54 protein-coding genes (1 of these 54 running past the window's edge) are annotated in these 56,990 nt (G+C 59.2%); 40 read left to right on the top strand and 14 right to left on the bottom strand.

Going from position 1 to position 56,990, the window contains the following annotated elements:
- The 6 genes from ABIE13_RS26215 to ABIE13_RS26190 form a co-directional block, all read left to right on the top strand.
- Window positions 1-2,293, top strand: partial view of a 2-oxoglutarate dehydrogenase E1 component gene (locus tag ABIE13_RS26215; RefSeq protein ID WP_354449018.1) — the 3' portion only. The gene continues 578 nt to the left of window position 1, outside the view; only the last 2,293 of its 2,871 coding nucleotides appear in the window; its start codon lies off the left edge, out of view; it ends in the stop codon at window positions 2,291-2,293.
- An 85-nt stretch (window positions 2,294-2,378) separates the two neighbouring features.
- Complete coding sequence (gene odhB, locus ABIE13_RS26210) at window positions 2,379-3,659, top strand: 2-oxoglutarate dehydrogenase complex dihydrolipoyllysine-residue succinyltransferase (RefSeq protein ID WP_354449016.1); 1,281 nt, start codon at window positions 2,379-2,381, stop codon at window positions 3,657-3,659.
- Window positions 3,660-3,683: 24 nt separating this feature from the next.
- Entirely contained in the window at window positions 3,684-3,995 is a 312-nt protein-coding gene (locus ABIE13_RS26205; RefSeq protein ID WP_354449014.1) for a PspC domain-containing protein, read from the top strand.
- A gap of 38 nt (window positions 3,996-4,033) precedes the next feature.
- On the top strand, window positions 4,034-5,461 hold the full coding sequence (gene lpdA / locus ABIE13_RS26200) for a dihydrolipoyl dehydrogenase (RefSeq protein WP_354449012.1): 1,428 nt from the start codon (window positions 4,034-4,036) through the stop codon (window positions 5,459-5,461).
- A gap of 149 nt (window positions 5,462-5,610) precedes the next feature.
- A complete protein-coding gene (gene zapE / locus ABIE13_RS26195) occupies window positions 5,611-6,711 on the top strand; it encodes a cell division protein ZapE (RefSeq protein WP_354449074.1) in 1,101 nt (366 codons plus the stop codon).
- Entirely contained in the window at window positions 6,708-7,115 is a 408-nt protein-coding gene (locus ABIE13_RS26190) for a hypothetical protein (protein WP_354449011.1), read from the top strand. The genes zapE and ABIE13_RS26190 overlap by 4 nt, the downstream gene beginning before the upstream one ends.
- A gap of 38 nt (window positions 7,116-7,153) precedes the next feature.
- Here the strand turns inward: ABIE13_RS26190 and ABIE13_RS26185 are convergent, their stop codons facing one another.
- Window positions 7,154-7,930 carry a PP2C family protein-serine/threonine phosphatase gene (locus ABIE13_RS26185; RefSeq protein WP_354449009.1) on the bottom strand — a complete coding sequence of 259 codons (777 nt, stop codon included), beginning with the start codon at window positions 7,928-7,930 and terminating at the stop codon, window positions 7,154-7,156.
- Between the two features lie 432 nt (window positions 7,931-8,362).
- On the opposite strand from ABIE13_RS26185, the gene ABIE13_RS26180 reads away from it, so the two are divergent.
- Window positions 8,363-10,468 (top strand): ATP-dependent DNA helicase, encoded by a 2,106-nt coding sequence (locus ABIE13_RS26180; protein ID WP_354449008.1) that lies wholly within the window; start codon window positions 8,363-8,365, stop codon window positions 10,466-10,468.
- Between the two features lie 170 nt (window positions 10,469-10,638).
- Here the strand turns inward: ABIE13_RS26180 and ABIE13_RS26175 are convergent, their stop codons facing one another.
- Window positions 10,639-11,442: an outer membrane protein assembly factor BamD gene (locus ABIE13_RS26175; protein ID WP_354449007.1), complete on the bottom strand. Its 804-nt coding sequence runs from the start codon at window positions 11,440-11,442 to the stop codon at window positions 10,639-10,641.
- Window positions 11,443-11,456: 14 nt separating this feature from the next.
- On the opposite strand from ABIE13_RS26175, the gene ABIE13_RS26170 reads away from it, so the two are divergent.
- The 23 genes from ABIE13_RS26170 to ABIE13_RS26060 all read left to right on the top strand — a co-directional run bounded on the left by ABIE13_RS26170 (window position 11,457) and on the right by ABIE13_RS26060 (window position 36,126).
- A complete protein-coding gene (locus ABIE13_RS26170; RefSeq protein WP_436278491.1) occupies window positions 11,457-12,521 on the top strand; it encodes an RluA family pseudouridine synthase in 1,065 nt (354 codons plus the stop codon).
- Between the two features lie 135 nt (window positions 12,522-12,656).
- The gene (gene scpB, locus ABIE13_RS26165) at window positions 12,657-13,742 is read left to right on the top strand and encodes an SMC-Scp complex subunit ScpB (protein ID WP_354449006.1); all 1,086 of its coding nucleotides are present in this window, start codon (window positions 12,657-12,659) and stop codon (window positions 13,740-13,742) included.
- On the top strand, window positions 13,739-15,079 hold the full coding sequence (locus ABIE13_RS26160) for a pseudouridine synthase (protein ID WP_354449004.1): 1,341 nt from the start codon (window positions 13,739-13,741) through the stop codon (window positions 15,077-15,079). The genes scpB and ABIE13_RS26160 overlap by 4 nt, the downstream gene beginning before the upstream one ends.
- 90 nt (window positions 15,080-15,169) lie before the next feature.
- Window positions 15,170-15,595 (top strand): nucleoside-diphosphate kinase, encoded by a 426-nt coding sequence (gene ndk / locus ABIE13_RS26155; RefSeq protein WP_354449002.1) that lies wholly within the window; start codon window positions 15,170-15,172, stop codon window positions 15,593-15,595.
- 210 nt (window positions 15,596-15,805) lie between these two features.
- The gene (gene rlmN, locus ABIE13_RS26150; protein WP_354449000.1) at window positions 15,806-17,005 is read left to right on the top strand and encodes a 23S rRNA (adenine(2503)-C(2))-methyltransferase RlmN; all 1,200 of its coding nucleotides are present in this window, start codon (window positions 15,806-15,808) and stop codon (window positions 17,003-17,005) included.
- On the top strand, window positions 17,005-17,844 hold the full coding sequence (gene pilW / locus ABIE13_RS26145) for a type IV pilus biogenesis/stability protein PilW (RefSeq protein ID WP_354448998.1): 840 nt from the start codon (window positions 17,005-17,007) through the stop codon (window positions 17,842-17,844). The genes rlmN and pilW overlap by 1 nt, the downstream gene beginning before the upstream one ends.
- Window positions 17,837-18,700, top strand: a complete 864-nt coding sequence (locus ABIE13_RS26140; protein ID WP_354448996.1) for a helix-turn-helix domain-containing protein — start codon at window positions 17,837-17,839, stop codon at window positions 18,698-18,700. The genes pilW and ABIE13_RS26140 overlap by 8 nt, the downstream gene beginning before the upstream one ends.
- A gap of 9 nt (window positions 18,701-18,709) precedes the next feature.
- Window positions 18,710-19,987, top strand: coding sequence for a flavodoxin-dependent (E)-4-hydroxy-3-methylbut-2-enyl-diphosphate synthase (gene ispG / locus ABIE13_RS26135; RefSeq protein WP_354448994.1), 1,278 nt, complete (start codon window positions 18,710-18,712; stop codon window positions 19,985-19,987).
- A 128-nt stretch (window positions 19,988-20,115) separates the two neighbouring features.
- Window positions 20,116-21,414 carry a histidine--tRNA ligase gene (gene hisS, locus ABIE13_RS26130; protein ID WP_354448992.1) on the top strand — a complete coding sequence of 433 codons (1,299 nt, stop codon included), beginning with the start codon at window positions 20,116-20,118 and terminating at the stop codon, window positions 21,412-21,414.
- A 122-nt stretch (window positions 21,415-21,536) separates the two neighbouring features.
- Window positions 21,537-22,208, top strand: a complete 672-nt coding sequence (locus ABIE13_RS26125) for a YfgM family protein (RefSeq protein WP_354448991.1) — start codon at window positions 21,537-21,539, stop codon at window positions 22,206-22,208.
- Window positions 22,205-23,344, top strand: a complete 1,140-nt coding sequence (gene bamB, locus ABIE13_RS26120) for an outer membrane protein assembly factor BamB (protein WP_354448989.1) — start codon at window positions 22,205-22,207, stop codon at window positions 23,342-23,344. Before ABIE13_RS26125 ends, bamB begins: the two co-directional genes overlap by 4 nt.
- A 253-nt stretch (window positions 23,345-23,597) precedes the next feature.
- A complete protein-coding gene (gene der / locus ABIE13_RS26115; protein ID WP_354448987.1) occupies window positions 23,598-24,938 on the top strand; it encodes a ribosome biogenesis GTPase Der in 1,341 nt (446 codons plus the stop codon).
- A gap of 147 nt (window positions 24,939-25,085) precedes the next feature.
- Entirely contained in the window at window positions 25,086-25,340 is a 255-nt protein-coding gene (gene hfq / locus ABIE13_RS26110; RefSeq protein ID WP_436278490.1) for an RNA chaperone Hfq, read from the top strand.
- Window positions 25,341-25,509: 169 nt separating this feature from the next.
- Window positions 25,510-26,742, top strand: a complete 1,233-nt coding sequence (hflX, locus tag ABIE13_RS26105) for a GTPase HflX (protein WP_354448983.1) — start codon at window positions 25,510-25,512, stop codon at window positions 26,740-26,742.
- Window positions 26,739-28,130 (top strand): FtsH protease activity modulator HflK, encoded by a 1,392-nt coding sequence (hflK, locus tag ABIE13_RS26100; RefSeq protein ID WP_354448981.1) that lies wholly within the window; start codon window positions 26,739-26,741, stop codon window positions 28,128-28,130. The genes hflX and hflK overlap by 4 nt, the downstream gene beginning before the upstream one ends.
- 9 nt (window positions 28,131-28,139) lie before the next feature.
- Window positions 28,140-29,030 (top strand): protease modulator HflC, encoded by an 891-nt coding sequence (hflC, locus tag ABIE13_RS26095; RefSeq protein WP_354448979.1) that lies wholly within the window; start codon window positions 28,140-28,142, stop codon window positions 29,028-29,030.
- A 4-nt stretch (window positions 29,031-29,034) separates the two neighbouring features.
- On the top strand, window positions 29,035-29,220 hold the full coding sequence (locus ABIE13_RS26090; RefSeq protein WP_354448978.1) for a DUF2065 domain-containing protein: 186 nt from the start codon (window positions 29,035-29,037) through the stop codon (window positions 29,218-29,220).
- A 426-nt stretch (window positions 29,221-29,646) separates the two neighbouring features.
- Complete coding sequence (locus tag ABIE13_RS26085; RefSeq protein ID WP_354448977.1) at window positions 29,647-30,825, top strand: ATP phosphoribosyltransferase regulatory subunit; 1,179 nt, start codon at window positions 29,647-29,649, stop codon at window positions 30,823-30,825.
- A gap of 94 nt (window positions 30,826-30,919) precedes the next feature.
- On the top strand, window positions 30,920-32,296 hold the full coding sequence (locus tag ABIE13_RS26080; protein ID WP_354448975.1) for an adenylosuccinate synthase: 1,377 nt from the start codon (window positions 30,920-30,922) through the stop codon (window positions 32,294-32,296).
- Between the two features lie 29 nt (window positions 32,297-32,325).
- Window positions 32,326-32,850, top strand: a complete 525-nt coding sequence (locus tag ABIE13_RS26075; RefSeq protein ID WP_354448974.1) for a phosphoribosyltransferase — start codon at window positions 32,326-32,328, stop codon at window positions 32,848-32,850.
- Window positions 32,851-32,924: 74 nt separating this feature from the next.
- Entirely contained in the window at window positions 32,925-34,049 is a 1,125-nt protein-coding gene (locus tag ABIE13_RS26070) for a Dyp-type peroxidase (RefSeq protein ID WP_354448973.1), read from the top strand.
- 39 nt (window positions 34,050-34,088) lie between these two features.
- A complete protein-coding gene (locus tag ABIE13_RS26065; RefSeq protein ID WP_354448972.1) occupies window positions 34,089-34,904 on the top strand; it encodes a family 1 encapsulin nanocompartment shell protein in 816 nt (271 codons plus the stop codon).
- Between the two features lie 10 nt (window positions 34,905-34,914).
- Entirely contained in the window at window positions 34,915-36,126 is a 1,212-nt protein-coding gene (locus tag ABIE13_RS26060) for a PLP-dependent transferase (RefSeq protein WP_354448970.1), read from the top strand.
- An 18-nt stretch (window positions 36,127-36,144) separates the two neighbouring features.
- Here the strand turns inward: ABIE13_RS26060 and ABIE13_RS26055 are convergent, their stop codons facing one another.
- A complete protein-coding gene (locus ABIE13_RS26055) occupies window positions 36,145-37,245 on the bottom strand; it encodes a hypothetical protein (RefSeq protein ID WP_354448968.1) in 1,101 nt (366 codons plus the stop codon).
- Window positions 37,246-37,435: 190 nt separating this feature from the next.
- Here ABIE13_RS26055 and ABIE13_RS26050 point away from each other — a divergent pair, with 190 nt between their 5' ends.
- The 3 genes from ABIE13_RS26050 (at window position 37,436) to ABIE13_RS26040 (ending at window position 39,141) form a co-directional block, all read left to right on the top strand.
- Window positions 37,436-38,314 (top strand): DUF2189 domain-containing protein, encoded by an 879-nt coding sequence (locus tag ABIE13_RS26050; RefSeq protein WP_436278489.1) that lies wholly within the window; start codon window positions 37,436-37,438, stop codon window positions 38,312-38,314.
- A gap of 24 nt (window positions 38,315-38,338) precedes the next feature.
- Entirely contained in the window at window positions 38,339-38,524 is a 186-nt protein-coding gene (locus ABIE13_RS26045; RefSeq protein WP_354448966.1) for a hypothetical protein, read from the top strand.
- A gap of 146 nt (window positions 38,525-38,670) precedes the next feature.
- Entirely contained in the window at window positions 38,671-39,141 is a 471-nt protein-coding gene (locus tag ABIE13_RS26040; protein ID WP_354448964.1) for a hypothetical protein, read from the top strand.
- Between the two features lie 109 nt (window positions 39,142-39,250).
- Here the strand turns inward: ABIE13_RS26040 and mnmH are convergent, their stop codons facing one another.
- Both mnmH and ABIE13_RS26030 read right to left on the bottom strand, forming a co-directional pair.
- Window positions 39,251-40,375 carry a tRNA 2-selenouridine(34) synthase MnmH gene (mnmH, locus tag ABIE13_RS26035; RefSeq protein WP_354448963.1) on the bottom strand — a complete coding sequence of 375 codons (1,125 nt, stop codon included), beginning with the start codon at window positions 40,373-40,375 and terminating at the stop codon, window positions 39,251-39,253.
- Complete coding sequence (locus ABIE13_RS26030; protein WP_436278488.1) at window positions 40,372-41,004, bottom strand: arylesterase; 633 nt, start codon at window positions 41,002-41,004, stop codon at window positions 40,372-40,374. The genes mnmH and ABIE13_RS26030 overlap by 4 nt, the downstream gene beginning before the upstream one ends.
- Window positions 41,005-41,019: 15 nt before the next feature.
- Between ABIE13_RS26030 and ABIE13_RS26025 the strand changes: the two genes are divergently transcribed.
- Window positions 41,020-41,733, top strand: a complete 714-nt coding sequence (locus ABIE13_RS26025; protein WP_354448961.1) for an ABC transporter ATP-binding protein — start codon at window positions 41,020-41,022, stop codon at window positions 41,731-41,733.
- On the opposite strand, the gene ABIE13_RS26020 is transcribed toward ABIE13_RS26025, so the two are convergent.
- Window positions 41,680-42,630: a LysR family transcriptional regulator gene (locus ABIE13_RS26020; protein WP_354448959.1), complete on the bottom strand. Its 951-nt coding sequence runs from the start codon at window positions 42,628-42,630 to the stop codon at window positions 41,680-41,682. The two genes, ABIE13_RS26025 and ABIE13_RS26020, sit on opposite strands and share 54 nt — an antisense overlap.
- A gap of 19 nt (window positions 42,631-42,649) precedes the next feature.
- On the opposite strand from ABIE13_RS26020, the gene ABIE13_RS26015 reads away from it, so the two are divergent.
- The 5 genes from ABIE13_RS26015 to ABIE13_RS25995 all read left to right on the top strand — a co-directional run bounded on the left by ABIE13_RS26015 (window position 42,650) and on the right by ABIE13_RS25995 (window position 48,972).
- Entirely contained in the window at window positions 42,650-43,735 is a 1,086-nt protein-coding gene (locus ABIE13_RS26015) for a Bug family tripartite tricarboxylate transporter substrate binding protein (RefSeq protein ID WP_354448958.1), read from the top strand.
- On the top strand, window positions 43,732-45,336 hold the full coding sequence (locus tag ABIE13_RS26010) for a sulfatase family protein (RefSeq protein ID WP_354448956.1): 1,605 nt from the start codon (window positions 43,732-43,734) through the stop codon (window positions 45,334-45,336). The genes ABIE13_RS26015 and ABIE13_RS26010 overlap by 4 nt, the downstream gene beginning before the upstream one ends.
- Window positions 45,337-45,462: 126 nt before the next feature.
- A complete protein-coding gene (locus ABIE13_RS26005; protein ID WP_354448954.1) occupies window positions 45,463-47,805 on the top strand; it encodes a cytochrome P450/oxidoreductase in 2,343 nt (780 codons plus the stop codon).
- A 67-nt stretch (window positions 47,806-47,872) separates the two neighbouring features.
- Window positions 47,873-48,610 (top strand): 23S rRNA (guanosine(2251)-2'-O)-methyltransferase RlmB, encoded by a 738-nt coding sequence (gene rlmB / locus ABIE13_RS26000; protein WP_354448952.1) that lies wholly within the window; start codon window positions 47,873-47,875, stop codon window positions 48,608-48,610.
- 2 nt (window positions 48,611-48,612) lie between these two features.
- The gene (locus ABIE13_RS25995; RefSeq protein WP_354448950.1) at window positions 48,613-48,972 is read left to right on the top strand and encodes a glyoxalase superfamily protein; all 360 of its coding nucleotides are present in this window, start codon (window positions 48,613-48,615) and stop codon (window positions 48,970-48,972) included.
- 294 nt (window positions 48,973-49,266) lie between these two features.
- Here ABIE13_RS25995 and ABIE13_RS25990 read toward each other — a convergent pair whose 3' ends face one another.
- The 5 genes from ABIE13_RS25990 to ABIE13_RS25970 form a co-directional block, all read right to left on the bottom strand.
- The gene (locus tag ABIE13_RS25990) at window positions 49,267-49,932 is read right to left on the bottom strand and encodes a glutathione S-transferase family protein (protein WP_354448949.1); all 666 of its coding nucleotides are present in this window, start codon (window positions 49,930-49,932) and stop codon (window positions 49,267-49,269) included.
- Between the two features lie 12 nt (window positions 49,933-49,944).
- Complete coding sequence (locus ABIE13_RS25985) at window positions 49,945-50,337, bottom strand: VOC family protein (RefSeq protein ID WP_354448948.1); 393 nt, start codon at window positions 50,335-50,337, stop codon at window positions 49,945-49,947.
- A gap of 78 nt (window positions 50,338-50,415) precedes the next feature.
- Window positions 50,416-50,826 (bottom strand): SRPBCC domain-containing protein, encoded by a 411-nt coding sequence (locus ABIE13_RS25980; protein ID WP_354448947.1) that lies wholly within the window; start codon window positions 50,824-50,826, stop codon window positions 50,416-50,418.
- A gap of 293 nt (window positions 50,827-51,119) precedes the next feature.
- Window positions 51,120-51,545 carry a VOC family protein gene (locus ABIE13_RS25975; RefSeq protein WP_354448946.1) on the bottom strand — a complete coding sequence of 142 codons (426 nt, stop codon included), beginning with the start codon at window positions 51,543-51,545 and terminating at the stop codon, window positions 51,120-51,122.
- A gap of 101 nt (window positions 51,546-51,646) precedes the next feature.
- Window positions 51,647-52,150 carry a VOC family protein gene (locus ABIE13_RS25970; protein WP_354448944.1) on the bottom strand — a complete coding sequence of 168 codons (504 nt, stop codon included), beginning with the start codon at window positions 52,148-52,150 and terminating at the stop codon, window positions 51,647-51,649.
- Window positions 52,151-52,247: 97 nt separating this feature from the next.
- On the opposite strand from ABIE13_RS25970, the gene ABIE13_RS25965 reads away from it, so the two are divergent.
- Window positions 52,248-52,898 carry a TetR-like C-terminal domain-containing protein gene (locus ABIE13_RS25965; protein ID WP_354448942.1) on the top strand — a complete coding sequence of 217 codons (651 nt, stop codon included), beginning with the start codon at window positions 52,248-52,250 and terminating at the stop codon, window positions 52,896-52,898.
- Between the two features lie 22 nt (window positions 52,899-52,920).
- On the opposite strand, the gene ABIE13_RS25960 is transcribed toward ABIE13_RS25965, so the two are convergent.
- The 3 genes from ABIE13_RS25960 to ABIE13_RS25950 form a co-directional block, all read right to left on the bottom strand.
- Window positions 52,921-55,275, bottom strand: a complete 2,355-nt coding sequence (locus ABIE13_RS25960; RefSeq protein ID WP_354448940.1) for an Ig-like domain-containing protein — start codon at window positions 55,273-55,275, stop codon at window positions 52,921-52,923.
- 237 nt (window positions 55,276-55,512) lie between these two features.
- On the bottom strand, window positions 55,513-56,109 hold the full coding sequence (locus ABIE13_RS25955; RefSeq protein ID WP_354448938.1) for a chromate transporter: 597 nt from the start codon (window positions 56,107-56,109) through the stop codon (window positions 55,513-55,515).
- On the bottom strand, window positions 56,106-56,783 hold the full coding sequence (locus ABIE13_RS25950) for a chromate transporter (protein WP_354448936.1): 678 nt from the start codon (window positions 56,781-56,783) through the stop codon (window positions 56,106-56,108). Before ABIE13_RS25950 ends, ABIE13_RS25955 begins: the two co-directional genes overlap by 4 nt.
- Window positions 56,784-56,990 lie beyond the last annotated feature (207 nt).

The raw sequence follows: 56,990 nt of genomic DNA, 5'->3' as shown, positions 1-56,990 counted from the left end.
GCAAGAAAAGCTGGAAAGCAAGCGCACCAATCCCCAGCTCAACGCAGAGCAAAAAAAGCGCGTGCTGGAGCGCCTGACGGCTGCTGAAGGCCTGGAGCGCTTTCTCCACACCAAATACGTCGGCCAGAAGCGCTTTTCGCTCGAAGGCGGTGAAAGCTTCATCGTCGCCATGGACGAACTGGTCAACCGCGCTGGCGCGGCGGGCGTGCAAGAGATCGTTATCGGCATGGCCCACCGTGGCCGCCTGAACGTGCTGGTGAACACCCTGGGCAAGATGCCCTCCATGCTGTTCGCGGAATTCGACCACACCGCCCCTGAAGAACTCTCCAGCGGCGACGTCAAATACCACCAGGGCTTCAGCTCCGACATTTCCACCGCAGGTGGCCCGGTGCACTTGTCACTGGCGTTCAACCCGTCCCACCTGGAAATCGTGAACCCTGTGGTCGAAGGCAGCGTGCGCGCCCGTATGGATCGCCGTGGCGATGCTGAAGGTGATCAGGTGCTGCCCGTGCTGGTGCACGGTGATGCCGCCTTTGCAGGCCAGGGTGTGGTCATGGAAACGCTGGCGCTGGCTGAAACACGCGGCTACTACACCGGTGGTACCGTGCACATCGTCATCAACAACCAGATCGGCTTTACCACCAGCGACCCACGTGACAGCCGTTCCACGCTGTATTGCACGGACGTGGTCAAGATGATTGAAGCGCCTGTTCTGCACGTCAATGGCGACGATCCAGAAGCCGTGGTGCTGGCTACGCAGCTGGCCCTGGAATACCGCCAGGAATTCAACAAAGACGTGGTGGTGGACATTGTCTGCTTCCGCAAACTGGGCCACAACGAGCAAGACACTCCCATGCTCACCCAGCCCCTGATGTACAAGCGCATCAGCCAGCACCCTGGCACGCGCAAACTGTACGCAGACAAACTGGCCGCTCAAGGCCTGGGCGAGACGCTGGGTGATGACATGGTCAAGGCCTACCGCGCCGACATGGATGCCGGCAAGCTGACCGTGGACCCCGTCCTGACCAACTTCAAGGGCAAGTACGCGGTTGACTGGTCGCCGTATCTGAGCACCAAGTGGACTGACGCTGCTGAAACCGCCATTCCTCTGGCTGAGTGGAAGCGTCTGGCTGAGCGCATCACCACCGTACCTGACGACTTCACCGTGCACACGCTGGTGAAGAAGGTACTTGAAGACCGTGCCTCCATGGGCCGTGGTGAAGTGAACGTGGACTGGGGCATGGGCGAACACATGGCCTATGCCTCTCTGGTGGCTTCCGGCTATCCGGTGCGCCTGTCCGGTGAAGATTGCGGCCGTGGCACGTTCACACACCGCCACGCCGTGCTGCATGACCAAAAACGTGAGAAGTGGGACGTCGGTACCTACATTCCGCTGGAACACGTGGCAGACAGCCAGGCTCCGTTTGTGGTCATCGACTCCATCTTGTCTGAAGAAGCGGTGCTGGGCTTTGAATACGGCTACGCTTCCAATGACCCCAACACGCTTGTGCTGTGGGAAGCCCAGTTCGGTGACTTCGTCAACGGCGCCCAGGTGCTGATTGACCAGTTCATCGCTTCCGGTGAAGTGAAGTGGGGCCGCGTGAACGGTCTGACGCTGCTCTTGCCACACGGCTATGAAGGCCAGGGCCCAGAGCACTCTTCAGCACGTCTGGAGCGTTTCATGCAGCTGTCTGCTGACACCAACATGCAAGTGGTGCAGCCCACCACGGCCAGCCAGATTTTCCACGTGCTGCGCCGCCAGATGATTCGTCCGCTGCGCAAGCCGCTGATCATCATGACACCCAAGAGCCTGCTGCGTAACAAAGACGCAACCTCGCCGGTGTCGGAGTTCACCAAAGGTGGCTTCCAGACCGTGATCAAAGATCAGGGCGACCTGAAGGCCGATAAAGTCAAACGCGTGGTGGCCTGCTCCGGCAAGGTCTACTATGACCTGGCTAAAAAGCGTGCAGAAAAAGAAGCCGACGATGTGGCCATCATCCGCGTCGAACAGCTCTATCCGTTCCCACACAAGGCCTTCAGCGCTGAGCTGAAAAAGTACCCCAACGCGACGGAAGTCGTGTGGTGCCAGGACGAACCACAAAACCAGGGCGCATGGTTCTTCGTGCAGCATTACATTCACGAAAACATGGTTTCGGGCCAGAAGTTGGGTTATGCCGGTCGCGCTGCGTCGGCTTCCCCAGCAGTCGGCTACGCTCATCTGCACCAGGAGCAACAGAAAGCCCTGATTGATGCTGCTTTCGGGCGCCTCAAAGGCTTTGTGCTGAGCAAGTGATCCCAAGCGCCGGAGCAAGAGCCACGCACTGCTCTTCTTCGGCGCTTTCGCTGAATTAATGAACAAATAGAACTGGAAAAAACAAATGGCTATCGTAGAAGTGAAGGTGCCGCAGCTGTCTGAATCCGTGGCAGAAGCCACTCTGCTGCAATGGAAGAAAAAAGTCGGAGAGGCCATTGCCGCCGATGAGATCCTGATTGAAGTCGAGACGGACAAAGTGGTTCTGGAAGTGCCCGCACCTGCTGCTGGTGTGTTGACTGAAATCGTGCAAGCCGACGGCGCTACGGTGGTGGCCGAGCAGTTGCTGGCCCGCATTGACACCGCTGCAGTGGCTGGCGCCGCCGCGGCCCCTGCGGCTGCACCAGCTGCCGCACCCACCGCCGCTGCTGCCCCTGCCCAAGCGGCCAGCGCAGCACCTGCAGGCGGCAGCAAATCAGACATCGCCATGCCAGCGGCTGCCAAGCTGATGGCAGACAACCAACTGGCTGCTGGCTCCGTGCCTGGCACCGGCAAAGATGGCCGCGTGACCAAAGGTGATGTGCTGGGTGCAGTGGCTTCTGGCGCTTCCGGCGCAGCTGCAGCCGCCGCTCCTGCTCAGATTCCTACGGGCGTGCCTACCAAGGTGCTGCCCCAAGTGGCCGCGCCTAAAGCGCCTAACCTGGGTGACCGCCCAGAGCAGCGCGTGCCAATGACACGCCTGCGTGCTCGCGTGGCAGAGCGTCTGCTGCAATCGCAATCGAGCAACGCGATTTTGACCACCTTCAACGAAGTCAACATGGCTCCGGTGATGGACATGCGCAAGCGCTTCCAGGAAAAGTTCGAGAAAGAGCACGGCGTGAAAGTCGGCTTCATGAGCTTCTTCGTGAAAGCTGCAGTGCATGCGCTCAAGAAGTACCCCGTTCTGAACGCCAGCGTAGACGGCAACGACATCGTCTACCACGGCTACTTCGACATCGGTATTGCAGTGGGCAGCCCACGCGGTCTGGTGGTGCCGATTCTGCGCAACGCTGACCAGATGAGCTTTGCCGACATCGAGAAGAAGATTGGTGAATTCGGCGCCAAGGCTCGTGACGGCAAGCTGGGTCTCGACGACCTGACGGGCGGCACGTTCTCCATCAGCAACGGTGGTACCTTCGGCTCCATGATGTCCACGCCCATCATCAACCCACCGCAATCGGCCATCCTGGGCGTACACGCCACCAAGGACCGCGCAGTGGTTGAAAATGGACAGATCGTCATCCGCCCGATGAACTACCTGGCCATGAGCTACGACCACCGCATCATCGACGGCCGTGAAGCCGTGCTGGGCCTGGTCGCCATGAAAGACGCTCTGGAAGATCCAGCGCGCCTGCTGTTCGACATCTAAAACACCACGGCCCAAGGCAGCGCCATGTCCCTCACTGACGACCTAGCACGGCTCGATGAAATGCGCCGCAACGGGGCGTTGAGTGAGGCTGAGTTTCAGCAAGCCAAGGACAGGCTCCTTGGCGGTATGCCTGCTGGCGGACCGGTGCTGAACGCGCTCAACCAGCTCCGGCGCAGCCGATCCGATCGGTGGCTCGCTGGAGTCTGCGGCGGACTGGCGCGCTCCACCGGGCTGGAAAGCTGGGGCTGGCGCCTTATTTTTTCCGTGCTGCTTTTGATGGGCGGCATGGGAATCGTGGCTTATCTACTTTTATGGATCTTCGTGCCTGAGGAATGACGGCCCGCAGATCTTCCTGACCGGAAAACTCCAACATCATGTCCAAGAATTTCGACGTCATCGTCATCGGTGCCGGCCCTGGCGGCTACATTGCCGCCATTCGCGCCGCACAACTGGGCTTTACCGTAGCCTGCATAGACGAATGGAAAAACGCTGCCGGTGGCCCTGCGCCCGGCGGTACCTGCACCAACGTGGGTTGCATTCCTTCCAAGGCACTGCTGCAAAGCTCCGAGCATTACGAGCACGCGGCCAAACATTTTGCAGACCACGGCATTTCCGTCAGCGGCCTGACCATGGATTCGGCCAAGATGATCGCGCGCAAAGACGCCGTGGTCAAACAGAACAACGACGGCATCTTGTACCTGTTCAAGAAGAACAAGGTCAGTTTCTTCCACGGCCGTGGTTCTTTCGTCAAGCCCGTTGAAGGCGGCTATGAAATCGCCGTGACTGGTGCACAGGCCGAAACACTCACAGCCAAGCAGATCATCGTGGCTACGGGCTCCAGTGCCCGCGCGCTGCCCGGCGTGCCGTTTGATGAAGAGAACGTGCTGTCCAACGATGGCGCATTGCGCATCGGTGGTGTGCCCAAGAAACTGGGCCTGATTGGCTCTGGCGTCATTGGCCTGGAAATGGGCAGCGTCTGGCGCCGTCTTGGTGCTGAAGTGACCGTGCTCGAAGCCATGCCTACCTTCCTGGGCGCGGTGGATGAGCAGATCGCCAAAGAAGCACGCAAAGCTTTTGACAAGCAAGGCCTCAAGGTTGAGTTGGGCGTGAAAGTGGGCGAGATCAAGGCCGCCAAAAAAGGCGTGAGCGTGGCCTACACCAACGCCAAGGGCGAAGCCCAGACGCTGGACGTCGACAAACTCATCGTCTCCATTGGCCGCGTACCCAACACCAACGGCTTGAACGCTGAAGCCGTGGGCTTGAAGCTGGATGACCGTGGCGCCATCGTGGTGGACGACGAATGCCGTACCAGCCTTCCCGGCGTGTGGGCGGTGGGCGACGTGGTGCGTGGCCCCATGCTGGCGCACAAGGCCGAAGAAGAAGGCGTGGCAGTGGCTGAGCGCATCGCCGGCCAGCACGGCCATGTGGACTTCAATCTGGTGCCATGGGTGATCTACACCAGCCCTGAGATCGCCTGGGTTGGCAAGACCGAGCAGCAGCTCAAGGCCGATGGCGTGAAGTACAAGGCCGGCACATTCCCATTCCTGGCCAACGGGCGCGCTCGCGCGCTGGGCGACACCACCGGTATGGTCAAAATGCTGGCAGATGCCGCTACGGATGAGATTCTGGGCGTGCACGTGGTGGGCCCCATGGCAAGTGAGCTGATTGCAGAAGCCTGCGTTGCCATGGCTTTCCGCGCCAGCAGCGAAGACATTGCGCGCATTTGCCACGCACACCCATCTTTGAGCGAATCCACGAAAGAAGCCGCGTTGGCGGTGGACAAGCGTACGCTCAATTTCTAAGAAAGCTTGGGCCACTTCGGCCCCGCGCTGCCTGCACTTCTCTTGCACATACGCAGAGCCTGTGCAGGGCGGTGCAGGCCGAAGCCGATGATTGCCGGGCAGATGTGGCTCGCAAGGATGTGGCGCACAAACAGGGAGCGGTGGCGCGGATGAATGCAGTGCGGGAGGCCTATGAGGCCGAACTAAAGACCAGAGGGTTCCAGAGCGATCCAGCGCAATTGCGCGCAGTAGAGGCGCTGCAGCGCTGTGCGGACGACTGGGCGGTCTACAAGGAAAAGCGCTCCAACCGCTTCAAGAAGCTGCTGAATCGCCCCGAAGTGCCTCGCGGGGTTTACATGTATGGCGGGGTGGGCCGGGGTAAAAGCTTTTTGATGGATTGCTTTTTCAACGCTGTGCCTATTCGCCGCAAGACACGGCTGCACTTTCACGAGTTCATGCGTGAAGTGCACAGGGAGCTGGCAGGCTTGCAGGGCACGGTCAACCCGCTCGACGAACTGGGCAGGCGCATTGCCAACCGCTTCAAGCTGATTTGCTTCGACGAATTCCACGTGGCAGACATCACGGACGCCATGATCTTGCACAGGCTGCTGGTGTCGTTGTTTGAAAACGGCGTGGGTTTTGTGACCACCAGCAACTTCAAGCCGGACAACCTCTATCCGAACGGCTTGCATCGTGACCGTATTTTGCCGGCCATTGCACTGCTGAACGCGCGCATGGAAGTGCTCAACGTAGACAACGGCACCGACTACCGCCGCCGTACGCTGGAGCAGGTGGAGCTCTACCACACCCCCCTCGGCCCCAAGGCTGATGCCGCGATGACAGAGGCTTTCAACAGCCTGGCGGTTTCGCAGGATGAGAGCCCCGTCATGACGATCGAATCACGCGAGATTCAAGCGCGCCGGCGTGCGGGTGGTGTCGTGTGGTTTGATTTCAAAACACTCTGTGGCGGCCCTCGTTCGCAAAATGATTATCTGGAGATCTCCAGCCAGTTCCACACGGTACTGCTGTCCGATGTTCCGCAGATGTTCGTGCGGCACGCCTCGGAGGCCCGTCGCTTTACATGGCTGGTAGATGTTTTGTATGACAGGCGAGTCAAGTTCATACTATCGGCTGCCGTACCCCCGGAAGAGCTCTACACCGAAGGCCCCCTGGCCCATGAGTTCCCGCGCACGGTGAGTCGCCTGAACGAAATGCAGTCAACTGAGTATCTGGCTTTGGAACATCGAACTGTGGACACGCACCTGACATGAAACTCCAATACCTGAGTGCCCTTGTGTTGATGAGCGGATTGCTGGGAGCCTGTGGCACGCCGCACCATGAACTGGTTGCTTCACAAAAAGCGGTCGATGCGGAGGCTGCACGCACGCTGGTGGCAGGTGCTCCTCCGGATGACGGTTTGGGGCCATGGCTGGAAGGTCATAGAACCCGCATATCTGCAGCCCGTGAGGCGGTTGCGACTAAATTCGCAGACGCTGAGAAGCTGTGCTGGCAGCGCTTTACCGTCAATGACTGCATCCGCGGGGCGACGGATGAGCGTCGGAGCACCCTGGACAAGTTGCGCCAGGAAGAGCTGGCCTTGAACGATTTGGAGCGCAGACGCCGCGCAGAGAACCGGCTGCGCAATCTGGAGCAGAAGCAGCGCGACGGCAGCTGATTGCTGGATTGCCGCGCGGTCACTCTTTCCCTTGGCCCCTACGCTCCTGGCTTGCTTTCAGCCAGCGCCTCAACCTTCACGATAACCAAGGAAATGTTGTCTCCACCCCCCATGGACCGGGTGCGGGACTTGGTGGTCAAGAATTCACTGGCCCTGCGGGGCGGTAGAGAGTGCAATACCGAACCGAGCTCTTCGGTGGTGAAGTATTGCCAAAGCCCGTCTGAACAAGCCAGGATGGAGTCACCAATCCTCAAGCGCGAGGTCTGATAGGTCGCCATTTGGGGCGGTTCCTCGGTGCCCAGGCAGCTCATCAGCACATTGGAATTGGGGTGCACCAGGGCTTCTTCCGGGGTCAGCCTGCCTTCGTCGATCAACGCCTGCACGTAGGAGTGATCGCTGGTGCGTGCCAGCATTTTTTTGCCACGAAAGTGATACAGGCGTGAATCTCCGGAGTGAATCCAGTGGCATTCTCCTCCTGGCTCAATCACAAAGGCGGCGATGGTGCTGTGCGGCTCCTGCTCGGCTGATATGGCGGTGAGCCTGATGACCGTATGCGCTTCTTCCACAATGCGGCGCAGCAGATCCGCAGGATTGTCGTCATTGGGGGAATGACGCTCGAAGAGCTGGCGCGCGGTGAGCAGGACCTGATCAGAGGCTTTGCGCCCGCCGGTGCGTCCTCCCATGCCGTCGGCCACTACGCCCATGACGCAACCCGATGTTCGGGGATGAATCAGCAGCCCCACCTGGTCCTGCTGATACTCCCTGTCCCCCTTGTGCAGGCCGGTGGAAGCGTTGAGTCGATAACCTTGTTCCATGATCCTAGGGCCTATGGTGGAATGGCGGCGTCGCGGTCTCACACAGAGGGTGAGGGCGCGCGAAGCAGCGAAAAACGAGGTTCATGTGGCCTTCGTCGGGAAATAGCAATCGGTTTGTTGCCATTGGCATCATGAATAGTCATCGGTTTCCAAGATCGTATTATCGAGCGAGAGCGCGCAGGCGTGTTCAACGATCATTGCTCTCTTCAGAAGAGGGCGCCGCATGAGCCCAGCGCCGTTTACAGGTTTAATATCTCTTGTGATTCCAAATTCTTACTTGTTAGCCCACACAGTCGCCAACGCGCGCTCTCAAGGGGCATCCCGCCGTTGCGAAGTGCGTTCTCTCTACAGGATACCTTTGCTTCGGAAAGCCAGCATTCGGCTTTGCCGCCTCCCAACTGCATTCGGGGCAACACCCTGCCAGAAGTTCGAATGAACTCACCTGACGACTCTCCACTGGAAAGCGGCGGCGCGGTTGACCCCGTGCAATCGCTGCAAGAGGCTGTGAGCGCGGTGTTTGCACCCCATGGCCCATTGGCCGAGGCTGCCGACACGTTTTGCCCACGCGAGGGGCAGACTCGCATGGCCCAAGCCGTGGCCAGGGTGGTGGCCGGCGGCGGCGTTCTGGTGGCTGAGGCCGCTACCGGCGTGGGCAAGACGTTCGCGTATCTGGTGCCCGCACTGCTGTCCGGTGAGCGTGTGTTGCTCTCCACCGCAACGAAAACGCTGCAAGATCAGCTTTTCGGGCGCGATCTTCCCTCGCTGGCGCGTTCTTTGAATTTGCCGGTGCGCATGGCCCTGCTCAAGGGCAGGGGCAGTTATTTGTGTCTGCACCGCCTTGAAGCCGCGCCGCAGGCGCTTGGGACCTATGAGCGAGGCTTGCAGCACGCCATCTCAAAAATAGAGCGCTGGGCACAGACCACACGTACCGGAGATCTGGCTGAGCTGCCTGGCCTGCATGAGAACTCGCCCGTGATTCCGTTGGTCACGTCCACGCGTGAGAATTGCCTGGGCGCAGAGTGTCCCAAATGGCGCGCCTGTCACGTCAACCTGGCTCGGCGCGAAGCCATGGCCGCTGATGTGGTGGTGGTCAACCACCATTTGTTCTTTGCCGATCTCGCGATTCGCGAGTCGGGCATGGCGGAGCTGCTGCCCACGGTGCGGGTGGTGATCTTCGACGAAGCGCACCAGCTCAACGAAACCGGCATCCAGTTTCTGGGCCAACACCTGGGCACAGCGCAGTTGCTGGATTTTTCACGCGACCTTCTGGCCGTGGGATTGCAGCAGGCGCGCGGCCTGGTAGATTGGTCCTTGTTGTCCAACGGCGTGGAGATCGCGGCTCGCGACTTGCGCATGATCTTTGGCTCCAACCGCGGCAGCACGCGCCTGCGTTGGGTAGACGAAATGCCAGAGGGTATAGAGCCGCGCGAATGGAGGCAGTCGCTGGGCAAGCTGGGTGAAGCGCTTTTGCAGGCCGCCGAAGGGCTGGACAAGGTGAGCGAGCTCGCTCCAGATTTCGTCCGCCTGCACGAGCGTGCCGTGCTGCTGTGCGAAAAAGTAGCGCGTTTTGCAGGGGAGTGCGAGGCAGGGGCAGTGCGCTGGGCAGACGTGGGAAGCCAGTTGAGGTTAATGGAATCACCGCTGGATATTGCCGACGTTGTGCGAACGCGTTTGCTTGGAAGCTCTGAGACAGAGCAGGCACCAGAAGCGGCTTCAGAGGCGGTCCCCTCACGCGCCTGGGTGTTTGTCTCTGCCACGTTGGGGGACGATCCCAATCTCACGTGGTTCACCGGGCCGTGCGGTTTGAGTGAGGCCGAGATATTGCGCGTGGGCAGCCCTTTCGACTATGCACGGCAGGCGGCGCTTTATGTGCCCAGGCAGATCGTGAAGCCCAATGACCCCGCACATGGCGCGCAGGTGGCGCGTATTGCGGGTGATGCGGTGGAACGCCTGAGGGGCCGCACGCTGGTGCTCACCACGACGCTGCGGGCGCTTCGCACGATTGGCGAAAAGCTCTCGGAACGTTTTAAGGGCACGCACGTGGAAGTGCTGGTGCAAGGCGAATTGCCCAAGCGTGTGCTGATGGACCGCTTTCGCGCGGCCAACTCAGCCAGTTCGTCAGGGCAGGGCGGGGCTGTTCTGGTGGCTTCTGCGTCCTTCTGGGAAGGGGTTGACCTTCCCGGAGATACGCTTCAGGTGGTGGTGATAGACAAGCTGCCGTTTCCACCACCAGGCGACCCTCTCGTGGAAGCACGTTGCCGCCGCATCGAAGCGGAAGGGCGGAGCGCGTTTGCCGACTATTCCATTCCCGAAGCCGCTGTGGCGCTCAAGCAGGGGGCCGGGCGCTTGATTCGTCGCGAGACCGATACCGGCATGCTGGTCATTTGCGATACGCGTCTCACGTCCATGGGCTACGGCAAGCGCCTGCTGGCCGCATTGCCACCGATGCGCAGACTGGCGGATGAGGCCGCGTTTCAAGAGACGCTGCAGACCTTGGTCAAGCCTGATCTGCAGGAGGGTGTGATGATTGACGCTTGAGGGGTGGAGGCAGGCGTTAATCCTGCTTGCCACTTGTGCCCGTCATTCACGGACGGCCGGCTCCGCGCAGGTGGGAATGCCGAATCTCTGAAGAGGTGGAGATAGAAGAAGAGCTGATTCGGGGCATGAACGCACTCATTGTGGGTGCGCTCATCATGCTCAAGGCCGATTTACCAGATCTGCCACCAGGGTGTTGACTTCGGCTTGAAGCCGTTGGCTGAGTACTGGCTGTTTGGGTAGGTTTTTTCCAGGACGCGCTGCGCATCGTCACGCAGCTGCGTCATGCCGAGCTTGTCGTAGGACTGCATGATGATGTAGAGGCCTTCCTCAAGCGCAGGCGCATCGCGGTAATCGCTCACGGCCTGCTGCGCGCGGTTCACCGCGGCCACATAGGCGGCGCGGTTGTAGTAGTAGCGCGCTACGTGCACTTCGTACTGCGCAAGGGCATTGACCGTATAGATCATGCGGGCGCGCGCATCTGGCGTGTAACGCGAATCCGGAAAGCGCGTGACGAGTTCCTTGAAGGACTCAAAGGCTTCCTTGGCCGCACGCTGGTCGCGTTCGGACAGGTCCTGACGCGAAATGAACGAGAACATGCCGAGCTCATCATTGAAGTTGATGACACCCTTCATGTAGAGCGCGTAATCCAGTGCCGGACTGGCCGGGTGGAGGCGAATGAAGCGGTCCAGAGTGGACAATGCCTCGGCTCTTTCCCCGTTCTTGAATTGCGCGTAAGCTTTTTCGAGCTGAGCCTGCTGGGCCAGAGGCGTGCCAGCAGCGCGGCCTTCCAGGGTTTCCAGCAGCGGGACAGCTTTGTCGAAGCCGCCGGAATTGATTTCGTCCTTGGCTTCCGCGTAGATGCGGTTGGGGCTCCAGCCAGCGGTCTGGTCGATGGGTTTTGACGAACAAGCCGCGAGCAGCGTTGCCAACGCAAGCACTCCGCTGGCGGCGGCTGATAATCGGGCACGATGCATCACAGGCGATCCTCTTGATTCAGACTCCTCCAATTATATCGGGCACCCCTTCTGCCCAAGCTCCAGACCCCGGCGAGGGAGCGAAAAATTCAGAAAACTGGGCGCTGGAAGACGACGCAGCCGATACGGCTGCCGAGTCGGAGCAGCGCCAGTTCTCCGTGCCGGCCGCGTTGCACGGAGAACGGCTGGACCGCGCCCTGGCAGCCTTGGTTGCCGAGTTTTCTCGCAATTACCTGCGCCAACTGATAGAAGACGGCGCTGCACTCCTCAACGGCGCGGCCGTGCGCAAGCCTGCACAACGCGTGAAGGCGGGAGAGCGGCTGGAAGTCGAGCTACGGCCCACACCCCAGACTCAGGCTTTCGTGCCACAGGCCATGGATCTGCATGTGCTGTATGAAGACGAGCATCTGGCGGTCATAGACAAACCAGCAGGGTTGGTGGTTCACCCGGCTCCTGGTAATTGGAGCGGTACCTTGCTCAATGGGCTGTTGGCCCGGGACGCCAAAGCCGGCCTTTTGCCGCGCGCGGGCATCGTGCACCGCCTGGACAAGGACACCAGCGGGCTTATGGTGGTAGCCCGTAGCCGCGCCGCCATGGAGGCATTGGTGGCCCGAATTGCCGCCCGTGAAGTCAAACGCGAATACCTGGCCTTGGCCCACCGTGCCTGGAGTGGGCCGGAAAGCCGTACCGTGGATGCTGCCATTGGCCGAGACCCCCGCAACCGCTTGCGCATGGCCGTGGTGGATATCAATGTGAATTCTGGGAAGTCTGCCCAGACCATGTTCGAATTGCTGCAAAACGTGGAGGAGGGGTGTCTGGTTCGCTGCCGTCTTGTTACAGGACGTACCCATCAGATTCGTGTGCACATGGCCAGCCTGGGTCATCCCTTGCTCGCGGACGGGTTGTACGGCGGTGCGCCGGCGGCGGGTATGCAGCGGCAGGCACTGCACGCGGAGAAGCTGGCGTTTGATCACCCCATGACGGGCGAATCGCTGCAATTTGTTTCCCCGCTACCAGCAGATATCGTCAGTGCGCTGGCAAACTGGGGGCTTGATTACAATCCTGAAGTCCGAGGCTAATGACTGCCGGGCTGAAGGCTGCGGCATTTTGCCGCTAATGTCTTTATTCAATGTCGCGCGCCGGTCCCTCTGGAGCGGCGCAGCGGCCATGTCATCTTCCACAGGCGTTTTGATCGCCCCCCATAAAAGAGCTCCATGAACACCGTCGAGGCCAAGCGCATTCTGGAGACTGCACTCATCTGCGCGCAGCAGCCCATGCCGCTGCGAGATCTCCGCACGCTGTTCGAAGATCAGTTGGGAGCAGACTCCATCAAGTCCATGTTGCTGGAATTGCAGGACGACTGGACCCCACGCGGTGTCGAGCTGGTTCAGGTTGCCAGTGGCTGGCGTTTTCAGAGCCGGCCCGAAATGCGCGAGTATCTGGACCGCCTGCATCCGGAAAAGCCGCCCAAGTACACGCGCGCGACGCTGGAGACCCTGGCCATCATTGCGTATCGTCAGCCGGTCACGCGCGGCGATATTGAAGACGTCCGCGGCGTCACGGTCAATTCGCAGTTGATCAAACAGCTTGAAGACCGTGGTTGGGTCGAAGTCATTGGGCACCGCGAAACCATAGGCAGACCCGGGCTATATGCCACCACGCGGCAGTTCCTGGACGATCTGGGCCTGGAGTCGCTCAATCAACTTCCCCTGCTTGAATCCATCCCTGAGCAGGTCGCCACCATGTTCGATGCCCTTCAGCCTGAGTCTGAAGCTGTGCCGGAGACGCAAGACGCTACAGAAGCCGAATCCGATGTGGCGCAAGAGGGCGTTCAGGCGGCGGCAGACCTGCCATCAGCAGAATCCGCCGATTCCTCCCACGATACGCAGCCTGAACTGCCTCTGCAGTCCGATGCGGAACTGCCGCCCGAGTCGGCACCGGAATCGGCATCCGAATCGGCATCCGAATCGGTGCCTGATTCGGTCTCCATGCCCGAAACGGACCCCTCCGCCTTGGGACAAGCCCAGCCTGAAGGCGACCTGCAAGCCGATTCAGTGGCTCCATCTCCCGAAGGGCCCGCCGATGGCTCGCTGGCCGAGGCGTCAGTTGAACCTTGGGTTGATCCTGAGGTCGAACCACTCAGTCAGCACCCTGGCGAGCCAGAGACAGACCCTGCAACAGGGGCAGAGGTCGAGCCTGAGTCGTCACTGTCTCCCGAGGCGCCCACGCCCCCCCTTTCTTCCGAAGACCCTGCTGGCGAAACCCCTCCCGCCGACACCAACGAGAACAAAACGCCATGAATCCAGACCAGCAGTCCTCCTCTGCGGAACCGACCGATGAATCTCCAGCGCCCGCTAACTCCTCCAAGGCGCCTCAGAAAGGCAACGCCGAAGAGGCCGTGAACTTCGAGGATGTCCTCTCCGGCCGCTTCGACGAAGAATTGGCGGCTTCTGAAGCATCAGAATCTTCAGAAAAGGACGAACAGGCGCCTCAAGGCCCATCCAAACGTGTGCTGAGCCCGGAAGTCGAGCAGCCCAAGCTGCACAAGGTGCTCGCGCAGGCCGGCCTGGGTTCACGCATGGAGATGGAAAAGCTGATCCTGGAAGGGCGCATCACGGTCAACAACCAGCCGGCGCACGTGGGTCAGCGGGTGCAGCTGGATGATCAGATCAAAATCAATGGCAAGCCGGTCCGCGTGACACTGCGGACCCCTCCGGCCAGGGTGCTGGCCTATCACAAGCCAGTGGGCGAGGTGGTCACGCGCGACGACCCGCAAAACAGGCCTACCGTCTTTCGCAGGCTTCCGTATCTGGCCCAGGGCAAATGGCAATCTGTCGGTCGACTCGATCTCAATACCGAAGGCCTGTTGCTGTTTACCAACTCCGGTGAGCTGGCCAATCGTTTGATGCATCCGCGTTTTGGCCTGCAGCGCGAATACGCGGTGCGGGTTCTGGGCGCTTTGACAACCGAAGAGCGTCAAAAGCTGCTGGATGGCGTAACGCTGGCTGACGGGCCCGCACAATTTGAATCCATCAAGGCCGAAGGTGTGGGCGAGGGCGCCAACCAGTGGTATCGCGTCACCATTTCCGAGGGCCGAAATCGTGAGGTCCGGCGCATGTTTGAAGCTGTCGGCCATGCGGTAAGCCGGCTGATCCGCATTCGCTACGGCGCCATGCTGTTGCCACGCGGGCTTCGGCGCGGGCAGTGGATGGAGTTGCACGAGAACGATATCTACTCCCTGGGCCAGGCTGCAGGGGTTTCCGGGGCTACGTTGCGCGGAACACCGCAAGACACTTCCGCCGGGCAAGTCCCGGCTCCGCGCAAGTCGTCCGGCAGGGCGGACCGGGGCCGGGGCTCCGGACCACGCCCAAGCAGGACCAAAGCCCCTGAGACTCCTGTGCCTTTTCGGCCAGCTTTCTCTGGGCCTCGTCGCCGCGAGGACCCGCGGCCTGTAGAAGGCGATGGCGCACATGGCCAGCCTGATCCCCTGAAAACTTCGGTGGGCTTCATTGGGGCAGACGCTTTGTCACGGCAGCGCAAAAGGGCATCCAAGTCCGGTGGTAATGGTGGCGATAGACGAGGACCGGCCTCTGGCCCCGGCTTCGGCGGCCCACGCGGTGGCAGCCGTAAGCGGTAAGCCGGTTAAAATCAAAGGCTTTGCCCGGGAAACCTATTTGTCTGCCCGGTGCGCAGAAAAAATTTCAAAAACCTTTCAGGAAATATTCACATGGCAATCGAACGCACACTCTCCATCATCAAGCCTGACGCAGTTGCTAAAAACGTCATCGGCCAGATCTACGCCCGCTTCGAGGCTGCCGGCCTGAAAGTGGTCGCTTCCCGTATGGCTCACCTGTCCCGCCGCGAAGCTGAAGCTTTCTACGGCGTGCACAAAGAGCGTCCTTTCTTCAAGGATCTGGTGGACTTCATGATCTCCGGCCCTGTGATGATCCAGGCTCTGGAAGGCGAAGGCGCCATCGCCAAGAACCGCGACCTGATGGGCGCTACCGACCCCAAGAAAGCAGCTCCTGGCACCATCCGCGCCGATTTCGCTGACTCCATCGATGCCAATGCAGTCCATGGCTCCGACGCTCCCGAAACCGCAGCCGTTGAAGTCGCCTTCTTCTTCCCCGGCACGGAAATCTTCAATCGTTAATCTGCAATCGCGCCTGTGCTTGCAGGCGCGGCTTCCAAGGGTGTCCAAAAATCTTGCCCCACGCCAAAGCGTAGCTCTGAACCTGGCTCTCCCTCACTGGGGTGAGGACGGGTCAGAGGGCTTGTCCCTGCCTGGGGCCATGCCGGCAACACCCTCGGGACATCCACCCCCTTTTTGCAAGTCAAGCCTCTGTTCGAAGGGAAATCGCGCATGACCGCCAGTGTCAACCTGCTCGACTTTGATCTGAACGGCTTGGCAGCCTATTGCGAAACGCTGGGCGAAAAGCGTTTTCGGGCTACACAGCTATTCCGCTGGATTCACCAGCGCGGTGCCTCTGATTTTGGCGCCATGAGCGATCTCGCCAAATCACTGCGAGAAAAACTGGCCGGCGTCGCCCACGTGACGGCTTTGCCGGTAGTCAGCCAGCACGAGTCGAAAGACGGCACCATCAAGTGGCTGTTCGACGTCGGTGGTGGCGATGCCGTGGAAGCGGTGTTCATTCCCGAATTTGACGACGAAGCGTCGTCCGCGGGAGGCTCTCCCGTATTAGATCGCGGAACGCTTTGCATCTCATCGCAGGCGGGGTGCGCTGTGAACTGCCGTTTCTGCTCCACAGGGCATCAAGGTTTCAGCCGCAACCTCACGACGGGTGAAATCACGGCTCAGCTTTGGTTTGCAGAGCATTTCCTGCGCAAACACCTCAAAACGGACCAACGCGTCATCTCCAACGTGGTGATGATGGGTATGGGCGAGCCGCTTCAGAATTACAACGCATTGGTGCCTGCATTGCGCACCATGCTGGACGATCACGGCTATGGCCTGTCCAGGCGGCGCGTGACCGTCTCGACCTCTGGCGTGGTGCCCATGATGGACCGGCTGGCGCGCGATTGCCCGGTGGCGCTGGCGGTCTCCTTGCACGCGCCTGGCGATGCCTTGCGTGACCACCTGGTTCCACTGAACCGCAAGTACCCGGTAGATGAGCTGCTGGAGACGTGCGTGCGTTATCTCGAGCACGCGCCACGCGACTTCATTACCTTTGAATACTGCATGCTTGATGGGGTGAACGACACGCCCGAGCAAGCCCAGGCCTTGATAGAGCTGGTGCGCCGGCATGCTGAAAAGGGCTTGCGCTGCAAGTTCAACCTGATTCCGTTCAATCCGTTCCCTGCTTCCGGCCTTACACGCTCGCCCGCACCGCGCGTGCAGGCTTTCGCGAAAATGTTGATTGATGCTGGTATTGTTACTACAGTTCGCAAGACACGCGGTGACGACATAGATGCGGCTTGCGGGCAGTTGGCGGGCGATGTGCGCGACCGCACTCGTGTGCAGGAGCGCGTCGCACGCCAGCGAACTGTCGTGCTGCACCGCCTGGGCGGTGCAGGCTCCGATGTTCACGGAAAAACCACCTGATGCCCCTTACTTCACAGCGTCGCCCCATCTTCTCACCTGCGCACTTGCTAGGTCTGCTGGCCATGCTGGCGGCCCTGGTGGGTTGCGCCAGCCAACCTGGCGGTGTGGGGGGGGCCAACGCTGATTTGTCCAGTGCTGGCATTCAGACTCCGTCTGACGACAGCGAAGCGCGCAGACGAGCGCGCACGCGCTTGGCGCTGGCTGTAGGCTACTTCGAGAATGGCCAGCACACGGTGGCATTGGATGAATTCAAGAGGGTCGTGCAGATCGACCCAACCTTCGCCGATGCCTACAACCTCGGCGGCATGATCTACATGCAGCTCAACGACGTGCAACTGGCAGAAGCCCATTTTCAGCGTGCCATCAGCATTGATTCGAGAGACGCCAACGCCTGGCACAACCTCGGCTGGCTGCAATGCGAGCAGCGTCGTTACCCTGACGCGGCGCAGTCCTTTCAGCGCGCCCTGGGTGTGCCGGGCTACCCTGGCCGCGCGCGCACGCTCATGACGCAAGGCATCTGTGAAGCACGCGGCGGCGATCGCGCTACCGCAGAAACCACGTTAATGCGCTCTTATGAGCTTGACGCGGCCAATCCTGTCACAGGCTACAACCTTTCGCAGCTGCTTTATCTGCGTGGGGACTACTCCCGGGCGCAGTTCTACATTCGACGCTTGAACAACAGCGAACAGGCCAATGCCGAATCGCTCTGGCTCGGCATCAAGGTAGAGCGGCGCATGAACAACCCCCAGGCCATGGAACAACTGGCTTCACAACTCCGTAGGCGCTTTCCCCAGTCGCGGGAACTGCAGTCCTTCGAACGGGGATCATTTGATGATTGAAAACGACTCCACGCCCAGCACCCCCGTCGACCATACCCCCGCCGACCATGTTTCGAGTGATCTTTCCGCAGGCACCATGCTGCGGCAAATGCGGGAAGCTGCAGGCGTGCATGTGGCCGTACTTGCCAGTGTCCTGAAGGTTCCTCAGCAAAAGCTGGAAGCCCTTGAGGCCGATAGCCTGGAACACTTGCCAGACGTCACCTTCGCGCGTGGCCTGGCAGCCGCGGTTTGCCGCGCCTTTGGCGCTGACCCTGCGCCTGTGCTGGCGCGTATGCCTGCAGCTGGAATTGGATTGCGGGCACAGAGCCAGGAGATCAATCAGTCGTTCCGGCGAGTCGGCGACCGCCCAACGCCCATGCTCAATACAGGGATTTCAAAACCCCTGGTGGTCGTCGTCGGCCTGTTGCTGGCCGGAGCGGCGCTCTTGTGGCTGCTACCCACATTGCCCATCCAGCTCAGTGCGCCTGCGACCTCAGTCAATAGCGATGGCAGCGTGAATGAAAGCGTCACGCCCGGCCCTCCTGTCGAAGCTGTAGCGCCTGCAGAGCCTCCCATGGCTGCGGCGCCGGCTGAACCTGCTTCTGTTCCTGCGGCGGCTGCTTCCCTGCCGGCATCCGCTGATCAACTCCTGGTCATCGTTGCAACGGCTGAAACCTGGGTTACCGTGCGCGATGCTGCAGGCAAGCAGGTGATCAACCGTGCAATTGCCGCAGGAGAAACAGTCTCGGCTGGTGGGGCCGTGCCGCTCAATGTCACGATTGGGCGCAAAGATGCCGTCACCGTCAAAGTGCGCGGCCAGCCTTACGTGATGAAATCGGCGGGCCAATCCAACGTGGCTCGTTTTCAAGTCGAATGAGGTGCAAAGATGGACAGCGCCGATCTACTTTCACAATCACGCCCGATTGAACTCGCCACGCCAGCGCCACATCGCTCGCGTCAGGCGCGGGTTACCTGGGGCCAGCGTGTTGTAACCATTGGTGGCAACGCGCCCGTTCGCGTGCAGTCGATGACCAACACCGACACCGTGGATGCCATTGGAACCGCCATACAGTGCAAGGAACTGGCGCTTGCGGGCAGCGAGATGGTGCGTATTACCGTCAATACGCCGGAAGCCGCTGCGCAAGTACCCTACATCCGGGAACAGCTTGATCGCATGGGGGTCGATGTCCCCTTGATCGGTGATTTTCACTACAACGGCCACAGGCTGCTGTCGGATTTCCCTGCTTGTGCGGAAGCACTCAGCAAATACCGCATCAACCCCGGCAACGTGGGCAAGGGCGACAAGAAAGACCGTCAGTTCGGCCAGATGATTGAAGCTGCGCTGAAGTGGGACAAGCCCGTGCGTATTGGCGTGAACTGGGGCAGTCTGGACCAGGAGCTGCTTGCAGGCCTGATGGACACCAACAGCCAGCGAGCCAAGCCTTGGGAAGCCCGGCAGGTCATGTACGAGGCGCTCATCACTTCGGCCATTGAGTCCGCGAATCTGGCCGTCAACCTGGGGATGAGCCCTAATCAAGTCATACTGAGCTGCAAGGTCAGCGGTGTCCAGGATCTGATTGCCGTTTACCGGGAGCTGGCTCGCCGCTGCGACTACCCGCTGCACCTGGGGCTGACCGAGGCGGGCATGGGCACGCGCGGCACGGTGTTTTCGAGCACCGCGCTGGCCATCTTGTTGCAAGAAGGCATTGGCGACACCATCCGCGTCAGCCTGACTCCTCAGCCGGGTGAGGCGCGCACGCAGGAAGTCGTGATCGCCTCGGAGATTCTGCAGTCTTTGGGCTTGCGCGTTTTCGTGCCCAGTGTCACGGCTTGCCCTGGCTGCGGACGCACCACCAGTGTGACCTTCCAGGAACTTGCGAAGGAAATCGACGATTACCTTCGTGCCCAGATGCCGGTTTGGCGCCATCAGTATCCTGGCGTCGAAAATCTCAAAGTGGCCGTGATGGGCTGCATTGTCAACGGCCCAGGCGAGAGCAAGCACGCCGACATCGGTATCAGTCTGCCAGGTACGGGGGAAGCCCCTGCGGCGCCGGTCTTTATTGACGGCGAAAAAGCCATGACATTGCGCGGTGAAAATATTGCAAGTGAATTCCACGCGATCGTGGAGCGCTACATCGCGCAGCGCTTTGGCGCTACGGCCTGAGGCTACAGGGCAGGGCAAGGCATACGTAGGCGGCATGGCGCCGCAGCATCAAGCGGCGGGGTCATACTCGCCAATTCATTTTTCAGTTCGCCACCCTCTGGGGCGAGACAACAACAGCGATTTTCGGGATGTCAAAAGAAAAGCAGATTACAGCCGTCAAAGGCATGAACGATATCCTGCCGCAGGAATCGGCGCGCTGGGAATGGCTGGAAGATGTGGTGCGCAAGGTCATGGCTCGTAGCGCCTACCGAAATATTCGCACGCCCATCATGGAGCACACGCAACTTTTCACTCGTGGACTGGGAGAGGTCACGGACATTGTCGAAAAAGAGATGTACTCGTTTCAGGATCGGGCCGACAAGAATGGAGATGCAGAGCATCTCACGCTGCGCCCTGAATCCACCGCAGGCGTGGTCCGTGCGGTCAGCGAGCACAACATGCTCTACGAAGGCGGCAAACGGCTCTACTACATGGGTCCCATGTTCCGTCGGGAGCGCCCTCAGCGGGGGCGCTATCGGCAGTTCCACCAGATTGGCGCCGAAGCCCTGGGATTTGGCGGACCGGAGGTCGATGCCGAACTGATTCTTCTGGCGGCCCAGCTCTGGGACGCGCTGGGCATCAAAAATTGGCGACTCGAACTCAATAGCCTCGGCCAGCCCGACGAGCGCCGCGAGCACCGTGCAGCCTTGATTGCCTACTTCGAATCCCACGCTGATCAACTGGACGAAGATGCGCGCCGCCGCTTGCACGCCAACCCACTGCGCATTCTGGACACCAAAAATCCAGCCATGCAGTCGCTGGTCGAGGGCGCTCCCAGGCTCATGGACTATCTGGGCGAGGCTTCGCAAAAGCATCTGGAGGCGGTGCAAGCCATTTTGAAAGCCAATGGCATTGACTACAGCATCAACCCCCGCCTGGTGCGAGGCCTGGACTACTACAACCTGACGGTTTTCGAGTTCATTACAGAAAAACTTGGTTCGCAGGGCACCATCTGCGGCGGCGGGCGCTATGACTACCTGATTCAGGAAATCGGTGGCAAGGCCGCGCCAGCGGTGGGTTGGGCACTGGGAGTGGAGCGCGTATTAGAGCTTCTGAAGGAAGAGGGTGTACAGACGCCAGAGCCTGCGCCTGACGCTTATGCCATCATCCCGGATGTGTCTGCCGTTCCTGCCGCCATGCGCTGCCTGTATGCCCTACGCTCTGAAGGCGTTGCGGTGCAGATGCATGCAGGCACGGGCGAGGGCATGGGAAGCATGAAAAGCCAATTCAAGAAAGCCGATGCCAGTGGCGCAAGATACGCGCTGATTTTTGGGGCAGATGAATTGGCTGCAGGCGAATTGACGGTCAAGGCTTTGCGTGACGGCGCAGGGGAGCAACAGCGCCAATCACTGACTGAAGTTTCAAAGTGGGCAACTGCCTTGAAATAACCGCCCCACATGACTTTTAGTTTTCCAGCTTGCCTTGAACAGGCAGGCACTGATTTCATTTAGTACAGCCTGTTCCCGGGACAGCACACTAAAATCCACAGCTTGAACCTAATTCAGAACACATGGCTACACATCTCGACCTAGAAGAACAAGAGCAGATTGATGCACTCAAGCACTTCTGGAGAAAATGGGGCAATCTCATTACCTGGGCGCTGATTGTCATATTCGGCGCATTTGCAGCTTATAACGGTTGGCAATACTGGCAGCGCTCGCAGGCGACCAAAGCGTCCATGATGCACGACGAGTTGACCAGCTCCATCGCCTCTGGCGATGTGGCGCGCATCGAGCGCTCCCTGGCCGACATGAAAGACAGGTTTGGCGGCACAACCTACGCAGCCATGAGTGGTCTGGAAGCCGCCAAGGCCTTGTCAGAAAAAGGAAAAACAGCTGAAGCCAAGGCGGCTCTGGCCTGGGTCGCCGACAAGGGATCCGATGCGGGGATGAAGGCGGTTGCGCGGCTTCGCCTGGCTTCACTGCTGACCGGCGAAAAAGCCTACGACGAAGCCCTCAAGCAATTGTCGGGCAGCTTCCCATCTGAATTTGTGCCTTTGGCCGCGGACAGGCGGGGAGATGTATTTTTGCTGCAAGGCAAGCGTGCCGAGGCTGCTGCCGAATTCGGCAAGGCCTATCAAGGCATGGATGCCACCAGCGGCGAATACCGTCGCCTTGTCGGTATCAAACTGAATTCGCTGGGTATTGATCCAGAAGCCGGAAAGGCTGGAGGCGCTGCATGAACCGCAAGTTAGGCTTCCCTCGTTTGCTGCCTTTGGTTGGTTCGCTCCTGGTAGGCGCCGTTTTGGCAGGCTGCGCTGCGGGCTCGAGCCGCCCCAAGCCTGCTGAATTGCCGCCCAACGTCGTTCAAGTTGCTGTGCGGCAGGCTTGGACAGCTAAGTTGCCGGCCGTCACTTTCCCGCTACAGGTCAGCGTGCAAGGCAACCAGGTTGTCGTGGCTGGCGATGATGGCACCGTCGTGACTTTGAACGCCGACACCGGGCGTGAGTTGTCGCGCGCAGCAGTCGGTGAGCCCTTGGCTGCCGGTGTAGGCAGTGACGGACGAACCAGCGCTGTGATCACCCGCTCGAATCAGGTGGTGGCGCTGGCAGGCGGGCGTGAGCTATGGCGCAGAAAGCTGAGCTCGCAGAGCTTTACTGCGCCCCTGGTCGCAGGTGGGCGCGTATTCGTTCTGGGGGCTGATCGCTCCCTGACGGCACTGGACGGAAGCAATGGCGCGGTCATCTGGAATGTGACTCGGCCAGCAGAGCCCTTGGTGCTCAGGCAATCCGGCGTCTTGCTGGCGGTGGACGGCAACCTTGTCGCAGGCTTGGCGGGTCGTTTGGTCGGGGTCAACCCCGATAGCGGCACCGTGCTTTGGGAAGCTCCCGTCGCAGCAGCGCGAGGTACCAACGATGTCGAGCGTTTGGTCGATCTGGTCAGTGGGGTAAGCCGGCAGGGCACCGAAATCTGCGCGCGCGCGTTCCAGACCGCTGTAGGCTGCATTGAAGCGGCCACTGGCACGACGCGCTGGAGCAAGCCAGCCAACGGTGCTACTGGTGTGGCTGGCGACGGCGAAATGCTGTTTGGCGCCGAGGCAGACGGCAAAGTCATGGCCTGGCGCTCCGCCACGGGTGATCGTGGCTGGGTCAATGAGGCATTGCAATGGCGTGTCCTGACAGGGCCTTTGTCGCTGGGTCGCTCCGTGGTGGTGGGTGACAGCACCGGATTGGTGCATATGCTTTCCCGCGAGAACGGCAGCCCGCTGAACCGACTGACGACTGATTCCTCCGGAGTGGCTACCACGCCGGTTGCGGCTGGCAATACTCTGGTCGTGGTGACCCGCTCAGGCGGAGTCTATGGCTTCGTTCCCGATTAATTCAATGCCTTCTTCAATGCCTTTTCTCAAGAAATTGAGAAGGCTGTCCATGCCCAACGTCGGGTGAAAAAGACCCAGGTGCAGTGTTCGACGCTGATCTGCACATAAAACCGCGCCTTGGCCCCCATGGCAGCGTGACAACTCGTCGCCATAGCTTGGAGCTATGTCTGCGGTTGACGCCTTGCCCCGGGACCCAATCCATCGGTTTTATTGGGTGCCTCACAGCATCGAACACTACACTCGGTCTATTGTCATGAAACCAGTTATTGCCATCGTAGGCCGTCCAAACGTCGGCAAATCCACACTGTTCAACCGGCTGACCAAGAGCCGGGACGCTATCGTGGCTGATTTCGCTGGGCTCACACGTGACCGCCACTATGGCCAGGGTCATCTGGGCAAGCGCGAATACATCGTCATCGATACCGGTGGATTCGAGCCTGACGCGGAAAGCGGCATCTTCAAGGAGATGGCCAAGCAGACGCGGCAAGCTGTCGCAGAGTCCGATGTGGTTGTTTTCGTGGTGGACGCGCGGGCCGGAGTTTCGGCCCAGGACCACGACATCGGCAATTACCTGCGCCGCCTGGGCAAGCCATGCTTGTTGGTTGCCAACAAGGCAGAAGGCATGCGGGAGGGCGCTCAACTGGTCGAGTTTTATGAGCTCGGTCTGGGTGATGTGCTGCCGGTCTCGGCTGCCCACGGCCAGGGCGTACGCAGCATGCTGGATGCTGCCCTCGACGCTCTGCATCTGGCAGAACCCGAGGAAGATGAAACACCGGCTGAAAACGCTGCCATCCGCTTGGCGGTGGCCGGCCGCCCCAACGTGGGTAAATCCACGCTCATCAACACCTGGTTGGGCGAAGAGCGTTTGGTCGCTTTCGATATGCCAGGCACCACGCGTGACGCCATTACCGTGCCGTTTGAACGCGCTGGTCAGAAATTCGAGCTGATCGATACCGCCGGGCTTCGGCGCAAGGGCAAGGTATTCGAAGCTATCGAGAAGTTCTCGGTCGTCAAGACATTGCAGGCCATCGAATCGTCCAATGTCGTGCTGCTTCTGGTGGATGCCACCCAAGGCGTCACGGATCAGGATGCGCATATTGCCGGCTTTATCCTGGAAGCTGGCCGGGCAGTTGTGGTGGCTGTGAACAAGTGGGATTGCGTCGATGCGTATCAGCGCGAACTGGTGCAACGCTCCATTGAAACGCGCTTGCCATTCATGAAGTTCGCCGAACTGCACTTCATCTCTGCCAAGAAACGCCAAGGCCTGGGACCGCTTTGGGGTTCCATTGCCAAGGCGCATCAGGCGGCGACGCGCAAGATGCCTACACCGCAACTTACCCGTCTGCTTCTGGAGGCCGTTCAGTTCCAGGCGCCCAAACGCAGCGGCATGTTCCGCCCCAAGCTTCGTTACGCGCATCAAGGCGGCATGAATCCGCCGGTCATCGTGGTCCACGGCAACTCACTGGAAGGCGTCACAGACGCCTACAGGCGCTACCTGGAAGGCCGCTTCCGGAAGGCTTTTGATCTTATTGGCACGCCCTTGCGTGTAGAAATGAAGTCTGCGCGGAACCCTTATGCTGAAAATGACTCTTAATTCAATGGGTTTCGGCCCTGCGGCGTAGGCCAGATTCGCCAATTCGCGCGAAGTGCGTGGAATATGCCCCTTGTGATGAGTTTTGCCGCCCTCATGTGGTAAGTTCCATCCCCTTCCAACAACAAACTCTTGAACACGGAGAATATCGTGAGCAATAACAAAGGGCAACTTTTGCAAGACCCGTTCCTCAATACCTTGCGCCGCGAACACGTACCAGTGTCTATTTATCTGGTCAACGGCATCAAGCTTCAGGGGCAGATCGAATCTTTCGATCAGTATGTCGTCTTGCTGCGTAATACTGTTACGCAAATGGTCTACAAACACGCCATTTCCACCATTGTTCCCGGGCGTGCGGTCAATTTCGCGGTCAATCCTGACGGCGCGGAATCGTCCCCCAACTGAGTTGTTAGCGGGTAACCGCTTTTAACCCTGAAACATCCGCCAGCGGGGTTTCATGGGTGCGCCGCTTCAATGTCCCTCCAAGAGGCTGTTCGGGCCGGCGGGAAATTCCAGTCCTTACTCCGCGAGAGCGGGGTAAGTTCGCCTACAAATCGAGACCCTTCCATTCACCTTGGCAAACTCTGAACAGTCCCATCGATCTTCCGCTGTGCTGGTTGGAGTGGACCTTGGTACGCCCAATTTTGACGGCGATTTGGAAGAGTTGGGCTTGCTTGCGGAAACGGCCGGGATGCGTCCGTTGGCTCGTCTGACTTGCAAGCGCAAGGCGCCAGATGCGGCTTTATTTGTCGGCAGCGGAAAAGCCGAAGAAATTCGTGCACTTGCTACCGAATTAGGCGCAGAGGAAATACTCTTCGATCAAGCGCTCAGCCCGGTGCAACAGCGCAATCTTGAGCGTGTCATGGGATTGCCCGTGAATGATCGCACTCTGCTGATTCTTGAGATTTTTGCCCAGCGCGCTCGCAGCCACGAAGGTAAGCTTCAGGTGGAATTGGCGCGCCTTCAATACCTGAGCACCCGATTGGTGCGCCGCTGGAGCCACTTGGAGCGCCAGCGCGGTGGCATTGGGGCGCGTGGCGGCCCTGGGGAAACTCAGATTGAGCTTGATCGCCGAATGATTGGCGACTCCATCAAGCGAACCAAAGACCGCCTGGTCAAGGTCAAGCGGCAACGCCAGACGCAGAGGCGCCATCGTGAGCGCCAGGGCGCTTTCAATATTTCGCTGGTCGGCTACACCAACGCGGGTAAATCTACCCTGTTCAACGCGTTGGTCAAGGCCCGTGCCTATGCCGCCGATCAGCTCTTTGCCACGCTGGACACGACTACACGCCAGTTGTACCTGGGAGAAGCCGGGGTTTCCGTTTCACTGTCCGACACCGTTGGATTCATACGAGACCTGCCCCACGGTTTGATCGATGCTTTCCAGGCGACCTTGCAGGAGGCGGTAGATGCAGATTTGCTGCTGCATGTGGTGGATGCCTCCAACCCCGGTTTTCACGAACAGATGGCTGAAGTTCAGCGGGTGCTGGTGGAGATCGGTGCAGGCGACGTTCCCCAGTTGCTGATTTTCAACAAGCTTGACGCCCTGGATGATGCGCATCGCCCCCTGGCGGCCCAAGATGTCATGGAAATTGACGGGCGCGCCCTTGGACGCGTCTTTGTCAGCGCCCAATCGGGCGAGGGATTGCAGCTCTTGCGGGCTGAATTGGCGCGCCTGGCGCTGGCCTCTCGCGGCGCCCCGGGTGGGCACGCAGAGACCGAATCAGGTCATTTGTCCAAGCCTTCCGAGGACGCTCTCGAGATTGGGCACAATAACATTTTGAATAGCCAAGACCTCTACGAATGAAAGACCGCTACAGCACCTTGCGCCTTGCCTCCTGGCCGGGTCGTTTGCGGGGCATGTTCAACTTGAATGATCAGCGTTGGGGACGGGGCGACGACTCTCCCAGCGGCCAAGATGAACCACGGCCTCCAGTAGACGAGCCCAATCCAGCGCCGCAGCGTCCCCAGCAGCAGCCTCCACGGGGTGGCGGTGGTGGGGGTGGTCGCGGGCCCAATCAGGGGCCACCTGACCTGGACGAGCTCTGGCGCGATTTCAATCGCAAGCTAGGCGGGCTTTTTGGCGGCCGTGGCGGCAACAGCGGTGGCGGTGGCACTGGTGGCAACAACTATCAGCCTGACATGAAAAGCGCCGGCCTCGGCATTGGTGTGGCAGCTGGTATCGCGCTGCTGATCTGGCTGGGCACTGGCTTTTTCATCGTCCAGGAAGGCTCGCAAGCAGTCATTACGCAGTTTGGCAAGTACAACTCGACCGTTGGTGCTGGTTTCAACTGGCGTTTGCCGTATCCCATCCAGCGCCACGAAACGGTGCGTGTGACGCAGATCCGCTCGGTTGACGTGGGCCGCGACAGCATCATCAAGAGTACGGGTCTCCGTGAATCAGCCATGCTGACCGAAGACGAAAATATCGTTGAGATCAAGTTTGCAGTTCAGTATCGGTTGAGCGATGCTCGCGCTTATCTCTTCGAGAGCAGAAGCCCGGATGATGCGGTTGTCCAAGCTGCAGAATCTGCTGTGCGAGAAGTGGTCGGCAAAATCAAGCTGGACTCGGCGCTGGCTGAAGAGCGTGACCAGATTGCGCCGCGCGTTCGCGATCTCATGCAGATCATTCTGGACCGCTATAAGGTGGGTGTTGAAGTCGTTGCGGTGAACATGCAGCAGGGCGGCGTCCGGCCTCCAGAGCAAGTGCAAGCCGCTTTCGATGACGTGTTGAAAGCGGGTCAGGAGCGTGAGCGCGCCAAGAACGAAGCTCAAGCCTACGCCAACGACGTCGTTCCGCGCGCCATCGGTACGGCAGCGCGCCTCACACAAGAGGCTGAGGGTTACAAGGAACGTATCGTCGCGCAGGCCGAGGGTGATTCCCAACGCTTTTCTTCGGTCCTGACTGAATACCAGAAAGCACCTCAGGTCACACGCAACCGCATGTACCTGGATGCCATGCAGCAGATTTACGGCGGTGTGAACAAGGTTCTCATCGACAGCCGCAGCGGCGGAAATCTGATGTATTTGCCGCTCGACAAGATCATGCAGTCGACAGGCGCTCCTGGCAATGCCGCAGCGGACGCGACTCCCGCCCCTGCTGGCGCGGCCGCCCCCGCGGCTCCAACAGCACCACCCGCCGTAGACACGCGTTCGCGCGACCCCGCTCGTAGCCGCGAGCGCGACTCCAGATAAGGCCCGCAGATGAACAAGATTGGATTCATCGGTACCACCGTCATTATTTTGCTGGGCTTGCTCAGCTCTACACTCTTTGTTGTGGATCAACGCCAGTTTGGTGTGGTCTACGCGCTGGGACAAATCAAGGAAGTGATTACCGAGCCTGGGCTCAACTTCAAGTTGCCGCCGCCTTTCCAGAACGTTTCCTACATTGACAAGCGTCTGCTCACGCTCGATAGCGTGGACACGGAACCTATGCTCACGGCGGAAAAGCAACGTGTCGTCATCGACTGGTACGTGCGCTGGCGCATTACTGATCCAGGCGCCTACATTCGCAACGTGGGCCTGGACGAGAACGCAGGCGCCATGCAGCTCAACCGCGTGGTGCGAAACGCATTCCAGGAAGAGATCAACCGCCGTACAGTGCGCGAACTCATCTCTACCCGACGCGAAACGCTGATGGAAGACGTCAAGCGCGAAGTGCTCGAGTCTGTGAAAGGTGCCAAGCCATGGGGTGTCGATATCGTGGATGTCCGCATCACACGGGCCGACTACGTGGAAGCCATTACCGAGTCCGTCTATCGCCGTATGCAAGCCGAGCGGCAACGTGTGGCCAACGAACTGCGTTCCACTGGTGCTGCTGAAGGGGAAACCATTCGAGCCGCCGCCGACAAGCAGCGCGAAGTGACCGTGGCCAATGCTTACAGAGACGCGCAGAAAGTGCGAGGCGAGGGCGATGCTCTGGCCAACCGGGTCTACGCCGAATCGTTCGGCAAGGATCCTCAGTTTGCTGAGTTCTACCGTAGCCTCGATGCCTACAAGGCCAGTATTGGCAAAAAAGGCGATGTTCTCGTGATCGACCCATCTTCGTCGGAGTTCTTCAACGCCATGCGAGGTTCCACAACCCCGAAGCGTTGATTGGATGGACGCCGACACGCTACTGATGGCGTTGGGCATCGCCCTCGTTCTCGAGGGTTTGATGCCCTTTCTTGCGCCCAAAGCCTGGCGCGGGGTGTTCACTCAGTTGCTGCAGATGCACGACGGCCAGATTCGATTTTTTGGCCTTGTGAGCGTACTGATTGGACTTGCCCTGTTCTGGCTGGTCTGAGGTTCTTTGGGCAAGGCCCTCTTTGCCGCTTACCCTGTTCCCTTGAGCAAGGTCCGTCCGCGGCTTCCCCTATTTCACTTTCCCCCGAGCAAGGCCCGCCTGCGGCTTCCCCTCTTGCTCTCTCGACCTGAACAAGGTTCGGCTGCGATTTTCCCTCTTGCTCCCTCTTCCCTTGGGGAGAGGGCGGGGGTGAGGGCAACGGCGGTTCATAGCAGCGCTGCCTCTGCGAAATTCCCGATATTTCTCCACGGAGGTCGAAGGCCAGCATGGCCCCACCCTGCAGCTACTTTCTTCCGGCCAACAATCACATTACTCCACCCGGAAGACCCCAGCCATCCCAGGAGAACCCATAGCAATTGCTGCGCTTTGAGATTTCCCACACCTCGACACTAGTAGAATACTGTTTTTAACAGCCCCCTAAAAGCCATGTCTGCTTGGCTCTTGCCGGATCACATCGCCGATGTTCTGCCTTCCGAGGCCCGGCACATAGAGGAATTGCGCAGATTGTTGCTCGATACCGCGCGTAGCTATGGCTATGAGCTGGTGATCCCGCCGATGATCGAGCACCTGGAATCCCTGCTCACTGGCACCGGTGAAGCCCTGGGGTTGCAGACCTTCAAACTTGTAGATCAGCTCTCAGGCCGTTCGCTGGGCCTTCGTGCAGACACCACGCCACAGGTCGCTCGCATAGACGCCCATTTGCTGGGCCGCAAGGGCATTACCCGCCTGGCCTACTGCGGGCCTGTGCTGCATGTACGCCCTGAGCGTGCGCATGGTACGCGGGAACCTCTGCAACTGGGTGCGGAGCTGTACGGACACGCCGGGCGTGAGGCGGATCTGGAGATCCTCAGCCTGGCGCTGGATTGTCTTCGTGCGGCCAGCGTCGATAATTTGAGCGTGGATTTGGCCGATGCCCGCATTGTGAAAAGCCTCTTGGCTGGCATCCCCCTGGAAGAAGCGGCGCTCCACGATGTGCACGCCGCTCTGGCCGCCAAGGACGAGAGCGAACTCGCGCAACTGACCCGCGATTTCCCGCCATCTGCTCGAAAAGGCCTGCTGGCGCTCGTGCAGTTGTACGGAGACGAAAACATACTGGCTGAAGCGCAGAAAAGGCTTGAGCCTTCGGAGGCCATGCAGGCTGCGCTGTCTGACCTCAAATGGCTTGCCGCCCGGCTTGAAGGTGTCAAGACCACCTTTGATCTGGCCGATCTGCGCGGCTATGCCTACTACAGTGGAACGCGTTTTTCGGTGTTCTCTCAGAGCGCGGGCGATGCACTGCTGCGTGGGGGGCGCTATGACGGCGTAGGAGCTGTTTTTGGCCACAAACTTGACCGGGATCGGCCCGCGGTTGGCTTCAGTATGGACTTGAAGCAAATCGTACGCGCTGCCCCAACGCTTGCGCTCAAGACGGCGATACGCGCGCCCTGGAGCGACGCACCAGGTCTTCGCGCCGCCGTGGCCTCATTGCGTGGGCGGGGCGAAACCGTTGTCTGCGCATTGCCGGGCGACGAGAGTGAGATCGACGAATTCCACTGTGACCGCGAACTGAAAGAAGTCGCCGGACAGTGGGTAGTACAAGCCGCAGAGGAAGGCCGCACTTCTTGAGTCGTTGACGAATGGTGCCGCGCAAGCGGCCATCTCAATGACCGCCGGTCATTGCTAACAGGCAAGCAGAAATACAGCATAAACAGGGCACAGGATGAAAACCACTAACGGACGTAACGTTGTTGTCGTTGGCACCCAATGGGGCGATGAAGGCAAAGGCAAACTGGTCGATTGGCTGACCGAGAGCGCTCAAGGCGTAGTGCGGTTCCAGGGCGGCCACAACGCTGGCCATACTCTGGTCATCAATGGTGTCAAGACGGCGCTGCACCTCATTCCTAGCGGCATCATGCGGCCTGGCGTGAAGTGTTACATCGGCAACGGCGTGGTTCTTTCTTGCGCCAAATTGCTGGAAGAGATCGAAGGCCTTGAAAAGGCGGGCGTGCAGGTGCGCGATCGCCTGCGCATCAGTGAGGCTTGCCCGCTGATCCTTCCTTTTCACGCTGTGCTTGATGTGGCACGTGAAGCTGCACGCGCCAGTGGCGGCAGTGAAAAAATTGGCACGACTGGCCGCGGCATTGGTCCCGCCTATGAAGACAAGATTGCCCGCCGCGCGCTTCGCGTTCAGGATCTGAAATACCCAGAGCGCTTCGCAACCAAGTTGCGCGAGCTGCTGGCACTGCATAACCTTGTGCTGACGACCTTCCTTGATTCCGCCAAGCTGGAATTCGGCGAAACATTGCTGCCTTATCTCAAGGATGGTGCGGTGCAGTTTGATGTCGTCTACGAAGAGGCCATGCGCCATGCCCAGCAGATCCTGCCCATGATGGCGGACGTCTCACGCGAGTTGAACGAAGCTCACCTCAATGGCGCTAACCTGTTGTTCGAAGGCGCTCAAGGTACCTTGCTTGACGTCGACCACGGTACCTACCCGTATGTCACTTCCAGCAACACGGTGGCAGGCAATGCGGCCTCAGGCTCTGGCGTGGGCCCGGGCATGCTGCACTATGTGCTGGGCATTACCAAGGCCTATTGCACCCGTGTAGGTGGCGGACCGTTCCCGACAGAACTGGACTGGGAAACCCCTGGTACACCCGGCTATCACATGAGCACGGTCGGCGCCGAAAAAGGCGTGACCACCGGCCGTAGCCGCCGCTGCGGGTGGTTCGATGCCGCCTTGCTCAAGCGCTCGGCGCAGGTCAATGGTCTGAGCGGACTGTGCATCACCAAGCTCGACGTTCTGGATGGCCTGAGTGAATTGCTGCTCTGCGTAGGCTACGAGCTAGACGGCGAAACCATCGATATCCTTCCTCTTGGTGCGGATGAGATCGCGCGCTGCAAGCCTGTCTACGAGACGATGGAAGGCTGGAGCGAAAGCACGGTTGGCGTCACTGAATACGACAAGCTGCCTATCAACGCCCGCCTTTACCTGCAGCGCATTGCGCACGCCACGGGTGTGCCGATTCATGTGGTCTCCACCAGCCCCGATCGTGATCACACGATCATGGTGCGCCATCCTTATCTCGCGGACTGATCCGCTTCAAAAACAACGAGGACTACACGATGTTGACAGAAGACGGAAAGCACCTTTACGTAAGCGCAGACGAATACCATAACCTGGTGGAAAAGCTCGCCATCAAGGTGCATCAGTCGGGCTGGAAGTTTGACACCATCTTGTGTCTGGCAAGGGGTGGCATGCGCCCTGGTGACATCCTTTCACGCATCTTTTCAGTACCGCTGGCGATCATGTCGACCAGCAGCTACCGCGCTGATGCAGGCAAGGTGCAAGGCCATCTGGATATAGCGCACTACATCACGACCCCCCACGGTCAGATTGCCGGCAAGGTTTTGCTGGTGGATGATCTTGCTGATACCGGGGTCACGCTCCAAGCCGTGGTGGATAGGCTGAGGACCAACTACGCGCCCATTACCGAACTGCGCACCGCAGTGATCTGGACGAAAGGTTGCTCCAGCTTCCAGGCCGATTATTCGGTGGAAGATCTGCCATCGAACCCCTGGATTCACCAGCCTTTTGAAATGTATGACAGCATGCCTCCAGAAAAGCTGCTGGCCAAGTGGAAGATTTGAGGCGAATCTAAGCGCTTGACATCTCACTTCCCCGAAGAGCGGGAGAGTACATTCTTCCAATGTCTGATGCCCTCATGATCGCAACCGACTCCTCGCCCCAACCACAAGCGGTGGCTGAATCACCGGGGGTGGCGGCCTACTTCATCGTGCTCAATATCGCGCCCGGTGCGCAAGCTGAAGAGGCGGTGCGATCATTCTTTGGCAATGCCGCCGGCCTGCGCCGCAGCGTGGGACAGCGCCTGCTGGGGCGAGAGCTCAGTCTGGTGGTCGGCATCGGCTCTGACGCGTGGGACAGGCTTTTTGGTGCGCCCAGGCCGGCCGCGCTTCATCCCTTCAAGGAGTTGAACGGCGAAAAGCATCGCGCACCTTCCACACCTGGCGATCTTCTTTTGCACATTCGCGCCCGCACCGAAGACATGTGCTTCGAATTGGCCACTCAGATCATGCTGGCGTTAGGCAATTCAGTGGAGCCCGTTGATGAGGTGCACGGATTTCGCTATTTCGACGCGCGGTCCATGGTCGGCTTTGTGGATGGGACAGAAAATCCCGAAGGAGCCGAAGCGATCGATGCCACCGTGATCGGCAATGAAGACCCAGGATTTGAAGGCGGTAGCTATGTCATCGTGCAAAAGTACCTGCACGACATGCAAGCCTGGAACAAGCTGTCGACCGAAGAGCAAGAGCGCGTCATAGGCCGAAGCAAGCACGACGACATTGAAATGGCTGACGATGTCAAGCCAGCCAATTCGCACATTGCGCTCAATGTGGTGGAAGACGAAGACGGCAACGAGCTTGCCATCTTGCGCTCGAATATGCCTTTTGCATCCCCTTCTCGTGGGGAGTTCGGCACTTACTTCATCGCTTATGCAAGCGATCCGGGCGTGACTGAGCTCATGCTGACCAACATGTTCATTGGCCGTCCACCGGGCAATTACGATCGGCTGCTTGATTTCAGCAGCGCTGTCACAGGTACGCTCTTTTTTGTGCCCTCACAGGCTCTGCTTGAAGAGTTGGCAGCTGGCAATCCTTTCCAAACAGGGGACACGGAGACCGCTTCGTCTGCTGTAGATGCCAGCGCACTTGCGAGCGCATCGGCCAGCGCTCCCGCCAGCGCCAAAAGCAGCGGAACCCTGTCCATTGGCTCACTCAAGGGTCAGCCTCAACTCGATTCTCTATTGACGCCTTCCAGAAACACCTGAAGGCGCTTACCTCTCTTGATCACTGCTAGGAGCTCCGCAATGAATAACCTGCACCGTGAATTGGCCCCCATTTCCGACAGCGCCTGGGCGCAGATCGAAGAAGAGGTCGCCCGTACTTTTCGCCGCAATCTCGCAGGTCGCCGTTCAGTTGACGTTGACGTGGAAGAGGCAGGAAGCAAATGCTCTGCGGTAGGCACGGGTCATATGGCTCCTCTGGCCCCCCCGCAAGAAGGCGTGATCGCCCGCCAGCGCGTGGTCAAGCCACTGGTAGAGCTGCGTGTGCCTTTTGAGCTTTCGCGAGAAGCCATCGACGATGTCGAAAGAGGTGCGGAAGACTCCGACTGGCAACCCGCCAAGGACGCGGCTGAACAACTAGCCTATGCGGAAGACCGAGCCATCTTCCTGGGCTATCAGGCTGCTGGCATTGAAGGAATTCGTGAAGGGACCTCCAATCCGGTGCTGACCCTGCCGACGGAGGCCACGGACTATCCTGATGTGATCGCCGAAGCGCTCAAGCAGCTCAAGTTGGCTGGCGTGGATGGTCCTTACATCGCCGTGCTGGGCGCTGATGTGTACACCGCAGTGCAAGAGGCCAACGATCGCGGCTACCCTGTGCTCAACCACATGCAGCGCTTGCTGGGTGGCAATGACAAACTGATCTGGGCACCAGCCATTGAAGGCGCCTACGTGCTTTCCACACGGGGTGGAGATTTCAGGCTGCACGTAGGGCGCGATCTTTCCATTGGCTACCTGAGCCACAACGAAACCAGCGTACGGCTGTATCTGGAAGAGACGCTCACTTTCCGCCTGTTGACTGCCGAAGCCGCAGTGGCCGTGTTACCGCAGGGACAATAAGGACAGCACGATGGAGCGTTCCACAGATCTGATTCATCACCCCTATAGCCCACCAGATGGTTTTGTGGCGCCCCAGCCTGGCGTCTTCAAGGCTTCTACCGTTATTTTCCCCAGCGTGGCCGCCATGCGCACGCGCGACTGGAAGAGCAAGAGTGGCTATACCTACGGTCTGCACGGTACGCCGACCTCTTTTGTGCTGGAGGCGCGGATCGCCGCTCTGGAGGGCGGTCTTCAGTGCGTCCTGGTCCCCAGCGGGCTGGCGGCCATCGCCAACGTGGCATTTGCGCTGCTCAAATCGGGCGACGAGGTTCTGATACCTGACAATGCCTATGGCCCCAACAAGGCCCTGGCCGAGGGTGAACTGGCCGCGTTCGGTATCACCCATCAGTACTATGACCCCATGAGCGTGGCAGACCTGGCTGCCCGTATCAACGGCAGAACCAAGCTGGTGTGGCTGGAGGCTGCTGGATCCGTCACCATGGAGTTCCCTGACCTGATCGAGCAGGTGCGCCTTTGCAAAGCCAGGGGAGTGATCAGTGCTTTGGACAACACCTGGGGCGCAGGTTTGGCCTTCAATGCCTTTGATCTGGACGGGCAGGGCACCGGGGTGGATATTTCAGCACACGCCCTGACCAAGTACCCCAGCGGCGGCGGTGACGTGCTGATGGGCAGCGTGACCACGCGCAACGAGGCGCTGCACCTGAAAATCAAGTTGACCCATATGCGCCTGGGCTTGGGTGTCGGAGCCAACGACGTGGAAGCCATTTTGCGTGCGCTGCCCAGTATTGGCCTGCGTTATCGTGCGCAAGACCAGGCTGGCCGCGCTCTCGCACTTTGGTGCGTGGATCAGCCGCAGTTTGCCCAGGTGCTGCATCCGGCGCTGGAGGGTTCGCCCGGAAATGCCTACTGGCAACAGGTGTGCGGCGCTGCAGACAAGGCTGACACGGGGGCTTCGGCGGGCTTGTTCAGCGTCATGGTCGACCAACGCTACTCATCCCAACAAGTGGACAAGTTCTGCGACTCACTGAAGCTATTCAAACTGGGTTTCAGCTGGGGGGGCCCCATCAGCCTCGTCATGCCATACGAGGTAGAGCAGATGAGAGGAACCAGGCCTGCTCATCTCACGGCCGGTACGCTGGTCCGGTTTTCTGTAGGTCTGGAAAATGTGGCAGACCTGCGTTCTGATCTGACGCAGGCGCTGACGTCTGCGTTACCCGGGTAGGGCCCAGGTTTCCTAGGCTTAAGCGTACTTGGAGATGTCAGCAGGGTCAGGCGTGTGCCGCTCCATCTCAGTCAGACTGGCGTCAAAGGGTAGGTTGATCTTGGCATCGACTGCTGGCTGTTCGTCCGAAATGATGGCGTATTTGATGTCATGATCCAGTAAAGCTGCTTGACTTGCGGCACTGGCATCGTTGGTGTGGCGAGCATAGAAGGTTTTGACATCATCGCCTTTTTGCAAGTCAAACACGGTCCCGCTTTGCCCGCAAATGATGAAAAACTGACTTTTGCCATCAGTATGGATATGAATCATGTTCATCGCGTGTGAATATCTGGAGCCTACCCCTGTTACAGGCACAGATATGAGGGCGCGCTGACCGGGTTTGATAAGAGACTTCAGCCGGCTTAAATAGTCCCGATCCTGTCTGTTGTCCTCATTTGAATTTACCTGGCTGGAAATAGCGCCGGTAATAGCATCAAAAGAACCAGGCCTTCCGCTATTGACTTGAACGAGCCCTCGGAAGTCGGTGGGGCTTTTGGGTGTTGAGTAAATTTGAGAAAGCGTTTCTTCAACTGCGTAAGAGCAGTTGACACAGTTCAGCACAAACCCATTTTCCCAGAGCGGAGTCAAAGATTTCTTCTCAATGCAATCTCGCAGCGCCTGAACGAAGTTTTCCCAGATGAAGGCAAGCTTGCTTGGGTTGGTGTTCTTGGCGATAAATCGAAGAAATTCTGCAGGCTTTTCGGTCGGCTCATTCGCACTTATTCTTTCCTGAAGGCTGACCTGAATATGCGTCGCTGCCTCTTTCAATGATTTTTTAGCGAACAGGCTTGGATGGTCTTCAGTGCTGGTTGCCTCATTGAATAAATCTTCATCTTCACCGTCAGATGAGAATGAAGAAGACGGCACTACAGAATAAAAATACTCGGAAGAATGGAGCGAGAAAAATTCATCAAACGCCTCGCATGAATGAAACGACTCAATTCCCTCTTCGCTGTTGTCCTCAGATTGCTGTGAGTCCTGTCTTCTCAACGCACCCTCCGCGTTGTCGTCTTCAACCCGCACTTCGTTGGCCAGCCGAATGGAATAAGCGCCTGAACTGGATAACTTCGAATCGATCATTTTTTCTGTCCACTGATTGCAGACGGCCGTGTTGAATTAATGGCTTCTTTGGACTTTAGTGGGAAACCGAAGCCAATGGTTCCATCAGAACCGTGCCGACGCTACTGACCTGCTTAGTAGGGTTGATGCCCTCTACCAAAAGCGATTCTCAGCAGATACCCTCCAAGCTTAGGTTTTCCTCTTGTGGCACATGACCGAACCATCTTCAGCTTCGACCTCTCGGCCTGCTGAGGCACTGCCTGCCGGCCTTGATGGCGGCTATGTCCCGTATGTCCCACCGCCCTCTGCGGTGCCGAGCGCAGTGATGACCCCTCTTGGGCTGGGCGACCCGCTGCGCTGGCTGGCCCGGGGCTTCAAGGATTTCATCGCTGCGCCCGGCATAGGGGTTTTTTACGGAATCTGCTTTTGGGCCATGGCTGCAGTGTTGTCACTGGTATTTCGCAGACAGCCTGAATATGTGATGTCTATTGCCTCGGGCTGTCTGCTGATAGGGCCCTTTCTCGCGATGGGGCTGTATGAAGTCAGTCGCCGCAGAGAGCAAGCCATTGCGACAGATTTTTCGGCCTCGCTGACCTGCTGGGACCGTCACATCCGAAGTATGGCCATGCTGGTGTTGGTGCTCATCGTGCTGGAGTTGCTGTGGGGCAGGGCATCGCTGGTGGTCTTTGCGGTGTTTTTCAATACTGGGATGCCCTCTACCACGGGGGTCCTACAAGCAATTTTTAACCCTGACAATATGGAGTTTGTGCTGGTCTACCTGACTGTGGGCGGCATTTTTGCGCTGCTGGTGTATTCGACGGCCGTCGTGTCCATTCCAATGATTCTTGACCGCGATACAGATGCCATTTCGGCGGCCATTACCAGCATCCGGGTGGTTTTTGCCAATCCCGTCACCATGCTGTGGTGGGGCTTGCTCATAGTGCTTCTGGTTACTCTGGCCTTGATTCCGTGGGGATTGGGACTGATCATCGCAGGGCCGCTTCTGGGTCATGCCAGTTGGCACGCTTACCGCGGCTCGGTGCGCTGGCAGGAGAGCACTTTGGAGCCTGCTGCCAAGGTGGTACAGTGAAGACTCAATTCAAGGATAAGAACATTGGCAACCCCAAACTACGGCTTCGAAAAGCGCCAAAGAGAACTTGCGAAAAAGCGCAAGAAAGAGGACAAACTCAAGGCCAAGGCTGAGCGCAAGCCTGGGCAGGGAGATGACGACCACACAGATGGTGACGCCGACAATGCCGCGCCAGGTGAGTCCGGCGGAGAAGGCTCAGGAAGCGATTAGGAAAATGAAACCGGGGTTGAGGGGCTTTGGCCCTCATAGGCTGGACGTGCCATTTGTCCGTGCCGGCCAGCACTGTCAACCAACGGCGCTGAGATCGCGTTTTCGCTGCATGCATATGCGTTCATGCTGAACCCTGGGCTCATTTTATGAAGAAATTCTCATTAGTTTTTTTTGCTGCTACCCTTTTGGCAGGGGCTGCATTGGCCCAAGGCCCAGCTAAGGCTCCTGTACCTGCGCCAGCCACCACGACTGCGCCGGTTGCGCCCGGCCCGGCCATGACTGCCTCGGTGGTTCCGCCTGCCGCCGCCGCCCCCGCCCCCGCGGGTAAGGCAGCTTCCGTGAAAGCCGTCTGCAAGGACGGAACGAAATTCGAAGGCAATACTCTGCAAGGCGCCTGCAGCGGACACGGCGGGGTCGATAACAAAGATTCAAAAACCGCGACCAAATCTCCCCGGAGCCGAGCTGGTCAGGTCTGGGTCAATGCAGACAGCAAGATCTATCACTGCAAAGGCGACAAGTTTTTTGGCAAGACCAAAACCGGCGAGTACATGACCAAGGAAGAAGCCAATGCCAAGGGCTTCCAGGCTTCAAAAAGCAGCAAGAACTGCAGCGCTTAGCTCGTCCATAGGATCAATGCGCTGGCCCTGCCCATCGCGTGAGATCAAAGAACCAGGCTGTATGCCTGGTTTTTTTATGCCTTGTGGTGATCGGCAGGCACAACAGGTCTTATCCGGGTTTGACTTCTGCGCCTGGTTCGCCCTGTTCAACGCGTCCAACGTTGTCCGTTTTTTCAGCTTTTTCAGCCGCAAGAATCTCTACGCATTTCAGTGCCAGTGTCTCTTTGTTCCAGTTGAGAGTGGCTACCACGCTGGCAGTGCCAAACTGACTGAAAAGGCGCTGAGTGGAACTGGCGTACCCCGGGTCATAGTGCTTGGAGAGCAGTTCCCGAACCACCGGCTCGTACTGTCCGGCCCGAACCAGTGCCTTCCAGGCTTCTATGACGGCCCTGCCACGCAATTCGATCAAGGCATCCAGGCGACTGCAAAACAACTCGGGGTCAGACACAAAGAATGGGTAATCTTCCAGCAGCAGAGCTACCCGAGATTCTTCAGGCAGATCCAGGCGAAGGCAGGGGCTGTTGCGCACCGCGTCGACCAAGCTGTCTTGCAGCGTGACGTTGCCAACTCGTTTGCTTTCTGCCTCTACATAGACCGGCCTGGACGTATCAAAGCCGCGCAGTGCCTCCCATATCAGCGTGTCAAAGCGTTTTTGCGATGGTTGGGGTTGGCCTGGGATCAGGCCCAGCACAGAAGCGCGGTGCCGTGCCAGTCCTTCCAGGTCAAGCACCTGAGCACCCGCGTGGGCCAATGCGTGAAGCAGTCGGGTTTTGCCAGAGCCTGTGGGTCCGCAGACGACACGGTAGTCGAGGCGCGAAGCCAAATTGGACAAGTCTTCCAGCATGGCGGCGCGAAAGGCCTTGTAGCCGCCCTCGATAACATGCGCGTGAAACCCGATTTGCCCGAGTACCAAAGCCAGTGAACTGCTTCGTTGCCCGCCGCGCCAGCAGTAGATCAGAGGTCTCCAGTTTTTGGGCTTGTCCAGGACTTCACGCTCGATATGCTGGCCTATGTTTTTCGCCACCAGCGCCGCACCGAGCTTCTTGGCTTCAAATGGGCTGACTTGTTTGTAGAGCGTTCCTACGCGCACGCGTTCGTCGTCGTGCAGGCTGGGCCAGTTGGCAGCGCCGGGAAGGCGGTCGAGTTCGAACTCGCTTTCGCTTCGTGCGTCGATGACGCTGAATTGGGCGAGTTGCTCCAGGGCGTCCTGCGCCGAAATACGCGTCACGCTCACTTGATCAGGGGCCTCAGCGTGGGCAGGATATTGGCGAGTATGGTCGGGTGGGCGGCAGCGGAAGGGTGGATGCGGTCCGCCTGAAAAAGCTTCAGCGCGTCTTTCTGGTCGGCGACGCCTTTGAGCATGAAGGGCACCAGCGCCGTCTTCTGAGCCTTGGCCACTTTCTCGAACAGCGTGGAAAAACGGTTGCCGTAATCAGCACCGTAGTTGGGAGGCATCTGCATACCCACCAGCAGCACTTTGGCCCCGGCTTGCTGGGCTGCTTGCGTCATGTGGGTGAGGTTGTCCTCGGTCATGGACAAAGGCAGGCCGCGCAAGGCGTCGTTGCTGCCCAGTTCAATGACCACCACGTCAGGCTGATGGGTCTTCAGAAGGGCTGCCAGGCGAGATCGACCGCCGGAGGTGGTGTCGCCGGATATGCTGGCGTTGACGATCTTGGTGGGATTTTTCTCTTCCTGGAGCTTTTTCTCCAGCAGCGCGACCCAGCCGGTGCCGCGTGCCAAACCATACTCTGCGCTGAGCGAGTCTCCCACTACCAGCAGCACAGGCGGCCGGGCAGGCGAGGCGGCCAAAGCCCCGATAGGAAGGCTTGCCAGAGAGAAACGTATAAAGTGTCGTCGATACAAAGCTGAAACTCTCCAATGACAAATACAACGCCCGGCACTTCGCCAGACGCCTCCCGCCCCGCCATCATCGCCGTGGAGCATGTCTTCAAATCTGTCACGGACTCCACTGGCACACTCGACATTTTGCGCGATATCCACTTTGATCTGCATCAGGGTGAAACAGTGGCCATTGTGGGCGCATCAGGATCAGGCAAGAGTACGCTGCTTTCCATCATCGCCGGACTCGATACACCTACGCGGGGTACCGTGCGTCTGGATGGCGAAGATCTGTTTGCGGGTAGTGAAGACCAAAGGGCCGCGCTGCGGGCACGCAAGATCGGGTTTGTGTTTCAGAGTTTTCAGCTTTTGGGCAACCTGACTGCACTTGAGAATGTGATGCTGCCGCTGGAATTGGCGGGTCGCAAGGATGCGCGCCGTGCTGCGACCGATATGCTGGCTCGTGTGGGCCTGGCCGAGCGCCTCAATCGCTACCCCAAGGTGCTTTCGGGCGGTGAACAGCAGCGTGTAGCGCTGGCTCGTGCATTCGTGGTGCGTCCTTCAGTGCTGTTGGCCGACGAGCCCACCGGAAGCCTGGATTTCGCAACAGGCGAAACCATCATGAATCTCATGTTTGACCTGAACCGCGAGCAGGGAACGACGCTCGTGCTGGTCACGCACGATCGAGGCATTGCTGATCTATGTTCCCGGCGCTTGACCGTGGAGGCCGGAAGGATCTTGTCCCCCCATTGAAGAGCCTGCCTTCAGATTCTCGATAAGCCGCCGAACCAAGGCGCTGTGCCTGGGAATTCGGCGCGGCCAGAAAAGGCAGACATCGTAATGCGGCAGGCCTTCATCGACCGACAAGGCGACGATGGCCTGTTGCGTACTTTGCGCCACCAGGCGCGGGTGAGATACAACGCCAAGCAGATCGCTACCCGCAACGATTTGGACCAGCATGGCGTAATCTGTGCATTGCACCGCAATTTGCGGCTGTGGCCAGTGCCTGACCCTGAACGCTTCTTCCACCACGTTGCCAGGCGTACCCGATTGACCTGCCACCACCCACTGCGCCCGGCTGATCTCGCGCAGGGAGGTGGCCGCAGCCAGCGGGTGCCCCTGGCGGCAATAGATGAGAGGCTGGCTGACATACATCAGGTGATCGCACAGCATGTCGTCATGGATGCCGCGCGGGCGAGGCGCAATGACCAGATCAAGCTCGCCAAGCTTCAAAGTATTCAGCATCTCCGGCGCTGAACCGGTCACGATAGACATGCGCGGGCCAGAACCTGTTGAGCCTGACCGAGCCAGCACGTTGACCATGCCGGGACCATAAAGCAGGCCCGCCGCAGGGGCCAGGCCTACGCGAACAACCCGGTCGTCGCTTGGCGAACGAGTGCGCGCGGGGTCTGAGAATACGGGCCGCAAGTGATCTTCGGCCATTCCCATTGCTTGTGAAAGTTCCAGGGCCTTCGCTGTTGGAATCTGCCGGCGGCCGTGCCGCTCAAAGAGCGGCAGGCCGAGCTGATTTTCCAGGCGCCGCATGGCTTGAGAAACGGCGGGTTGGCTCACCCCGGCAAGGCGTGCCGCTGCCGTGAATCCGCCAGATTCCACCACATATCGCAAGAGCTCCAGATTTCTCCAATCCATAACTTGAGATTATCTGTTAATGAGCGCGTCTATTGCTGAGCCTGCCGGGAACCTGAAAAATGGCCAGGAGCGTGAAGAACAACGCAGACAGAACACCCATCCCAAGGAGACCCGCGTGAACCCACAGTACCGTCGCCACTTTCTCGCCATGTTGGGCGCAGGTCTTTGCGTCTCGGTTCCGGGCCTGGCCCTGGCTCAGGAATTTCCTCACAAGCCGCTTCGCATGCTGGTGGGATTCGCTCCGGGAGGCCCGACCGATATCCTGGCGCGTATCGTGGCGACCGCACTGTCGAAGGCCCTTGGGCAAAGCGTATTGGTCGACAACCGACCGGGCGCTGCTGGTGCATTGGCTGCTCAGACGCTCGCAAAATCCGAGGCAGATGGCTATACGGTGATGTTCGCGGGAGATGGCCAGCTCACGCTGCTGCCCCAGTTGTCTGCCAATGCGGGGTACAGGACTCTGCGTGATTTCGCGACCATTCGCACGGTCGCTGGGCAATCGAATGTCCTGCTGGTGAACAAATCAACCGGCATGAACGACCTGCAGGCCCTCGTTCGGCAGGCCAAGGCGCGGCCCGGCAAGATCAGCTTCGGTTCGGCCGGCAATGGTACGCCTTCGCATCTGGTGGGTGCCTTGCTCGAGAACGCTGCCGGCATCGAGTTGCTGCACGTGCCTTACCGGGGTGCGGGGCCCGCGATGGCAGACTTTATCGGCGGGCGGCTGGACCTGATGTTCGTCGGCATGCCGGTGGCTGTGCAACATGCTCAGAATGACAAGTTCGCCCTGGTGGCCGTCACAGGCGCGAAGCGCTCGAGCCGATTGCCTGCGGTACCCACTTTCACTGAACTGGGCATGAAGGGGCTGGGTGAGGAAACCGACGTTTGGTGGGCGCTCGCCGCGCCTGTTGCCACACCTGCGGGCATTCAGGGACGCCTTGACGCTGCTCTGCGCACAGCGATGGAAGATCCCATGGTCAAGCAGGCTTTCGCGACTCAAGGTGTCGATCGCCTGGATCGCGACGCTGCCTCCACAGCGCGGCGAATTGAAGGTGACCAGGCGCGTTGGTCGGAATTGATCAAGGCCGGCAAAGTGAGCAACGAATGAGCTCGAATTCTCCCGTGCGTCAACCGAATTTCCTCATCTTTCTGACCGACCAGCACCGTGCAGACCATCTGGGCTGCTATGGAAACGATGTGGTGCGTACCCCGCACATTGATGCGCTGGCGCAGCGCGGAACGCGTTTCGATCGTTTTTATGTGAGCAATCCGGTCTGTATGCCCAACCGCGGCGCCATGATGACCGGGCGCATGCCTTCGGTCACCGGCGCGCGCGGCAATGGCGTGCCCTTGCCGCTGGAGAGTGTGACTTTCGCTGATGTGTTGTCGGAGTTCGGCTACCACACAGCGCTCATAGGCAAGAGTCATCTTCAGAACATGGAAGACAGGCCGCCAGCATTGCCGCCCCAAGCCCAGGCGACGACCCGTCAAAGCAGGCAATACGGCGAAGCGCGCCGCGTCGACCTGCATGCACCTGCCTATCGGCAGGAATTGCGCTCCAGTTGGGAGCGTCCAGATCATCAGCTGACTTTGCCGTACTACGGCTTTCAGGACGTGGTTCTGTGCAACCACCATGCTGACGAGTGCTTTGGTGACTATCTGCGTTGGCTGCAGAAATGCCACCCTGAGGTGGCTGGCCGCATTGGCCGTGAGCACGGCAGGCGCGATCCAGAATTCGTCGCACCACAGGCGTGGCACACGCAGCTGGATGAATTCCAATACCCGACCCACTACATAGCCGAGCAAAGCATGGATTGGCTGACCCGGCACACCACGGAGCGGCCAGGTCAACCGTTTGCGCTGATGTGTTCTTTTCCGGATCCGCACCATCCATGGACACCACCCGGGCGCTATTGGGATATGTACGACCCGGACGCCATGGCATTGCCACCTACGGCCATTCGGGCTGATGGAGCTGAGCGCCACGTGCAGTGGTTGCAGCGTGAGCGCGCCGATGGGCGTGCTCAGCTGGAAACGCCCCGCATGTTCGCCGCACAAGCGCGCGAAATTCAGGAGATCATCGCGCTCACATACGGCATGATCAGCAACATCGACGATCGCATCGGCATGGTCATGGCGCGCTTGCGTGAGCTGGACCTGGAGCGCGACACCGTGGTCATTTTCACGTCCGACCACGGCGATCTCATGGGTGATCACGGGATCATGCTCAAGGGGCCACTTCACTACCAGGGTCTGGTGCGTGTCCCTTTTATCTGGGCGGACCCTGAAGGCAGCGCAGGCGCCCGGGATGATCTGGGCAGCAGCATGGACTTGGGCCCCTCGATCTTGCGCCGGGCCAACATTGGCTCGCCCAGCGGTGCGCAAGGTTGTCCCTTGTTTGATGAGCAGGGTGGGGCCTTGGTTTCCGGCAGGAGCGGCGTACTCATAGAAGAGAGCCAGCAGAGGGCGTATGTGGGGTTCGAGACGCCGGTGCAGGTGCGCACCCTGGTCACTGACCGTTATCGCCTGAGTCTCTATCATGAGGGCGACTGGGGAGAGCTGTACGACCTGCAGGAAGACCCGCAAGAATGCCGCAACCTATGGGACGATGAAGGCAGTCAAGGCTTGCGGCAATCACTGATGGAAGAGCTGGCCCGCACACTGATGCGCCATATGGACATGTCCCCCAAGCCTACCAGTCTGGCCTGACTCCGCTCACCCGCGAGCGCCAGGGCTCAATATACTAGGGAGCGCAATCCCACATGAAAACCGCTACTGCGCAACGCCGGTCATGCATTGCGTAGTATTGACTTAAAACCCATCAAAGCTATCGCCATGAATCCATCCAGCCCCCAGGCGGGAGGGCGTTGCCCCGTCGACCACAGTGCCATGACCGGCCAGATCGCGCCCAACGGGTGCCCGGTGAGTGCAGGCGCGGCGGCATTCGATCCGTTCGAAGATGCCTACATGCAGTCGCCGTCTGACTATGTGCGTTGGGCGCGCGAGCAAGAGCCGGTGTTCTGGAGCCCTCAACTGGGCTACTGGGTGGTTACCCGCTACGAAGACGTGAAGGCGGTCTTTCGCGACAACCTGCTGTTTTCACCCTCCGTGGCGCTGGAAAAGATCACGCCAGCGACGCCGGAGGTCATGCAAGTGCTGCAGGGGTACGGTTTTGCCATGAACCGGACCATGGTCAACGAAGACGAGCCCGACCACATGGCGCGCCGCCGCCTGTTGATGGATGCCTTTCTACCTGCGAGGCTGGCCACCTTTGAACCTATGGTGCGCTCGTTGGCACGGCAGTACATGGACCGCTTCATCGACAATGGCCGCGCGGACCTGGTCGCTGAAATGTTCTATGAGATTCCGCTCAATGTCGCGCTCAAGTTCCTGGGCGTACCAGATGACGGCGCCGAGCAATTGCGCGAGTTCGCCGTGGCCCATACGCTCAATACCTGGGGGCGGCCTACTGCGCAGGAACAGATTCAAATCGCGCACGACGTCGGGCGCTTTTGGGAAACCGCGCAAGAGATTCTCGACAACATGCGTGCCCAGCCCGACGGGGAGGGCTGGATGTACGAGACCATACGCCAGCATCTGGAGCACCCCGATGTGGTGCCCGAGTCGTACATGCGTTCCATGATGATGGCTATCCTGGCCGCCGCTCACGAGACCACGTCCAATGCGACAGCCAACGCGTTCCATACTCTGCTGAGCCACCGCTCTGCCTGGGAAGCACTCTGCGAAAACCCGGCGCTCATACCCAATGCCGTGGAAGAGTGCCTGCGTGTGGGCGGCTCCATCATCGCCTGGCGCCGCCTGGCCACCGATGATGCAGTGGTCGGTGGAGTGGCCATACCCAAAGGCAGCAGGATTTTGCTGCTGCAGGCATCGGCCAATTTCGATCCTTCCCACTTCGAGAACCCCGAAGAGGTTGACGTGTATCGCGAGAGCGCGGTCGAGCACATGAGCTTCGGGTATGGCGCACATCAGTGCATGGGCAAGAATATTGCCCGCATGCAGATGCGCGTGTTCATAGAGGAATTCACGCGCCGCCTGCCGCACCTGAAGTTGGTGCCTGAGCAGTCATTCAGCTACCTTTCGAACACATCGTTCCGAGGTCCCTCTGCGCTGTTCGCCGAATGGGACCCGGCGCGCAACCCTGAACGGCTGAACCCGAAGTTGCGTGAAGCGCCTGGGGGCTTCTATGTGGGCCCGCCCCCCAAAGATGCGATTACCCGAACCGTGGTTGTGCGAGAAAAGCATGCGGAGGGCGATGGTCTTTGCCGCATCGTGGTTGCTGACGCCCAAGGCGCTGCGCTACCTGCCTGGACAGCCGGAGCCCACCTTGATTTGATCGCTGGGGGATTTCGGCGCAAGTACTCGGTCTGCGGCCTGGCAACGGATCGCTCTTCGTTGCAGGTCGTGGTTCAGAGAGAGGCCGATGGCCGAGGTGGATCACGCCACTTCTGTGACACGCTGGCGGTGGGCGACTTGCTCCAACTGGCTGGCCCCAAGAACATGTTCAAGCTGGACGAATCCGCCGAGCGGTTCATCCTGGTGGCCGGAGGTATTGGCATCACGCCCATCATGGCCATGGCAGACCGGCTGAAGTCCCTGGGCAAAAGCTATTCGATCCACTACGCAGGCCGTTCCCGTGAGCAGATGGCAATGCTGAGCCGTCTTGAGCGAGACCATGCATCCGCATTGCACCTGTACCTGAAGTCGCAAGGGCAACGTTTGTCGCTGACCGATGCTTTGGGTGAAGTGGATGCGCGCACTCGTGTCTACGCGTGTGGACCTGATCGTTTGATCGACGAGCTGGAGCGCCTCAGCGAAGGCTGGCCGGCAGGCGTGCTTCACTTCGAGCATTTCCATGCCGAGAGTCAGGTCCTTGATCCTTCACGCGAACACGCGTTCGTGGTGCATCTCAAAGACTCGGACATGGACGTTGAAGTCCCCGCAGATCGCACCTTGCTGCAAGCCTTGCAGTCCGTCGGTGTCGATGTGCCCTGCGATTGCGGCGAAGGCTTGTGCGGCACCTGCGAAGTTGCTGTGCTCGAAGGCGAGGTAGATCACCGGGACAAGGTGCTCACCAGGGCGGAACGCGCCACCAACGCCCGCATGCTGGCATGCTGCTCCAGGGCCGCAGGTGGGAGGCTGGTGGTCGCGCTCTAGGAGCGTGCGCTGCTGACATTCGGACCGTTCTTTGGCCCCAACCTGGGCATGAACCGATAATCGCGTCATGTCCACCCCAAAAGTATTATTCGGCTTCCATGCCGTTGGCGTCCGCCTGAAGACGGCACCCACCTCCGTGATCGAGGTCTATGCAGACCCCACGCGCCGGGATGCACGTATGAAGCAGTTCCTGGCTCGAGCAGGTGAAGCCGGCGTCCGAATCATTGAGGCCGACGGCGTACGCCTGGCCAAACTGGCCGGCAGCCACGGCCACCAGGGAGTTGCCGCCCGCGTTCATCAGTTGGAGCAGGCGCATTCCCTGGATGACCTGCTGGATGCCTTGACCGCCCCCCCGCTCTTGCTGGTGCTCGATGGCGTCACAGATCCTCATAATCTCGGCGCCTGCCTGCGCGTGGCTGACGGGGCGGGCGCGCATGCCGTGATCGCACCCAAGGACCATGCAGCCGGTATCAACGCAACGGTGGCCAAGGTGGCCAGTGGTGCTGCTGAAACGGTGCCGTATTTCATGGTGACCAATCTGGCGCGTACCCTGGGCGAGCTGAAAGAGCGCAGCATCTGGATCACAGGTACCGCCGGAGACGCAGACAAGACGCTTTATCAGGTGGATCTGGCCGGCCCCACGGCGCTGGTGCTGGGCGCCGAAGGCCCCGGCATGCGCCAGCTGACGCGCAAGACCTGCGATCAGTTGGTCAGCATTCCCATGATGGGAGCGGTGGAAAGCCTGAATGTCTCTGTCGCCAGCGGCGTCTGCCTTTACGAGGCACGTCGGCAAAGAGGGGTTTGATCATGTTCGGCTCTCCGATACCCATCTTCAGAATGTTCGATGAAGCGGCCGCTCTGGCCTTCTATGTTGATTTTCTGGAATTCAAGGTGGATTGGGAACACCGGTTCGAGCCTGGCTTGCCTCTGTATATGCAGCTCTCCAAGGGGGTTTGCCTGGTGCACCTGTCAGGGCACCACGGTGACGCAACGCCCGGTGGCCAGATCCGCATTCCGTGCGACGACCTGCATGCCTACCAACAGGCGCTTTTGGCCAAGAACTATAAGCACGCGCGTCCAGGAGTACAGAAACAGCCTTGGGGTCTGGATATGTCGATAGGCGACCCATTCGGCAATCGCCTGACATTCACGCAGCCGGAAGCTTGAGCCCAGGCTGCGAGCAGCATGGTTTCCTCCTGAGACCGCCGAGTGTTCGATCAGCACGACAGCGCTGGCGGATACGCCGAAATGCCGAGCAGGAGCTCGGCGGTCCCAGCGAACAGCCGCTTCGCCTGATTCCTTGGTACCTGTCGGGGTGCAGGAGTGGTCGAGAAAGTCTGCTGGTCTAAGACTCTCCCTCCTGGGACCGCCGAGCTCCCGCTCGGCAGTGCAGCGCCTGCAGAGACGCCGTACGTCAAGTTGAAGCTCGAAGGTCCCAAGTAAGCGCTGGCCAAGGGTCCCTTAAAGGAAGCGCTCAGGAATTCGGTCCTGGAACGGGAACATCTGGAAGTACGGCTTGGCCTCGCTCAGCACCCGGGCGACAGAAGGGCGGCTCATCAGTCGGTCGAAATACCTGTGGAGGTGCTGCTCCTCGGGGCCAAAGGCCTGCAGCGTACTCGCATAAAACAATGCAGGCGCGGCGGCGCAGTCAGCCAGCGAAAAATTCTCACCACAGACCCATGTGGACCCACTCGCCAGTTGGGAATTGATCACCCCGTAGACGCTCGCCAAGGCGTCGTACTTCGATTGCATGTCGCCCTGTCGATTGAAAATGCGGTCAGCCACAATAGCCTGCAGGTGATCCTGCACATGCAGGTCGAACACACGGTCCCATTGGCGTACCACCAACGCATCGACTGGCGAAGGTGGCAGTAAGCTGGCCGCCCCCGGATAGTGAAGATCGGCATGCTCGATGATGATGCTCGACTCGGGCACCGTCTGATTCCGATGGCCATCGCGCAGAACCGGAAACTTTCGCATGGGCCAGAGCGTTTGCAGCTCCTCAGCCTCTGCCGAATCGCCTAGATTGATCAGGCGCTTCTCGAACGGTACGTTCAGTTCGTAGAGTCCGACCAAAGCCTTCTGGCAATAGGAGGACAGCGGGTGATAGTAGAGAGTCAGGGACATGATGCCTGCCGTTCACTGCATCGAATGCAAGCCGATCATGTTGCCTTCTGTGTCTGACACCAGTGCGCATTGGCCATATTGGCCGATGGAGAATTTGGCCCGGTGAATCTGCCCACCTGCAGCCTCTACACGGCTTTGCTCAGCGGCGCAATCTTCGCATCCAAAATAAACCAAGGTGCCACCCCCGCCGGAGGCAACGCCCTTCATCTGAACCAGCATGCCCCCGGCGCCAGTGGCTTCCATGCTCATCGGAAAGGCCATCATGGTGGCGCCATCCGAAGCGCCCGCGTTCTCTGGGGCCGGCAATGATTCCAGAGTGCACTGAAAGACGGTTTCGTAGAACTTGCGTGCACGGGTCATATCCTGCACGTAGATCTCAAACCAGACGATGGGATTGGGTTTCATGGAAGGCTCCTAAATGTCGAGAAAGTGTTGATGATCTGAGAAATAGCCAAGGTGGCAGGCGCAGGCGTGGCAGCGGATTCAAGCGCGCTTTTCCACGAAGCGGGCAAAGCTTTCCAAGATGGCTTGCCACCCTTGCCGTTGGTGCTCTGGGGGGTACACGTTCTCAGCGTCGAAGGTCTCACGCACAGTCACCGCATCAGTACCGGCAATGAATTCGACCTGCACTTCCCGCCCATCTGCCATGGAGTACTCAATGAAGCGCTGGGGTTCGACGCGGGTGTAAGTCCCCTCAAAATCAAAACCCATACTGCCATCACGCGCTTCCATGCGCGAAGCGAATTTCCCGCCCTCGCGCAAGTCAACACTGGCCCGCGGCGTATACCAATCAGGCGAAGGCGTATTCCACTGCTCCACAGCCCGCGGATCATTCCAATCCGCCCAGACCTTCTCAATAGGCGCTTTAACGTTCGTCTCAACAGTAATTTTCATAGTCACTCTCCTTGAATAAATCCATGTACTTAAAGGGCTCCAGATTCGCTCCAGAAGAATCCCTGAATATCGTCCCAGCCGCTTACCCTTAACCTGTCGGGCCTGCCGCGTCCAGCTTCCTTCCGGAGGCGGGGAAAGGCAAGCCAGCAGCGCTATCACTCCGCGACACAAGGTTTCGCCAACTTAGGATGTGCCTTTCAGGGGGCTGCGGAGCAAGCCATGCGGAGTGGCCGCGGAGCTGGCTCCGCCAGGCCGCTGGCTGCGTCCCCCTTGGGGGGAAGGCGCGCAGCGCCTCAGGGGGGGGTAACATTCACCATCCAGGGGGTACCAAACCGGTCAATCACCATGCCAAAGCCCGGTGACCAAAAGGTCTCCTGAAAGGGCATGGACGATTGCCCGCCCTGCGCCAGGGCATCAAAAACGCGGCGACCTTCTTCGACACTTTCCATGCCAATGGATACCCACAAGCCCTGCGGCTTCGCATAGCCGCCGGAGCAGACATCCGCGTCCGGCATGCTGTCAGAGCCCATGAGCGTCTGCTGACCCACGTTCAAGGATATGTGCATGATGCGATCGCGATGTTCCGGTGCGATGGGCGGGCCATCCGGAATCTCACCAAAGGTGCTTTGGTGCACGACGGTGCCTTTGAACAGGTCTTTATAGAAGGCAAAGGCATCGGCACAGTTGCCGTCGAAATTCAAGTAAGGTGTAAATTGCATGATGGTTCTCCTGTGGTATGTATTGACTCAAACCAGCCAGGGCTGAGGCCACCCAAGTCTGGGTGAGTGACTTCAAGATCCTGCCGGTGCTTTAACGCCCTTCAACGCCCTTCAAATGCGGCTTGCAAAGGTTCAATCTCAAGCTTTTTCATCTTCATCATGGCGGCCATGTAGCGCTCCACTGCCGCGCGGTCTGTGGATGTGATCATCTCCTCATAGCCTGAGGGCGTGATCTGCCAGGAAAGGCCATATTTGTCCTTCAGCCATCCGCACACTTGAGCCGCAGGGTCACCGCCTTCTGACAGGGCGTTCCAGTAATGATCAATTTCTTCTTGCGTGTCACACAGCACGATCAGCGAAACCGCCTCAGTGAATTTGAAGATCGGCCCACCGTTGAGCGCGAGAAAAGACAGGCCGTCCAGTTCAAAGGACACACTCATCACACTGCCCGGCTTCTGGCCGTGCTCTTCTTTTCCGGCCTCCGGGTAGTAGGCGATGGCGCCCAGCTTGGACTTCCTGAAAACATCAACGTAAAAACGGGCGGCCTCTTCGGCCTTCTGGTCGAACCAGAGGCATGGCTGAATGCGCGTAGCAACAGAACTCATGAATGTTCTCCTTGACCTTTAGAAGGTCATTAAGGTAATGTGGACGATGTACACATATCTTGCTGCATAAAATGGACGCTGTCCACATATAAACCACATGACTAACGAGGATTCTCAAGCGGCGCTCCCACGCAGTACCTACAGACATGGGGATTTGCGCCGTGCCTTGCTGGATGCCGGTCTCGCCCTGGCACGCGAAGGAGGGCCAGAGGCGATCGTCTTGCGTGAAGCTACGCGGCGTGCCAAGGTAGTCCCGAATGCGGCTTATCGCCATTTCGCGGGTCATAGCGAACTGTTTGACGCAGTTCGTGCCGCGGCCCTCGGCGCGTTAGCGCAAGCCATTGAGATAGAGTGGTCGAAAGCCGATGCCATCACCGACCCCGCCGAGCGCGCACGCGCGCAGCTATCTGCCGTCGGGGCTGGCTACATGGACTTCGCGCAGGAAGAGACAGGCTTGTTTCGTACGGCTTTTGCGCCCAGGCAGCGACCGGGGGCCGTGGAGAGCGATCCTGCACGCACTGGCAGCAGGGGCCTGGGGCCCTTCGGCTTGCTCAATGCCGCACTGGACGCCATGGTGCAAGCGGGGGTGTTGCCCGTGGAGCGCAGGCCGGGAGCGGAATATCTGGCCTGGTCAGCGGTGCATGGCATGGCACTGCTGACCATTGATGGTCCGTTGCGTGCCGCATCCCCTGAGGCGCGCAAAGTCCTCGGTAAGCGGTTGCTGCAGATGGTGGAGCAGGGGCTTTAGGCGAGACTTTAAGGTTACTCGCTCAAGTAGCGCTACACAGAATCAAGGTGGATGAAACGCTACCGCTAAGCTTGCCTCCTGCACTCTCATACCCGGCCGGCAGGGTAAGCTGCCCGGCCAACTGGAAGGCGACGCTGATAGACAAGGTGGTGCGGAACGCAATAGTTGCTCCTGCAGGAAGGCTTGAGGTCAAGGTGACCAGGCGCGATGTTCCGGACAATATAGATACCGATGCGGTTCCACCGCTGACGCTGAACACCCCGATATTTGCTACGCCCGAACCTGTGATCGTGATTTGCGTTCCCACCGGGATAGGATGAGTTGGACTTGCTGTAAGCGTGAAGCCCGGACCCAGGACCCCCAATATTCCGCAGGATCCATAGAGATTCATTTCCCCTAGATCAGTGATCGGCGGGAGTGTGGGATTGACCGTGATCGATACGGTCGCGCTTGAACCGCCATTGATCAGATAGGTGAATGAATCTGGGCCGCTGTAACCTGCGTTGGGCTGATAGGTCAGCCCTGTGCCTCCGCCAGTAATGGCGACGGTTCCATTCGCAGGCTGGGTGACAGACAAGATGGTCATAGCGTCGCCTTCCACGTCCGAGTCATTGGCAAGCACATTGATCGCGGTCGCACCCGAATCTTGCTCCACTGTCGCGGCGTCGTTGTTGGCAACGGGGCTGTCGTCCACACACTGAACACGGACGCTGACGGTAGCGGAGCTGCCGCCCGGTTGGATGGTGTAGGTGAACGTATCTGGCGTTCCACCTGGTTGAGAGTTGCAGTAATTTGCCGCTGGCGCGTAAATGAGATTCTGCGCAACTTGGAGTACCGTTCCGTTGGCCGGTTGCGTGAATGAAAGTAGGCTTGCCGCTGTTCCTGCGTCGATATCTGTATCGTTGGCCAATACGTTAATGGTGACTGGGAAATCTTCGGTCGTTGTTGCTTGGTCAGCAATTGCAACGGGGAGGTCGTCCACCGGTTGAACGGTGATGGTGAATGTCTGAGGGGCACTCGTGTCGATGCCACCGTTGGCGACGCCGCCACTATCCTGGAGCACAACAGTTACTATGGCCGATCCATATGCATTGGGCGCGGACTGGAATGTCAGAGTACCGGTCGAATCGACGGAAGGTGGCGTTGAAAACAGACCAGAGTTGTTGTTGCTCACAGTGAATGACAACGTCTGGGTGTTCTGGTCGTTGTCAGTGAGGTTGCTCGCCCAGCCCGGTAGGCTTACGGGTCCGGCATCTTCCAAAACCGTGGGGTCAGCACCCTTGGTGAACGAAGGCGCGTGATTGACCTTAATAAGGTTTATGGCGAAGAGAGCACTTGCATCAAGAGGCGGCACGCCATTGTCTGCAACGGAAATGGTGAGTGACACGCTGGTGGTGGTTTGAAAGTTCAGCGCGCTTGCATTCACAAGTCTGATGACTCCAGTCAACGGGTCAATCGAAAATGCGCCACCTGAATTACCGCTTGTGATCGAATAGGTAAGCGTTTGACCTGCGTCCGGATCACTCGCGAGTGCAGTACCAACTTCTGTTCCGTTGGCACTGTTCTCTGCCACAGAAAAAGTACCAGCAGCCAGCGTTGGCGCTTGGTTAACTGCTTCCAGGTCTTGAATGTCAAAACGCAAATGCAACTGTGACGCATCTGTAGCGGCATAAACAGAAACAATGTCTATGTTCGCTCGTCCGTCACTTGAGTCACCAATGGGGTCCGTTGTCACAGGTGAGTGACCGTTCCAATCGGTTACGTGCCCATCTGCAAGGAACGCGGCCCACGAACCACCTGCAACGGAGACCATTAAAACTAAAACCAATGTGGACGAAGCTCCGGGATATTTCCGTACCAGCCATAACATGGCGCCTGTCAGCAGAATGACCGCTAGCCAGCCCGTCGCTGGTACCGCAAACACTGCGCCAGTTGCAACATCCACGGCGCTGGGCAGTCGTATGAACCCTTGCGCAAGGTCGGAACCGCCCGTGCTGTTGCCAGAAACGAAAAATGCGGGCACATCGCGCCCAACCTTGAGTCCATCAAGTGAGGACGAGAACTCAACGGTATCTGAGCCGCCGTCACCCTGACTAAGCCCCACGGGATAGCTGGCGGGCATGACTTCAGGTGCTCCGAACACACCTTCGGTGCACTCGGCTCGAGCTACTGACACTACTTGCGGGGGATCTCCGTCTACGGTCGCAGTGATACTGACTTCTACCCCTGAGACCGTGCCTGATGCGGTCGAGACAGTACAGCCTGTAGAAGCGTTTGAATCAATGTCCAGATAGGCACTATGCGTCGTAGTCTGAGCAAACACTTGCGATGCGAACAATACTGTCGCCGCAAATATCAGTGGTATTGGGGACCTCATCTGCAAACTTCCTCCAGCAATGCGTTTTGCTTATTTTTACATTATTTTCAACTCCGTGTTATTTTTTTTTGTTTTCTATGGTTCTCATTGAATTCGATTCAAGAATTCGCCAAGTGTTGAGCTGCTGTGCATGGGGCACGCTTGAAGTTGCTCTCAGATTCGGCCAATGGCTTGACCGTCCTGTTTCTTTTCACTGAGATCTTTTGCAGAAGGCAAATGAACTGATACCACTAAAGCTCAAATAAGGCCCAGAACACCCAGGAGAGCGCCGGCGCCAATCAGCCACAACAGGTGAAGCCGTGTGCGCCAGACGATGACCGTGACCGCCAAGGTCAGCACCCAAAGAGGCCAGTCCCGCGCAGGTTGGTTGTTGGCGGAACTCAAGACCCAACCGGTGGTGATCAGCAACGCGATCACGATAGGCGCCATGCCTGTTTTAAACGCTCGCACTGCACGCAACTCGCGGTTCTTGTGTGCCCAGCGTGTGGCGGCGTACGTCAGCACACCAGAAGGCAGCAAGATGCCCGACATGGCAACCATCATGCCCAGCAGCGCCAGGCCGTAAGAGGGCCAGCCGTTGCCCGCTCCCCCGCCGACGTTCATGCCTACATTCCAACCCATCAAGCCCACAAAAAGCACGTTGGGTCCAGGAGCCGCTTGAGCAATAGCAATGGACGAGGTGAACTGGTCTTCAGTCAGCCAATGGCGTGTATCCACCAGATAGCGGTGCATATCGGGCGCCGTGGTGATGGCTCCTCCCACTGCCATAAGTGAGAGCGACAGAAAGTGCACGAAAAGGGACCACCAATCGGCGCCAGTGAAGCTAATGGTCATAGTTTTGGGGTGTGGCCAGAGTCAGCGTCGGTGAGGGCGGCCGTTGTAGCGGCGATCGACGGGGCAGGTGGGGAGTCGGGCGGGTTGCCCAAGCGGTACCAGGCCCAGGCGCAGCTGGCGCCCCCAATAGTCAACAAGACCCATGCCAGGGGCCAGCGCATCAAGCCAGAAGCGATGAAGGTGACGATCACTACCGCCACGCACACAGGAACACCCATGGGACTTTTGCCAAGCGCACTGGCCAGTTTGATGCCTGTGGCGATGATCAGCCCGGCAGCGACGGCACCCATTCCCCGCAGCGCGCGCTGCGCCATTTCATTGTCTGCCACTGTGGCAAACAGAACCGCCAATGCCAGGACCACGAAAGTCGGAAAGAGAAGCAAGCCGACAAGCGCCACGAGTGCTCCCGACAGGCCGAAGTGGCGGTCGCCCACCATCATGCCCAGATTGATCACGTTGGGGCCGGGCATGACCTGGGCGACGGCCCAGTCTTCGAGGAACTGCTCACGCGTGAGCCAGCGCTTTTTTTCAACCAGCTCGCGCTGCACCACTGCCAGAACCCCACCGAAGCCTTGCAATGCGAGCCACGTAAACGACCAAAAAAGGTCAGTGCGAGAGCTTGGTGCATTGAGAGTCTCTGCTGTCTCGGTTGTTTTTGTGGCGATCGGCGGCATGCACTATTATCTGTCGGGCTAGGGCGTGTCATCAATTAAACCCCCCACGCGCTGATTCGCCCTGAGGATGGATACGCGAAGGCAGGCGCAGGCCGTAGTGAACTACGGCCTGGGCTGCCGACAAAGTAGACGCCGCAGGGCGAGCCAGCCCGAAGGGTTGCCAAGCCAGGGGGCGCCATGCGTTGTTGTGGCTCGCTTGTGTACAGT

This window comes from Ottowia thiooxydans (assembly GCF_040548795.1).
Taxonomy (GTDB): Bacteria; Pseudomonadota; Gammaproteobacteria; order Burkholderiales; family Burkholderiaceae_C; genus Ottowia; species Ottowia thiooxydans_A.
This window is presented reverse-complemented; position numbering and strand designations above follow the sequence as displayed.

Coding starts and splice junctions, on each gene's coding strand:
- hisS (WP_354448992.1), top strand. CDS start 20,116: ATGTCAAAAGAAAAGCAGATTACAGCCGTCAAAGGCATGAACGATATC.
- ABIE13_RS25990 (WP_354448949.1), bottom strand. CDS start 49,932: ATGTCCCTGACTCTCTACTATCACCCGCTGTCCTCCTATTGCCAGAAG.
- ABIE13_RS25955 (WP_354448938.1), bottom strand. CDS start 56,109: ATGACCATTAGCTTCACTGGCGCCGATTGGTGGTCCCTTTTCGTGCAC.
- ABIE13_RS26090 (WP_354448978.1), top strand. CDS start 29,035: ATGGACGCCGACACGCTACTGATGGCGTTGGGCATCGCCCTCGTTCTC.
- hflC (WP_354448979.1), top strand. CDS start 28,140: ATGAACAAGATTGGATTCATCGGTACCACCGTCATTATTTTGCTGGGC.
- ABIE13_RS26055 (WP_354448968.1), bottom strand. CDS start 37,245: ATGATCGATTCGAAGTTATCCAGTTCAGGCGCTTATTCCATTCGGCTG.
- ABIE13_RS25950 (WP_354448936.1), bottom strand. CDS start 56,783: ATGCCGCCGATCGCCACAAAAACAACCGAGACAGCAGAGACTCTCAAT.
- ABIE13_RS26185 (WP_354449009.1), bottom strand. CDS start 7,930: ATGGAACAAGGTTATCGACTCAACGCTTCCACCGGCCTGCACAAGGGG.
- ABIE13_RS26075 (WP_354448974.1), top strand. CDS start 32,326: ATGTTGACAGAAGACGGAAAGCACCTTTACGTAAGCGCAGACGAATAC.
- zapE (WP_354449074.1), top strand. CDS start 5,611: ATGAATGCAGTGCGGGAGGCCTATGAGGCCGAACTAAAGACCAGAGGG.
- ABIE13_RS26010 (WP_354448956.1), top strand. CDS start 43,732: ATGAGCTCGAATTCTCCCGTGCGTCAACCGAATTTCCTCATCTTTCTG.
- ABIE13_RS26085 (WP_354448977.1), top strand. CDS start 29,647: ATGTCTGCTTGGCTCTTGCCGGATCACATCGCCGATGTTCTGCCTTCC.
- scpB (WP_354449006.1), top strand. CDS start 12,657: ATGAACACCGTCGAGGCCAAGCGCATTCTGGAGACTGCACTCATCTGC.
- ABIE13_RS26025 (WP_354448961.1), top strand. CDS start 41,020: ATGACAAATACAACGCCCGGCACTTCGCCAGACGCCTCCCGCCCCGCC.
- ABIE13_RS25970 (WP_354448944.1), bottom strand. CDS start 52,150: ATGAGTTCTGTTGCTACGCGCATTCAGCCATGCCTCTGGTTCGACCAG.
- ABIE13_RS26080 (WP_354448975.1), top strand. CDS start 30,920: ATGAAAACCACTAACGGACGTAACGTTGTTGTCGTTGGCACCCAATGG.
- ABIE13_RS26005 (WP_354448954.1), top strand. CDS start 45,463: ATGAATCCATCCAGCCCCCAGGCGGGAGGGCGTTGCCCCGTCGACCAC.
- ABIE13_RS26140 (WP_354448996.1), top strand. CDS start 17,837: ATGATTGAAAACGACTCCACGCCCAGCACCCCCGTCGACCATACCCCC.
- ABIE13_RS25960 (WP_354448940.1), bottom strand. CDS start 55,275: ATGAGGTCCCCAATACCACTGATATTTGCGGCGACAGTATTGTTCGCA.
- ndk (WP_354449002.1), top strand. CDS start 15,170: ATGGCAATCGAACGCACACTCTCCATCATCAAGCCTGACGCAGTTGCT.
- ABIE13_RS26190 (WP_354449011.1), top strand. CDS start 6,708: ATGAAACTCCAATACCTGAGTGCCCTTGTGTTGATGAGCGGATTGCTG.
- rlmN (WP_354449000.1), top strand. CDS start 15,806: ATGACCGCCAGTGTCAACCTGCTCGACTTTGATCTGAACGGCTTGGCA.
- ABIE13_RS26160 (WP_354449004.1), top strand. CDS start 13,739: ATGAATCCAGACCAGCAGTCCTCCTCTGCGGAACCGACCGATGAATCT.
- ABIE13_RS26050 (WP_436278489.1), top strand. CDS start 37,436: ATGACCGAACCATCTTCAGCTTCGACCTCTCGGCCTGCTGAGGCACTG.
- ABIE13_RS26040 (WP_354448964.1), top strand. CDS start 38,671: ATGAAGAAATTCTCATTAGTTTTTTTTGCTGCTACCCTTTTGGCAGGG.
- ispG (WP_354448994.1), top strand. CDS start 18,710: ATGGACAGCGCCGATCTACTTTCACAATCACGCCCGATTGAACTCGCC.
- lpdA (WP_354449012.1), top strand. CDS start 4,034: ATGTCCAAGAATTTCGACGTCATCGTCATCGGTGCCGGCCCTGGCGGC.
- ABIE13_RS25975 (WP_354448946.1), bottom strand. CDS start 51,545: ATGCAATTTACACCTTACTTGAATTTCGACGGCAACTGTGCCGATGCC.
- ABIE13_RS26065 (WP_354448972.1), top strand. CDS start 34,089: ATGAATAACCTGCACCGTGAATTGGCCCCCATTTCCGACAGCGCCTGG.
- ABIE13_RS26015 (WP_354448958.1), top strand. CDS start 42,650: ATGAGCGCGTCTATTGCTGAGCCTGCCGGGAACCTGAAAAATGGCCAG.
- odhB (WP_354449016.1), top strand. CDS start 2,379: ATGGCTATCGTAGAAGTGAAGGTGCCGCAGCTGTCTGAATCCGTGGCA.
- ABIE13_RS25995 (WP_354448950.1), top strand. CDS start 48,613: ATGTTCGGCTCTCCGATACCCATCTTCAGAATGTTCGATGAAGCGGCC.
- pilW (WP_354448998.1), top strand. CDS start 17,005: ATGCCCCTTACTTCACAGCGTCGCCCCATCTTCTCACCTGCGCACTTG.
- hflK (WP_354448981.1), top strand. CDS start 26,739: ATGAAAGACCGCTACAGCACCTTGCGCCTTGCCTCCTGGCCGGGTCGT.
- ABIE13_RS26070 (WP_354448973.1), top strand. CDS start 32,925: ATGATCGCAACCGACTCCTCGCCCCAACCACAAGCGGTGGCTGAATCA.
- ABIE13_RS26175 (WP_354449007.1), bottom strand. CDS start 11,442: ATGCATCGTGCCCGATTATCAGCCGCCGCCAGCGGAGTGCTTGCGTTG.
- ABIE13_RS26125 (WP_354448991.1), top strand. CDS start 21,537: ATGGCTACACATCTCGACCTAGAAGAACAAGAGCAGATTGATGCACTC.
- bamB (WP_354448989.1), top strand. CDS start 22,205: ATGAACCGCAAGTTAGGCTTCCCTCGTTTGCTGCCTTTGGTTGGTTCG.
- ABIE13_RS25980 (WP_354448947.1), bottom strand. CDS start 50,826: ATGAAAATTACTGTTGAGACGAACGTTAAAGCGCCTATTGAGAAGGTC.
- ABIE13_RS26205 (WP_354449014.1), top strand. CDS start 3,684: ATGTCCCTCACTGACGACCTAGCACGGCTCGATGAAATGCGCCGCAAC.
- rlmB (WP_354448952.1), top strand. CDS start 47,873: ATGTCCACCCCAAAAGTATTATTCGGCTTCCATGCCGTTGGCGTCCGC.
- ABIE13_RS25985 (WP_354448948.1), bottom strand. CDS start 50,337: ATGAAACCCAATCCCATCGTCTGGTTTGAGATCTACGTGCAGGATATG.
- ABIE13_RS26180 (WP_354449008.1), top strand. CDS start 8,363: ATGAACTCACCTGACGACTCTCCACTGGAAAGCGGCGGCGCGGTTGAC.
- ABIE13_RS26060 (WP_354448970.1), top strand. CDS start 34,915: ATGGAGCGTTCCACAGATCTGATTCATCACCCCTATAGCCCACCAGAT.
- ABIE13_RS26020 (WP_354448959.1), bottom strand. CDS start 42,630: ATGGATTGGAGAAATCTGGAGCTCTTGCGATATGTGGTGGAATCTGGC.
- ABIE13_RS25965 (WP_354448942.1), top strand. CDS start 52,248: ATGACTAACGAGGATTCTCAAGCGGCGCTCCCACGCAGTACCTACAGA.
- der (WP_354448987.1), top strand. CDS start 23,598: ATGAAACCAGTTATTGCCATCGTAGGCCGTCCAAACGTCGGCAAATCC.